The sequence below is a fragment of the Kiritimatiellia bacterium genome, assembly GCA_025054615.1.
GTDB lineage: Bacteria > Verrucomicrobiota > Kiritimatiellia > CAIVKH01 > CAIVKH01 > JANWZO01.
The window spans coordinates 1-57,671 of sequence record JANWZO010000013.1 but is presented as its reverse complement, the minus strand read 5'-3'; the positions used below and the strand labels follow the sequence as shown (position 1 = coordinate 57,671).

At 63.1% G+C, this 57,671-nt stretch carries 46 protein-coding genes and 1 tRNA gene (1 of these 47 running past the window's edge); 28 read left to right on the top strand and 19 right to left on the bottom strand.

The window, feature by feature from the left end; all coding sequences use genetic code 11:
• The 3 genes from hpt to NZ740_07365 all read left to right on the top strand — a co-directional run.
• Window positions 1-336 carry the 3' portion of a hypoxanthine phosphoribosyltransferase gene (gene hpt, locus NZ740_07375; GenBank protein MCS6771834.1) on the top strand. Its footprint begins 219 nt before the window's first position, so the window shows 336 of its 555 coding nt (coding positions 220-555); the start codon falls outside the window, past its left edge; its stop codon occupies window positions 334-336.
• Window positions 337-411: 75 nt separating this feature from the next.
• The gene (locus tag NZ740_07370) at window positions 412-1,209 is read left to right on the top strand and encodes a 3'-5' exonuclease (protein MCS6771833.1); all 798 of its coding nucleotides are present in this window, start codon (window positions 412-414) and stop codon (window positions 1,207-1,209) included.
• Between the two features lie 45 nt (window positions 1,210-1,254).
• Window positions 1,255-2,664 (top strand): undecaprenyl-phosphate glucose phosphotransferase, encoded by a 1,410-nt coding sequence (locus NZ740_07365; GenBank protein MCS6771832.1) that lies wholly within the window; start codon window positions 1,255-1,257, stop codon window positions 2,662-2,664.
• Here the strand turns inward: NZ740_07365 and NZ740_07360 are convergent.
• Window positions 2,658-3,821 (bottom strand): deoxyguanosinetriphosphate triphosphohydrolase, encoded by a 1,164-nt coding sequence (locus NZ740_07360; GenBank protein ID MCS6771831.1) that lies wholly within the window; start codon window positions 3,819-3,821, stop codon window positions 2,658-2,660. The two genes, NZ740_07365 and NZ740_07360, sit on opposite strands and share 7 nt — an antisense overlap.
• Before the next feature lie 47 nt (window positions 3,822-3,868).
• On the opposite strand from NZ740_07360, the gene NZ740_07355 reads away from it, so the two are divergent.
• The 7 genes from NZ740_07355 to cas2 all read left to right on the top strand — a co-directional run bounded on the left by NZ740_07355 (window position 3,869) and on the right by cas2 (window position 12,007).
• Window positions 3,869-4,411 carry an NUDIX hydrolase gene (locus NZ740_07355; protein MCS6771830.1) on the top strand — a complete coding sequence of 181 codons (543 nt, stop codon included), beginning with the start codon at window positions 3,869-3,871 and terminating at the stop codon, window positions 4,409-4,411.
• Window positions 4,408-5,742 carry a YihY family inner membrane protein gene (locus NZ740_07350; GenBank protein ID MCS6771829.1) on the top strand — a complete coding sequence of 445 codons (1,335 nt, stop codon included), beginning with the start codon at window positions 4,408-4,410 and terminating at the stop codon, window positions 5,740-5,742. Before NZ740_07355 ends, NZ740_07350 begins: the two co-directional genes overlap by 4 nt.
• Window positions 5,739-6,161, top strand: a complete 423-nt coding sequence (locus NZ740_07345) for a hypothetical protein (protein ID MCS6771828.1) — start codon at window positions 5,739-5,741, stop codon at window positions 6,159-6,161. The genes NZ740_07350 and NZ740_07345 overlap by 4 nt, the downstream gene beginning before the upstream one ends.
• 1 nt (window position 6,162) lies before the next feature.
• Window positions 6,163-7,239, top strand: a complete 1,077-nt coding sequence (locus NZ740_07340; GenBank protein MCS6771827.1) for a glycosyltransferase — start codon at window positions 6,163-6,165, stop codon at window positions 7,237-7,239.
• A gap of 523 nt (window positions 7,240-7,762) precedes the next feature.
• Window positions 7,763-10,765, top strand: coding sequence for a type II CRISPR RNA-guided endonuclease Cas9 (gene cas9 / locus NZ740_07335; GenBank protein MCS6771826.1), 3,003 nt, complete (start codon window positions 7,763-7,765; stop codon window positions 10,763-10,765).
• Complete coding sequence (gene cas1, locus NZ740_07330; protein MCS6771825.1) at window positions 10,758-11,663, top strand: type II CRISPR-associated endonuclease Cas1; 906 nt, start codon at window positions 10,758-10,760, stop codon at window positions 11,661-11,663. Before cas9 ends, cas1 begins: the two co-directional genes overlap by 8 nt.
• 53 nt (window positions 11,664-11,716) lie before the next feature.
• On the top strand, window positions 11,717-12,007 hold the full coding sequence (cas2, locus tag NZ740_07325) for a CRISPR-associated endonuclease Cas2 (GenBank protein MCS6771824.1): 291 nt from the start codon (window positions 11,717-11,719) through the stop codon (window positions 12,005-12,007).
• A 278-nt stretch (window positions 12,008-12,285) separates the two neighbouring features.
• Here the strand turns inward: cas2 and pabB are convergent, their stop codons facing one another.
• Complete coding sequence (gene pabB, locus NZ740_07320; protein ID MCS6771823.1) at window positions 12,286-13,965, bottom strand: aminodeoxychorismate synthase component I; 1,680 nt, start codon at window positions 13,963-13,965, stop codon at window positions 12,286-12,288.
• Between the two features lie 106 nt (window positions 13,966-14,071).
• Here pabB and NZ740_07315 point away from each other — a divergent pair, with 106 nt between their 5' ends.
• Genes NZ740_07315 through NZ740_07305 form a run of 3 tightly spaced genes read left to right on the top strand, consistent with a single transcriptional unit; the run spans window position 14,072 to window position 16,441 of the window.
• The gene (locus NZ740_07315) at window positions 14,072-14,773 is read left to right on the top strand and encodes a YggS family pyridoxal phosphate-dependent enzyme (GenBank protein ID MCS6771822.1); all 702 of its coding nucleotides are present in this window, start codon (window positions 14,072-14,074) and stop codon (window positions 14,771-14,773) included.
• Complete coding sequence (gene proC, locus NZ740_07310) at window positions 14,766-15,581, top strand: pyrroline-5-carboxylate reductase (GenBank protein MCS6771821.1); 816 nt, start codon at window positions 14,766-14,768, stop codon at window positions 15,579-15,581. The genes NZ740_07315 and proC overlap by 8 nt, the downstream gene beginning before the upstream one ends.
• Before the next feature lie 2 nt (window positions 15,582-15,583).
• Window positions 15,584-16,441 (top strand): hypothetical protein, encoded by an 858-nt coding sequence (locus tag NZ740_07305; protein MCS6771820.1) that lies wholly within the window; start codon window positions 15,584-15,586, stop codon window positions 16,439-16,441.
• A 46-nt stretch (window positions 16,442-16,487) separates the two neighbouring features.
• Here NZ740_07305 and NZ740_07300 read toward each other — a convergent pair whose 3' ends face one another.
• The 5 genes from NZ740_07300 to thrS all read right to left on the bottom strand — a co-directional run bounded on the left by NZ740_07300 (window position 16,488) and on the right by thrS (window position 22,875).
• Window positions 16,488-18,827, bottom strand: a complete 2,340-nt coding sequence (locus tag NZ740_07300; GenBank protein ID MCS6771819.1) for an MYG1 family protein — start codon at window positions 18,825-18,827, stop codon at window positions 16,488-16,490.
• Between the two features lie 96 nt (window positions 18,828-18,923).
• Window positions 18,924-19,454 carry a YfcE family phosphodiesterase gene (locus NZ740_07295; GenBank protein MCS6771818.1) on the bottom strand — a complete coding sequence of 177 codons (531 nt, stop codon included), beginning with the start codon at window positions 19,452-19,454 and terminating at the stop codon, window positions 18,924-18,926.
• 27 nt (window positions 19,455-19,481) lie between these two features.
• Complete coding sequence (locus tag NZ740_07290) at window positions 19,482-20,351, bottom strand: MBL fold metallo-hydrolase (protein ID MCS6771817.1); 870 nt, start codon at window positions 20,349-20,351, stop codon at window positions 19,482-19,484.
• Between the two features lie 9 nt (window positions 20,352-20,360).
• Window positions 20,361-21,185 carry a translation initiation factor IF-3 gene (gene infC / locus NZ740_07285; protein ID MCS6771816.1) on the bottom strand — a complete coding sequence of 275 codons (825 nt, stop codon included), beginning with the start codon at window positions 21,183-21,185 and terminating at the stop codon, window positions 20,361-20,363.
• Window positions 21,106-22,875, bottom strand: a complete 1,770-nt coding sequence (gene thrS, locus NZ740_07280) for a threonine--tRNA ligase (protein ID MCS6771815.1) — start codon at window positions 22,873-22,875, stop codon at window positions 21,106-21,108. Before thrS ends, infC begins: the two co-directional genes overlap by 80 nt.
• A 253-nt stretch (window positions 22,876-23,128) precedes the next feature.
• Here thrS and NZ740_07275 point away from each other — a divergent pair, with 253 nt between their 5' ends.
• Together NZ740_07275 and NZ740_07270 are read left to right on the top strand one after the other, a co-directional pair.
• Window positions 23,129-25,297 carry a GreA/GreB family elongation factor gene (locus NZ740_07275; GenBank protein ID MCS6771814.1) on the top strand — a complete coding sequence of 723 codons (2,169 nt, stop codon included), beginning with the start codon at window positions 23,129-23,131 and terminating at the stop codon, window positions 25,295-25,297.
• Window positions 25,298-25,305: 8 nt separating this feature from the next.
• Window positions 25,306-25,800, top strand: a complete 495-nt coding sequence (locus NZ740_07270) for a GtrA family protein (GenBank protein ID MCS6771813.1) — start codon at window positions 25,306-25,308, stop codon at window positions 25,798-25,800.
• 22 nt (window positions 25,801-25,822) lie between these two features.
• Here the strand turns inward: NZ740_07270 and feoB are convergent, their stop codons facing one another.
• A complete protein-coding gene (feoB, locus tag NZ740_07265) occupies window positions 25,823-27,856 on the bottom strand; it encodes a ferrous iron transport protein B (GenBank protein ID MCS6771812.1) in 2,034 nt (677 codons plus the stop codon).
• Window positions 27,857-27,858: 2 nt separating this feature from the next.
• On the opposite strand from feoB, the gene NZ740_07260 reads away from it, so the two are divergent.
• Entirely contained in the window at window positions 27,859-28,131 is a 273-nt protein-coding gene (locus NZ740_07260) for a hypothetical protein (protein ID MCS6771811.1), read from the top strand.
• A 147-nt stretch (window positions 28,132-28,278) separates the two neighbouring features.
• Entirely contained in the window at window positions 28,279-28,917 is a 639-nt protein-coding gene (gene pdxH, locus NZ740_07255) for a pyridoxamine 5'-phosphate oxidase (GenBank protein ID MCS6771810.1), read from the top strand.
• Window positions 28,918-29,009: 92 nt separating this feature from the next.
• Here the strand turns inward: pdxH and NZ740_07250 are convergent, their stop codons facing one another.
• Window positions 29,010-32,303 carry a DUF2723 domain-containing protein gene (locus tag NZ740_07250; protein MCS6771809.1) on the bottom strand — a complete coding sequence of 1,098 codons (3,294 nt, stop codon included), beginning with the start codon at window positions 32,301-32,303 and terminating at the stop codon, window positions 29,010-29,012.
• 173 nt (window positions 32,304-32,476) lie between these two features.
• On the opposite strand from NZ740_07250, the gene NZ740_07245 reads away from it, so the two are divergent.
• On the top strand, window positions 32,477-32,809 hold the full coding sequence (locus NZ740_07245) for a nucleoside triphosphate pyrophosphohydrolase family protein (protein ID MCS6771808.1): 333 nt from the start codon (window positions 32,477-32,479) through the stop codon (window positions 32,807-32,809).
• A 71-nt stretch (window positions 32,810-32,880) separates the two neighbouring features.
• Here the strand turns inward: NZ740_07245 and NZ740_07240 are convergent, their stop codons facing one another.
• The 5 genes from NZ740_07240 to NZ740_07220 all read right to left on the bottom strand — a co-directional run bounded on the left by NZ740_07240 (window position 32,881) and on the right by NZ740_07220 (window position 39,082).
• Entirely contained in the window at window positions 32,881-34,182 is a 1,302-nt protein-coding gene (locus NZ740_07240; protein MCS6771807.1) for a phosphatase PAP2 family protein, read from the bottom strand.
• The gene (locus NZ740_07235) at window positions 34,179-35,657 is read right to left on the bottom strand and encodes a glycosyltransferase family 39 protein (GenBank protein MCS6771806.1); all 1,479 of its coding nucleotides are present in this window, start codon (window positions 35,655-35,657) and stop codon (window positions 34,179-34,181) included. Before NZ740_07235 ends, NZ740_07240 begins: the two co-directional genes overlap by 4 nt.
• On the bottom strand, window positions 35,654-36,331 hold the full coding sequence (locus tag NZ740_07230; GenBank protein ID MCS6771805.1) for a phosphatase PAP2 family protein: 678 nt from the start codon (window positions 36,329-36,331) through the stop codon (window positions 35,654-35,656). The genes NZ740_07235 and NZ740_07230 overlap by 4 nt, the downstream gene beginning before the upstream one ends.
• Window positions 36,321-37,994, bottom strand: coding sequence for a glycosyltransferase family 39 protein (locus NZ740_07225; GenBank protein MCS6771804.1), 1,674 nt, complete (start codon window positions 37,992-37,994; stop codon window positions 36,321-36,323). Before NZ740_07225 ends, NZ740_07230 begins: the two co-directional genes overlap by 11 nt.
• An 80-nt stretch (window positions 37,995-38,074) precedes the next feature.
• Complete coding sequence (locus NZ740_07220; protein MCS6771803.1) at window positions 38,075-39,082, bottom strand: malate dehydrogenase; 1,008 nt, start codon at window positions 39,080-39,082, stop codon at window positions 38,075-38,077.
• A 185-nt stretch (window positions 39,083-39,267) separates the two neighbouring features.
• Here NZ740_07220 and ychF point away from each other — a divergent pair, with 185 nt between their 5' ends.
• Window positions 39,268-40,356 carry a redox-regulated ATPase YchF gene (gene ychF, locus NZ740_07215; GenBank protein ID MCS6771802.1) on the top strand — a complete coding sequence of 363 codons (1,089 nt, stop codon included), beginning with the start codon at window positions 39,268-39,270 and terminating at the stop codon, window positions 40,354-40,356.
• Here ychF and rlmN read toward each other — a convergent pair.
• The 3 genes from rlmN to NZ740_07200 are packed head-to-tail and all read right to left on the bottom strand — an operon-like array spanning window position 40,346 to window position 44,120.
• Window positions 40,346-41,449: a 23S rRNA (adenine(2503)-C(2))-methyltransferase RlmN gene (gene rlmN, locus NZ740_07210; protein MCS6771801.1), complete on the bottom strand. Its 1,104-nt coding sequence runs from the start codon at window positions 41,447-41,449 to the stop codon at window positions 40,346-40,348. The genes ychF and rlmN overlap by 11 nt on opposite strands.
• Entirely contained in the window at window positions 41,446-42,630 is a 1,185-nt protein-coding gene (locus NZ740_07205) for a cofactor-independent phosphoglycerate mutase (GenBank protein MCS6771800.1), read from the bottom strand. Before NZ740_07205 ends, rlmN begins: the two co-directional genes overlap by 4 nt.
• Window positions 42,627-44,120, bottom strand: a complete 1,494-nt coding sequence (locus tag NZ740_07200) for an alpha-amylase family glycosyl hydrolase (GenBank protein ID MCS6771799.1) — start codon at window positions 44,118-44,120, stop codon at window positions 42,627-42,629. The genes NZ740_07205 and NZ740_07200 overlap by 4 nt, the downstream gene beginning before the upstream one ends.
• A 133-nt stretch (window positions 44,121-44,253) precedes the next feature.
• Here NZ740_07200 and thiL point away from each other — a divergent pair, with 133 nt between their 5' ends.
• From thiL to NZ740_07165, 7 genes are all read left to right on the top strand, one after another.
• Window positions 44,254-45,267 carry a thiamine-phosphate kinase gene (gene thiL / locus NZ740_07195; protein MCS6771798.1) on the top strand — a complete coding sequence of 338 codons (1,014 nt, stop codon included), beginning with the start codon at window positions 44,254-44,256 and terminating at the stop codon, window positions 45,265-45,267.
• A 20-nt stretch (window positions 45,268-45,287) separates the two neighbouring features.
• Entirely contained in the window at window positions 45,288-46,082 is a 795-nt protein-coding gene (thiD, locus tag NZ740_07190) for a bifunctional hydroxymethylpyrimidine kinase/phosphomethylpyrimidine kinase (protein MCS6771797.1), read from the top strand.
• 165 nt (window positions 46,083-46,247) lie between these two features.
• The gene (gene leuC / locus NZ740_07185) at window positions 46,248-47,669 is read left to right on the top strand and encodes a 3-isopropylmalate dehydratase large subunit (protein MCS6771796.1); all 1,422 of its coding nucleotides are present in this window, start codon (window positions 46,248-46,250) and stop codon (window positions 47,667-47,669) included.
• A gap of 24 nt (window positions 47,670-47,693) precedes the next feature.
• Window positions 47,694-48,332: a 3-isopropylmalate dehydratase small subunit gene (leuD, locus tag NZ740_07180; GenBank protein MCS6771795.1), complete on the top strand. Its 639-nt coding sequence runs from the start codon at window positions 47,694-47,696 to the stop codon at window positions 48,330-48,332.
• 14 nt (window positions 48,333-48,346) lie between these two features.
• The gene (locus NZ740_07175; protein ID MCS6771794.1) at window positions 48,347-49,078 is read left to right on the top strand and encodes a ribonuclease H-like domain-containing protein; all 732 of its coding nucleotides are present in this window, start codon (window positions 48,347-48,349) and stop codon (window positions 49,076-49,078) included.
• Window positions 49,075-50,019, top strand: coding sequence for a D-2-hydroxyacid dehydrogenase (locus NZ740_07170; protein MCS6771793.1), 945 nt, complete (start codon window positions 49,075-49,077; stop codon window positions 50,017-50,019). Before NZ740_07175 ends, NZ740_07170 begins: the two co-directional genes overlap by 4 nt.
• The gene (locus NZ740_07165; protein MCS6771792.1) at window positions 50,016-51,731 is read left to right on the top strand and encodes a hypothetical protein; all 1,716 of its coding nucleotides are present in this window, start codon (window positions 50,016-50,018) and stop codon (window positions 51,729-51,731) included. The genes NZ740_07170 and NZ740_07165 overlap by 4 nt, the downstream gene beginning before the upstream one ends.
• 39 nt (window positions 51,732-51,770) lie before the next feature.
• On the opposite strand, the gene NZ740_07160 is transcribed toward NZ740_07165, so the two are convergent.
• A tRNA-Gly gene (locus tag NZ740_07160) sits at window positions 51,771-51,844 on the bottom strand.
• 125 nt (window positions 51,845-51,969) lie between these two features.
• Window positions 51,970-53,088 carry a LamG domain-containing protein gene (locus NZ740_07155; protein MCS6771791.1) on the bottom strand — a complete coding sequence of 373 codons (1,119 nt, stop codon included), beginning with the start codon at window positions 53,086-53,088 and terminating at the stop codon, window positions 51,970-51,972.
• A gap of 95 nt (window positions 53,089-53,183) precedes the next feature.
• Here NZ740_07155 and leuS point away from each other — a divergent pair, with 95 nt between their 5' ends.
• Window positions 53,184-55,610 carry a leucine--tRNA ligase gene (leuS, locus tag NZ740_07150; protein ID MCS6771790.1) on the top strand — a complete coding sequence of 809 codons (2,427 nt, stop codon included), beginning with the start codon at window positions 53,184-53,186 and terminating at the stop codon, window positions 55,608-55,610.
• Window positions 55,611-56,430: 820 nt separating this feature from the next.
• The coding region (locus NZ740_07145) for a hypothetical protein (protein MCS6771789.1) at window positions 56,431-57,671 on the top strand (1,241 nt) is incomplete at its 3' end.

The window sequence follows — 57,671 nt, the reverse complement described above, 5'->3', positions numbered from 1 at the left end:
GGCAGCGGGACGGAATCGTCCGGCGTCGTGCGCGTGGTCAAGGATGTGCGGATGGATGTGTCCGGCGCGGATGTCATGCTGGTAGACGACATTCTGGACACAGGTCGGACACTGGCTTTTGCGTCGCGGCATTTGCTCGATCGAGGGGCCCGTTCGGTCAAGACGGTCGCGCTGCTGGACAAGCCATCCCGCCGCGTGATTCCGTTTGAGGCGGACTTCGTGGGCTTCCGGGTGCCGGACGAGTTCGTCGTGGGATACGGTCTGGATTACGACAGCTACTACCGCGAGCTGCCGTACATCACCAAGGTCACGTTCATCGACGGCGGGCCTTCCTGAGCCAGCGCCCTGCCGCGCTCTTACGCGGGAACCGGCGGCTTGCGGGGTCAGGCACGATTCGGCTAGGGTGGGATCATGTTGCCGATCCAGACCGACCGCCCCCTTGCCGTCTTCGACATTGAATCCACCGGCACCAACGTACGTACAGACCGCATCATCGACCTGGCCATCGTGAAACTCCTGCCGAATGGCGCGCGCGAATCGCATGCATTCCGCGTCAATCCTGGGATCCCCATTCCGCCCGAGTCGTCTCGCGTTCACGGCATTCGCGATGAGGACGTAAAGGATTGCCCGCCCTTCAAGGCGATCGCGAAACAAGTGGCCGCCATCCTCGAGAATTGCGATCTGTGCGGCTACAACGTGCTTCGATTCGACATCCCCCTGCTCTGCGAGGAATTTTCGCGGGCCGAGGTCCCGTTCAGCCTCGAGGGCCGGCGCATCGTCGACCCTCAACGCATCTTCCACAAACGCGAGCCAAGGGATCTGTCCGCGGCCCTCATGTTTTACACCGGCAAACGTCACGATGGCGCGCACGGCGCCATGGATGACGTGCTCGCGACCATCGCCGTGCTGGAGGGCCAGTTCGCGCGCTATGCTGATCTACCGCGGTCCATCGAGGAACTGAGCGAGTATTGCAACCCGAAACGTCCGGAGTGGGTCGATTCGACGGGAAAACTCAAGTGGGTTGACGGCGAGGTAGTGATCAATTTTGGGGCCAAACAAGGCATGAAGTTGAGGGACCTGGTCAAAGTCGACCCGGGGTTCCTCCGTTGGATGATGGAGCGAAATTTCCCGCGCGATACCACCGAGATCGTCGCCAACGCGCTCGGAGGCAAGTTTCCGGAGCCGCCCGGCGGGGACTCGGGCGGGTGAGACGGGGACGCAGCGCCGCGGAGTGCGTCGCTCAACGAAAAGCACATGCGGAGCCGGGACAGTTTCGACGCGAAATGCAGCCTGCTGGCGGTCGTAGCGGATGCTGCGGCCATCTTCGGTGGGTTCCTGCTCGCCGTGTGGATCCGATTCGATTCCGGCTGGCTCGAGGTGCCGCGCGGGCACCCGCCGCGCGGGATGTACGTCTATGCCGCGCTGGTGGTGACCATCCTGATGTTGTTGATCTTCCGTGCGCTGAACCTCTACCAACGGCCACAATACGGGCACTTCGTTGACAAAATTCCTCGGATCGTTCGCGCCACGGGACTTGGGATGCTGCTCGCGATGGCGCTTGCGTTTGTGATCCAGATCGATCCGCCCTTTTCCCGACTCGCCACCGCGATCGGCTTCGTGACGGTCACTTTGCTGGTGGTTTTGGAGCGCAACATTCTGTTCGCCAGCGAGCGCCACTGGGCGAAGTACCAGGCTGCCAAACGCCGCGTCATCCTGCTCGGCGCCGGTCCGACAGCGGCCAAGCTCCGTTCGAAGCTCGAAGGGGAGCCGCGCCGCCGTTGCCGGGTCGTGGCCTGCATCCCCGTGGCTGGCGAGGAGCCCGACCCCGCCCTCCCGCGCGACCTGGTCCGCGCCGGACTTGCGGACCTCCCGCGGCTCATGGAGGCGGGCGACATCGATGCCGTGGTCGTTACGCAGCCCAATGCGATTCCACATGAGCAGCTTGTGGAGATCATTCTGCAGTGCGAGCGCAGCCTCGCGGATTTTCTGATGGTGCCGGACCTATTCCGGATGCTGACGACGCGAGTGGATGTCCAGAACGTGGACGACATTCCGCTGATCGGCGTGGGCAAATGGCCGCTCGATTACTTTCTCAACCGCGTCATCAAGCGGGCGGAGGACATCGTCGGCGCGATCGTCGGCCTCATCGTGTCAGCGCCGATCCTTGCGGTGGCCGCCATCGCGATCAAACGCGAATCGCCGGGCCCTGTCTTCTACAAGCAGGAGCGCTGCGGCGAAAAAGGGCGCGTCTTTACGCTCTACAAACTCCGCACGATGCGGGTGGACGCCGAAGCGCAAACCGGGCCGGTATGGGCGTCCCCGGACGACCCTCGCCGGACGCGGGTGGGCGCCTTTCTCCGGAAATACAACCTCGACGAGCTGCCCCAGTTCTGGAACGTCCTGAAGGGCGATATGAGCCTTGTCGGGCCGCGCCCGGAACGGCCGTTTTTCGTCGAGCAGTTCAAGGACGACATCAGCCGATACATGTGGCGCCACGTCCACAAGCCGGGCATGACCGGCTGGGCGCAGGTGAACGGCTACCGCGGGCAGAGCGATCTGCGCAAGCGCATCGAGCTGGACCTGTGGTACCTTGAAAACTGGTCGCTCGCGCTCGACTTCAAGATTCTCGTTCGGACCTTTTTCTCGCGCGAAAACGCCTACTGAGCCGCCGGCGCCTCCCGGTCGAGCCCGAATTTCAGGTATTCGGCCAGCGCGTACCGGTCGGTCATCCCGGACAAATAGTCGCAGGCCGCGCGCCAAATCCCGTCCTTCGGGATCCGCGCCTGCGCCTTCCGGCCCATCGTCTCGGGATGCGCAACATAGTGGAGAAAGAGTCGCCGCATCATCGCCGTGGCCTCGCGGTTTGCGGTCTCCACCATTGGCGACCAATACATGTTCTCGAACAAAAACTTTCGGAAATCGCGCATGATTTCCCGCATCTCAAAGCTGTAGCCGCAGATCCGTTCAGGGCAGTTCATTACCGCGGCCGGAGAATCGGGCTTGAACCGGTCGAGCTGAGCCTCCGTATGCCGCAGCACATCCTCGACCTGCATGTCTAGCAGCGCGCGCACGCCGGCGGCCAACCGCTTCGGCTCCGGCAGGTCGCCGTACTGACGGCGGACGCGTTCCGCCGCGCGGCGCCACGCCTCTGTCCGGAGCAGCAAGTCCTCTGTCAGCAGACCCGCCTCCAGCCCGTCATCCACATCGTGCGCGCAATACGTCATGTCGTCGGCGACATCCGCCATCTGCGCCTCAATCATTTGATGGGGCCCGATGGGATGGCCGTCCACGCAAAAACCAGGAATTGCCGCTTGGTGCTTAAAGAGCCCCGCCCGAACTTCCCAGGTCAGGTTCAGCCCGGGAAACCCCGGATAACTGGATTCCAGCTCCTCGACCCACCGCACGCTCTGCACGTTATGGTCGAAGCCACCGTGGTCCGCCATCAACTCGTTCAAGGTCTCCTCTCCAGCGTGTCCAAACGGGCTGTGCCCGATGTCGTGCGCGAGGGCAATCGCCTCGGTCAAATCGGCATTCGCGCCCAGCGCGCGCGCGAGTGTCCGCCCCACGGCCGCCATCTCCAGCGTATGCGTCAGCCGGGTTCGGTAGTGATCCGCAGTGCCATTGATGAACACCTGCGTTTTGTACTCGAGCCGCCGAAAGCAGCGGCTGTGCAGGATGCGGTCGCGATCGCGCTGGAATTCCGTGCGATGTTCGTGCGGAGGTTCCGGATAGCGCCGACCCCGGCTGCAGGCGCTCCGCGCCGCATAGGGCGCCAGCGTCTGATCCTCGAGAGCCTCCGTTTCTTTTCTCGAACGCAGCACGGTCGGTATCATAAGATCCACATCGGGCCTTTCAACGGACATCGACCATGCACGAGAAAACTCTGTCGCGAAATACGGCGTTCGCGGGCCGCCTCGTCCGCGTCGAAACCCTGGATGTGGAATTGGAGGACGGCCGTCGCGCCTACCGAGAACTCGTCCGCCACCCGGGCGCGATCTGCGTCTGGCTCCGGGCCCCCGACGGCCGATGGGCCTTTGTCCGGCAATTCAGATGCGGCGCGCAAAAGGAAATGCTCGAGGTCGTCGCCGGGATCCTGGATCCCAACGAGCCGCCGGAGGACGCCGCCCGCCGCGAAGTTCGGGAGGAAACCGGCTTTTCCCTCAAACGCCTTGTTCGGCTCGGCGTGCTCTACCCGACGCCCGGTTACGTCGAAGAACGGATCGTCTGCTTCTACGGCGAGGCAGATGCGGCAGGGCCGCGCGACCTCGACCACGACGAGCGCCTCGTGCTTGAGTTGCTCACGGACGAAGAATTTCGCGCCCGCGTTCGCAACGGGCAGATCGAGGACGCCAAAACCCTCGCCGCGTGGGCGCTGTATCGGGAATGCATCGCGGACCCGCGCGCTCCATGATCGCTGGCCGATCCAACCTGCGCGCCCGGCTTCGGAGCATTTTCGACCTCGACGCGTGGCCAGCGGAAATTTCGACGTTGAAGGGGCTCAAAGGATTAGCCATCCGGCTTATCCGGATCGGCCAGCTCGTCGTACGCGGCTTCCGGGAGGACGACCTCGCCATCCATGCCGCCGCCCTCACGTTCTCCACGCTGCTTGCGCTGGTGCCCCTGCTGACCCTCGCCTTTGCCATTCTCAAGGGATTTGGCGGCGCTGAAGAAGCGATGGACCGCATAGCGGATGCCGTCGCCTCCATGCCTGCGCAATTTCGCGAATTCGTCCTGATAACGACCGACCTGGTCCTGCGCGCCAACCTCCGCACGCTCGGGTGGATCGGCGTAGCGGTGTTGTTCGTAACCGCGGTGCAGACCCTGGGCAGTATTGAGGCTTCGTTCAACCGCATTTGGGGCGTGTCGGAGTCTCGCTCGCTCTGGCGGAAATTTACCAACTACACTTCGGTTGTCGTGGCGGTGCCGGTCCTGATTATGGCGGGGTTTGCCGTCAGCGCCTCTCTCAAAACCCAGTTTTTGTCGAGCGCCCTCGCCGTCGAAGGTCGGCATCTTCTCGCTGTGCTCATGCCGGCTGCCCCCCTTGCCACCGCGTGGTTCGCGTTTTTTCTGCTGTTCATCTTCATGCCGAATACGCATGTCCGCCGCCGCGCCGCTGCCGCAGGGGCGCTTGTGACCGCCCTGCTCTGGCTCGGCTGGCAACGCCTCTACATTTCCATGCAGGTCTCCCTGTCGCGCTACGACGCGGTCTATGGCGCGTTCGCGTCCATCCCGATTTTTCTCATCTGGCTCTATGTGGGGTGGATGATCATCCTGCTCGGCGCGGAAATCGCCTTCGCGTTCCAGCACCACGCCACATACCCCCTCGAGCGCATCGCTGCCCGCGCGAGCGTCCAGGCCCGCCTCGCGCTGGCCATCTCGCTGTTGGTTGAAGCCGCCCGTGCGCTTCGCGGCGAGCGAGAGACCGTGGACCTGGCCGCCTACGCCGCTGACCGGCAGGTCCCCATCCGCCTCGTGAACGAGGTGGCCGCGCAGCTCGCGCGCGTCGGCCTGCTCGCCGAACGCGCCGACGCCCCTGGCAGCGTCGTCCTGTTGCGCGATCCCGATCGGTTGACGGTAGGGTCCGTCGTGGAGCGGCTCCTCGAGGACGGGGCCGCGCCGGAAAGCCTGCGGCCCGAACGGCTGGACTCTGCGACCAGCGCCGCGCTGGCCGACTTGCGCCGGCGCTTGGTATCGGCGATGGACGACCAAACCCTCAGCGTGCTCGTTGAGCGTGCGATATGAGGATTCTCCTCGCAAACCGCGACCGCGCCCCCGAGTGGGCGCCCGAAATCCGTCAGACTGTCCGGCGCATGGAGGCCCAGCGCCGCGCGATTTTTCTGCCGCCGGAGATTGCCGCGCTTCGGCTGCGTGAAGCCCGTTCGGAGCGGGAATACCTGGAAATCCTCACCGACCTCGTGCGCCGTCGCCAACACATCGACACGCTCGGCTATGAAATTCCTCGGCGGAAAGGAATACTCGGCCTCGCAACGTGGGCGGTTCGCTCGCTGCTGTGGGTACTTCTCCGGTATCAACACGAGCGGCTAGCCTTTCGGCAAAATCGGGTCAATTCGAACTTGGTCGCGCTTCTCGAAGCACAGGGCGCAGAGATCGCCGCCCTGCGGCGGGAACTGGAACGCCTGCGGGAACGACCGCCCGCCTGATATGTCCGTCCCCGCCATCCATCAAATCCTTAACGGATTCGCCGACGGCGACGCCATCTCGAATTGCGCGCGCGTCCTCCGCGATCTCGCGCGCCGGCGCGGGGCGGCCTCGGAAATCTTCGCCCCCGCCGCGCACGTCGCGCCCGCCGTTCGCGGCGAGTGCCGCCCGCTGGAGGAATATCAGGGCCGCGCGGGCGATCTCGTGCTGCACCATTACTCGATCGCCTCGCCGGCAGTCGAACGATTCCTCGAGTCCCCCGCGTCCCGGGTTCTTGTCTACCACAACATTACCCCCGCCGAATTTTTCCGCGGATTCGACGACGCGGTTGCCGCCCAGCTCGCCCGCGCGCGCGAGCGGCTGCCGGATGTCGTCCGGCGCGCCGATGCCTGCTGGGCCGTCTCTGAATTCAACGCGGCGGAACTGCGCGCCTCAGGCGCACGCGATCCTGCCGTGTTCCCCCTAGTGTTCGATCCCACCCCGCTCGATGTGCCGGACGACCCCGACGTCCGCATCCGATTCCGGCGCAGGCTCACCACCTTTCTCACCGTCGGCCGCATCGCCCCTAACAAGCGGCTCGAAGTGCTGATCGAGGCGTTCAACTGGTATCACAAAACCCTCGATCCTTTTAGTCGGCTCGTGATCGTCGGCTCCGACCGCAGTTGCCCTCGGTATTTTGCGATGCTCCGGATGCTCGCGGGCGACTTCGATCTACCGAACGTCTGCTTCGAAGGGTTCGCATCGCCCCGCGGCCTGCCGACCTATTACCGCTGCGCGGACGTTTACGTGTCTACGAGCGATCATGAAGGCTACTGCCTGCCGCTGCTCGAGGCGATGTACTGCGGCGTACCCGTGGTCGCCCATGCCATCGGCGGCATGCCCGAGGCGATGGGCGGCGCGGGCGTCTTGTATGAAGGGCTCACGACGGCAGAACTGGCGGTACTCTTGCACAAGATCGCGAATGATCGCGCCGTTCGCCGCGAAGTCTTAGCCTCTCAGCAACGTCGAATCGATCAGGTCCGCGCGCGAAATCTGGAGGCCGAATTCGACGCGCTGCTCGCGCGCGTGCCGCGCCGCTAAGGTCAATCGTTGCGCCAGCGCGTTGCCCGAGCCCCCCGAGAGCTTCGCGACCTGCAACGCAAATTACAACCGGCGGCTCAGCCGCGCCCTGACGGGGTCGCATCACGTTCCCCGATTCGCCGCTGTTCCTCGCTCCGATCAGTCGATTTCGTGCGCCCCGACCGGCCAGCGTCGCGCCGAAATTTCCATACTCTGGAATTTCCATGCCATGGAAGCTGTCGCGCCCCCTTTTTCCATGCCATGGAAAATAAACCGTTGGCCGAGCGGGTTCGCTAGTCGAGCCAGCCCCGCGCGCCGGCGCTGCACGACCTTCCGCCAGCGCCGGCCAGGCAAACCGCTCCCTCCATCGAAATAAAAACGCCCCCGGCCGACGAGGTCGTGCGCGAGGGCGATTTGCATTCCCGCAGGAATGCACTCTGCGAACTCAAGTTCTTGCTGTGAAAAGCAGAAACAAGAGCCGCTCGGATACACTTGTCTCTACTATGACAATTTCACGATAATCGTCAAGAGTTGGAGGTCGGTCATGAACAAACCGCTCGAACATCGAATCTTGGGTCTGGATATCGGGGCGCGCTCGGTGGGCTGGGCGATCATCGATCAGACGGCAGACGGGGACCAGCTCGTCGCCGCAGGCGCACGAGTGTTCCCGCTGGGAGTGGATGAAAACGATCAATATCGTTCACGAAACGTCAAGCGGCGAGAAGCGCGCTTGCGGCGGCGACTTCTGGCCCGCCGCCGGATGCGGCTGCACGCTGTCCGAACCCTGCTGCAACGAAATGGATTTCTGCCGGAAAACCCGCCGGATCCCAGCGACGCTTCCTGGCAGGCCGTCCTGGGGTTGAATCCGTACGACTGCCGGGCCAAGGCGCTACGCAGCCGGCTTGACCCGTATGAATTCGGGCGGGCCATCTTTCACATCGCGCACCGCCGCGGCTTCAAATCCAATCGGCGGGAGAGTTCCGAAGACGAAGAACGCGGCGTCGTAAAGGCCGAAATCCGCAGGCTGGATGAGGATATGCGGCGGGCGGGCGCGGAAACCCTCGGAGAATACCTGGCCAGCCTGAATCCGCACGAGCAGCGGCTGCGCGGCCGCTACACCTCTCGGGATTGGTATCGGCATGAATTCGACCTTATCATCGAGCGGCAGCAGAACTTGGGGCTGCATTTGCCAGAGACCTTCGTCCACGCGCTGCGGCGCGCAATCTTCTTCCAGCGAAAAGTCTGGTGGGACCCTGCCTCCATCGGCCGCTGTCCGTTTGAGCCGCGGCGCTTGCGGATCCGCGCCTCTCACCCGCTATATCAGCGGTTCCGACTTCTGCAGGCGGCCAATCACCTGGCGGTCCGTTCCTTTGGCGGCGTCTCCCAGAAACTGACGGAAGAGCAGCGCAAAACAGTCATCGAGCTGCTCGAACGCAACGAAAAGGTGTCGTTCGCCGAATTGCGGAAGGCGCTGAGCTTGAAACGGGGATTCACCTTCAATCTGGAAGAGGGCGGGGAAAAGGAGATCAAAGGGAATGTGACCGCCTGCCGGATCCGTTCCGCCATCGGCGCCAAGTGGGACGAGGCGCCGGAACCCATCAGGGCCGCCATCTACGAGGCGGTCGCCAGCATTGAAGACGAGGACCTGCTCAAAGATCTGGCGCTAAAAAAGCCGTGGGGCCTCACGCCGGACGAAGCGGAGAAATTGAGCGAAATCACGCTCGAGGACGATCACGGCGCCCTCTCCAGCAAGGCCATCCGCCGGCTCTTGCCCCACCTGGAGCATGGCCTCTCCTATGCCGAGGCGGTCCAGCGGGTCTATCCGAACCAAGGGACGGAACCCCAGGTGGACCGGCTGCCGCCCGTCGAGGACCTGCGCAATCCCACCGCGCAGCGGGCCATGACCGAAATGCGCCGCGTCGTCAACGCGATCCTCCAAAAATACGGCCTGCCCGGAAAGATCCGGCTCGAACTGGCCCGAGACCTCAAAAAGCCGAAAGCGGCCCGCGTGGAAATGTGGGAGGCCATGCGCAAGCGCGCCGCCGAGCGGGAAAAAGCGCGGGAACAAATTATCAACAAGGCCGGCATCTCGAACCCGTCGCCCGCCGATATTGAAAAGGCCCTGTTGTTTGAGGAGTGCGGTGGCATCTGCCCATATACGGGAAACGGCATCTCATTCCGCGACCTGTTCGGACCCCACCCCCTCGTCGAGGTCGAGCACATCATCCCGTGGAGCCGGAGTCTCGACAATTCCTTCGCGAATAAAACGCTCTGTCGTCGCGACGCGAACAGGGAGAAGCGCGACAAAACGCCGTTTGAGGCGTTCAGCGGCGACAAAGAACGATATGAGGCGATCCTCTCCCGCGTGAAAAAATTCAAAAGCCCATACGCAATGGAAAAATTGCGCCGGTTCCAATGTGAAAATCCGGAAGGGCCCGAAACCGGACTGCTGGTATGGACAGGCGCCGATCTGCACGCCACGTCGCTGGCGGCTCGCCGGGCCGCGGAATATCTGGGCCGCCTCTACCCGCCCGAGGAGCGCAAATCCCGCATCCAGGTCAGCGCCGGTCGCACCACCGCGCAGCTCCGCAGCGCGTGGAATCTCAACCGAATCCTGGGCATTGCGGATGAAAAAAACCGAGAAGATCACCGGCACCACGCGATCGACGCGATCGTGGTGGCCCTGACAACCCCTGCGCTCACAAGAGAATTGACCCTCGCCGCCTCTCGCGCGCAGCGGCCGGGGACATACACGGGGATGGCTCTACCCCCAGCCCTATACCAGCAGATTGAGCACCATATTCGAACCATGCTGGTCTCCCACCGCGTGGATCGCCGTGTCCAAGGTTCGCTGCACAACGAGTCGCACTACGGCATCATCCGTAAAAACGGCAAGACCCTGGTGGTGATCCGAAAAGCCCTGACCGACCTGTCCGAAGATGACATCGACAAGATCGTGGACGACCGGATTCGCGAGCTCGTGCGCGCGGCCGCGGCGGGCGGCAACCCCAGAAAAGTCTTTGCCGACCCGGCCCGGCGCCCCGTCCTGCCGACCAAATCCGGCAGGGCCATCCCCATCCGCCGGGTTCGGATCGAGTCGGGAAAGATTGCCGCCGACAACCTCATTCGCTTAGAGCCCGCTCGAAATGTCGCCGGCGGCGGAAACCATCACGCCGAGATTTTCGAAACGCGCGACAAACGGGGCCAACCCTCCTGGCGCGTCGTCGTCGTGTCCCGGTTCGAGGCCATGCGGCGCAAGCGCTTCGGCGAACCGATCATTCGTCGCGTCGATGAGTCCGGCAACCCGCTCGTCTGCTCCCTCTGCATCGGCGATACGGTCCTTATGCGGCATGATGGCGCCGAAAAATTCTATGTCGTCCAACGTCTCTCGGAAAGAGACTATAATTTTCGGGAAGTTTCGGATGGGCGGCCGGCTACGAAGATCCATGATCCCATCCGAATCAGATCGGCTGACAAACTGCGGCAATTCGGGCTGACGAAACTTTCCGTGGACCCGTTGGGCGAATATCGCCGGGCGCATGACTAACCGCGTGATTGAAATCTCGGAAGGCCCCGTTCGGCTTCGGATCGAAAACGGCCTGCTGGTGGTTGAAAAAAAGGACAGCGAGCCGCGCTCGATTCCCCTCGACGACCTCGCCGTGCTGATCCTGGCGACGGCCCAGGCGTCGTATACGCACAGCGTTCTCTCGGAAGCGGCGAAGCGCAATGTGGCCGTCGTTCTCTTCGATGAAAAATCCATGCCCTTGGCGCTTCTGGCCCCGCTGGCAGGGCATTCCCTGCATCCTCAGACCCTCCGGCTTCAGATCGCGGCGCTTCAATCACGGCCGCTGGTCAAGCGTCTTTGGAAGGGCATCATCGCGGCGAAGGTCCGCGCGCAAGGCGCCGTGCTGCAGCGGCTGGACGGCTCAGACGGCGGCGTGGCGCTGCTGGCGCGGCGCGTGCGCTCCGGCGACGCCTCCAACGTGGAGGCGCAGGCGGCCCGCGCCTATTGGCCGCGCCTCTTTCGTCTCGAATCGTTCCGAAGGGAACCGGGAGCGCCCATCCCGCCCAACCATCTGCTCGATTACGGGTATGCGGTATTGCGGGGGATCCTGGCGCGGGCCGTGGTTGGCGCGGGCCTCCATCCCGCGCTCGGCATCCATCATCGCCACCGCGAAAACGCGTGCGCGCTGGCGGACGACCTCATGGAGCCGTTTCGGCCGCTTGTGGATGAAACGGTGGCCCGCATGGTCCGGAGCGAGGGTCCCGAGCTGCCGCTGGACCGCGAACGAAAACGCCGGCTCATCGAACCGCTGCTGGGAAGGTACACCTACCGCGAAGAGCAGCGGACACTGTTTGATATTGCCTCGATGATGGCGGCTCAACTGGTGCGGATTTTCGCGGGCGATGAGGCCGATCTGGAGGTCCCGCTAGTTTTTGGATAGGCGGGCGCGTCGAGTTGGTCAATTCGGCATACAAGGCAGTGTGGTTGATAGCGATGTTTGATTTGCCCGTCGAGACGCAGAAACATCGGCGGGCCTACGCGCGATTTCGGCGCGAACTGTTGAAGGACGGATTCATCATGCTTCAGTTGTCCGTCTATGCGCGCTATTGCGCCAGCGAGGAGTCCAGCCAGATTCACCGAAAGCGCGTTCGGGAAGCGCTGCCGGAGGAGGGACATGTGCGGGTCGTTACGCTGACAGACCATCAGTTCGGAAAAATGGAGCTGTATGTGGGAAGAAAATCGAAAAAACCCGAAGATGCGCCCGTCCAACTCGAGTTTTTTTAGGCGGCCTGAACAAGACAAGCCCCGCCATCCCAAAGGGTTGGCGGGGCACAAGTGTATCCGAGCGGCCCGTTCCTGCAAATCACAGCGGTTAGAGTTTCAGGGATTTCAAGCGTGTGGTGCTCCGAATAGGACGTTACGGACGGAACATGCGCAAGATGAATTCGAGGGTCCGTGATTGCGAAATGGGCGTCCGAAGCATGATCGAGAGGTTGCGCCCGCGATGGCGGCAGGGCGAGGAGCTTTCGTCACGGACTCCTCCGGTCCGCTGTGTAGGCGGGTCATGATTCGATCAACTGGCCGCGCCAGCGGCCGCGCACGGCATTCGCCAATTCGATCGTCTCGCCGGCCCGAACGTCCGATTTCAAGATACGGCCTTCGACCCAGTCGCCGCGCGCGAGCAATTCAGCGCGCATCACGCCAGCGAGGAGGCCACAGGCCACCGGTGGTGTCACCCATTGGCCGCTGCGGAAAAAGGCAACATTCGCGATGGCCGTCTCCGTGATTTCGCCGCGCTCGTTCCACAGCAGCACATCGTCCGCGCCGGGATGCATCGCAAGGAAGCGGTCGTAGTGTTCGCGGCGGGAGGTCTTGTGAAAGACGAACGGAGTGTCGACATCGATCGGTTCGCGCGCGAGGGCGATCCGTTGCGGGACCGAGAACGGAAGCGGCGCATGGGTGATGGCGATCTCGCCATCCGCGCTTAACTCAACTCGGACGCGGCGCGGCTCTGCGGGAAAGACGCGGGCAGCCTCCTCAAAGCGCAGCCGCGCTCGCGCGGAATCGAAGGGGCGCCCGAAGTGTTCGGCAGAGCGGCAAAGGCGCTCGAAGTGGCGATCGAGGAGCGCTGCGCCTTCCCGCGGATCCCAGCGAAGCGACGTGAAAAGCCTGAAATCGGGGTCTTCGGAAAGCACGCGCGCCTTGGCGAGACACTCAGCGTATTCGCGCCGCGGGTCCGAGTCCCAGACGATACCGCTGCCGACGTCGTACCGCGCGTAACGGCCGTGGAGCCGAACAAGCGTCCGGATCGCCACATTGAAGCGGGCGTTGCCGCCGGGGCCAACGAATCCGATTGCACCGGTGTACACGCCTCGAGGGCCGGATTCGACATCCCGTATTATACGCATGGTCTGCACCTTGGGCGCTCCGGTGACAGATGCGCACGGAAAGAGGGCGGAAAAGACAGAATCGAGTCCGGCATCGGTCTGCGCAGTGACTGTTGAAGTCATCTGCCACACCGTGGGCAGACGTTCGACGTCGAAGAGGCTTTCGACTCGAACCGAGCCGATTCGGGCGATCCGCCCGAGGTCGTTGCGGACCATGTCGACGATCATTACGTTTTCCGCGCGATCTTTTTCGGAGGTGGCGAGGCGGCTGCGGTGGGATTCGTCTTCCTCCGGCCACCGTCCGCGCCGGGCTGTTCCCTTCATGGGTTTGCATCGAATGGTTGTTCCCTCGCGCGCGAAGAAGAGTTCTGGCGAGGCCGAGCAGAGGCTCCATTCCGGGGTCTCGATGAGCGCGCCGTAGGCGCATTGCTGCGCCCGAATCATGCGCGCGAATCGCGCTTCGGCGGGGGCTTCATCCTCCGCCGTCAGCGGAAACGTGAAATTGACCTGATAGGTTTCTCCGCGGGCGATGGCGTCCTTGATTACGGCGACGCGGCGGGCAAACGAGGCTTCATCCAAGAATGGGACCGGGAGGAGGGGAGGTGCCGGCGCGTTGGGAAGTTCGCCCGCTCGGATGTCCTCGAAAATGGCGAACCATGCGAGGGGCAGGGCGAGCGGTGCGTGGGTCTGCAGCGCGGGATCGAATGCGGGAGCTGCCTCATATGCGACGTAGCCGGCGCACCACCGGCCGCGCTGGGCGGCGCGTTCCACCTCGCGCAGGACCGGGCAAACGTCGGAGAGCCGATCGGCGGCGAGGACGGCGGCCGGGGACTGGAAGAGGCTCCAGGCCGGCATGCCCCATCGGGTTTCTCCCTGGATCAGGATTCGCATCGGCGCCGAGCGGTCAGACCGCGAGGAAAGCGTTTTGCTTGCCGCGAAAAATACGGTACAAGCGCCGGCGATGTCCAACGGGCTTTCGGAGCGTTTGCAACGCCTTGAAGAGCGGATCGCCGCGGCATGCGCGCGCGCGGGCCGTTCGCGGCGCGACATCACGCTAGTTGCGGTTTCGAAGACACATCCGCCCGAGACGATTTCGGAAGCCGCCGCGTTGGGTCTTCGCGTGTTCGGCGAGAACAAGGTGCAGGAAGCCCGCGCCAAGATTCCGGAGTGCCCTAGCCATCTCGAATGGCATTTGATCGGTCACCTCCAGACGAACAAGGCCAAGTGGGCCGTGGAGCTTTTTGAATTGATCCATTCGGTAGATTCAGAGCGGCTGGTGCGCACGCTCGAAGAGGAGGCGGCCAAGCGCGGCCGCACTGTACAAGTGTTGCTGGAGGTGAACGTTTCGGGCGAGGCGTCGAAGTTCGGCCTCGCGCCGGAAGCCGTCCGTTCTGTGCTGGACGTTGCGAATGCGTGTCCGCACGTCGTCGTAAGGGGCCTGATGACGATGGCGCCGTTAGTGGCCGATCCGGAGAAGGCCCGCCCGTATTTTGCAAAACTGCGCGAACTGCGCGACCGGCTCGCGCGCGAGACCGGCTCGCCGCTGGAGCACCTCTCGATGGGGATGAGTGGCGATTTCGAGCCGGCGATTGAGGAGGGTGCGACGTTGATCCGAATCGGCACGCTACTCTTTGGAGAACGGAGGCAGACGGCGAATGACTGACCTGCTTTGCACGCGTGTTGCCTTCATCGGCGCGGGGAACATGGCCGAGGCGATGGTGTCCGGCCTGCGGCGGGCGGGAGTTCCGCCGGAAAATATTCGAGCATCCGACATTCGGCCGGAGCAGCTCGAGCGATTTCGGCGCCTCTTCGGCGTGGCGACCTACGCTGCGAACGCGGATGCCGCTCGCGATGCGGACGTGATTGTCCTCGCTGTGAAACCGCAGCAGATGGCGGCGGTGCTTCCCGAACTCGCCCCCTTCTCGAGAGTTGCTCTTTTCCTCAGTATCGCCGCGGGGATCCCGACGGCGCGGCTTGAGGCGGCGCTGGGGTCCAGCGCCCGCGTGGTTCGCGCGATGCCAAATACTCCGGCGCTGGTGGGCGCGGGGATCGCGGCGCTCTGCCGCGGTGCAAGGGCCACCGAGGGCGATCTGGCGCTTGCCGAGGCGCTGATGCGCGCGGTCGGCAAAACCGTACAGGTCGAAGAGGCGCTAATGGACGCCGTAACCGCGATCAGCGGGAGCGGGCCCGCCTATGTCTTCCGCATCATGGAGAGTCTTGAGCGCGCGGCGATCGCGCAGGGGCTGCCCTCGGAGGTAGCGCGGCAACTTGTTCTTGCGACCATTGCCGGAGCTGGCCAGCTGGCGGAGCGGACGGGCCGGGCGCCCGCCGAGCTGCGCCAGCAGGTCACGTCCAAAGGCGGTACCACCGAGGCAGCGCTGCGCGAGATGGAGGTGAGAGATCTCGACGGTCTGTTCGCAGCGGCCGTTGCCGCGGCGGTCCGGCGCGCACGCGAACTGGCCGCGGGATAGCCATGCCAACGAAGCGCGCGAAGCCCTGGGATGAGTCGAATTATGCCGCGCCCCGTCGCAGCCGAATTCGCACGGCATGGAACGCGGTCAAGACGGTCGGGCTACTCGCCGTGATCGCCTACGTTACGGGCTGGTTCGTCGGCCGGACGGAGGGTTTTCGCTCGATCGTCGAATCGCGCCTGACCCGCGCGCTGGGACTGCCCGTCAAACTGGATCGAGTTTCGGTGGATTGGCGCTACAACCTAACTCTGTACGGGTTGCGTACGGAGGGCGGTCGTCGCCCGGGCTATGCTCCGGTTACCGCACGTCGGGTCGAGATCGAATGGATGTGGTCTGACCTGTTCCGGCGCTTTGCGGTTGGGATCAACCGCATCGAACTGGAGCGCCCGACGATTGCCTTTGAGCGAGATGATAACGGGCGCTGGTCGCCCCATCGCCTGGCGCCCTACGGCAGGGCGCTGGCGCGACAGTTTCAGATCGCATGGGAAGAGGGCGAATCGGCTGAAGCCGGCGCATCAAGCCGCAGCGGGGAGGTGCCTGCGGCGGATAAGGAGGGGGCGGAGGCGCTTGCCGAGGCGGTTAGGTCGGCGGGGCTCGATGCGTCCATTCGCGTGGTGGGCGGCGAGTTGTCGTGGTGGTTGGATACGCAGGCGCCGCGTGCGTCGCTTGAGGGCGTTACGCTGGAGATCACCCCGCTGCGTGCGCCAGGCCGCGCGATGCGGCATGTCTGGGCAAAGGTCAAGCGGGCGTCCTCACTGGACGGACCCGCATTTCGCGACCTGACCCTGGAGTTATTAGATATCGGCGATCAGCAGATTGTGTTGCGATTTACGGCCGATCACCACCCGAATACGCGTTGAATCCATCGGCTGGCGGTGCAGCCGCGCCCGTTCCGCCGGTCGCGTGCTACGAAGGCCGGTGTCTGTCGATGTCCGCCCGGCGGAGCAGTTCGCACAGCAGGTTATCGGGCAACATGGCCCGCGTCGTGGCGAGGAATCCCGACGCGTGCACGAAGACGATGGACGGGTCGCCCTGAAGTCTCCGAAAATCGAGCGACTCGGGTGGACAGGTATCGAGCCGCATGATGGCCCAGCCCTCGCCGCGCGGGTCTTCGGCAACGATTGCGCGCGCGTCGGGGCATCTTTCCCGCACGAGAATACGGGAGACAGCGGAGTAGACGGCGGGCGGGACGTGCCGAGCAGAGGGGATGACGATTGCGCGGGCGCCAGGCGACCACTCGAGGGTGCGAACCAAGGGGGCCAGCCGATCTTCCTCGCGCCGACAGCTTTTTAAGTCGCTAACCAGACGTTTTCCCATGTCGACGAGAGCGCGGAAAAATGGATGGTGCCCTTCGAGGCGATCGATCTGGGAAAAATAGCTGGTAAAGGCCAGTTCGATCGGGTTGGCCAGCAGGTCGTTGAGCCGCTCAGCAGGGAATCCGGCGGTTTGCGCCACGGTTGCGGCGCCGATTGCGTCGATCCGCGCGAAGGTTTCGATCCAAGGCCAGTACCGTTTCGCGTCGTCCAGCAGCTCGAAATGCTCGAGCATGAGCAAAAACGAGCAAGTGGACGGCTCTGCGGGAAACTGGTGGTGGTCGAAATTTTTGAGATTCCGGTCGTGGCGGCGTCCAATGTCGACCACGTAGGTGGTGGGATCCCGGAGCTCATCCTCTGAGACTTCCCGCACGCGGCGGATTTCCATGATCCGGTCGTCTGCGGCGAGGGCGACGAGGATAGCGGCGATCTCATCCGCGTGCGCGTTTCCGGAATGGGTGATGATCCGGCGCGGTCGGGCGTCCGGCGGCCGGATCGGCCCATTTCCTGCGAGCGAAAAATTGCCCTGCATCCTGCGCAACGTGTTCTCCAGCAGGCCGAGATTGTTGGCACGGACCTTGAGAAGCAGCCGGAGGGTCAGCCCCCGACGCGCCAGCGAGAGATCAAGAATTTGGCCGAACTGCCCCCAATAATTTTCCGCCCTCCGGGTTAGGATATGTCGGTCGAGAGCGGATTCGGGCTCGTAGTGGCGAACGTATAGGATGTTCGGGGTAACCCAGACGGCCGTCCATGTTCGTTGATTTCGGGTCAGGGTCTGGTCGGACCATCGGTCGGCATTCAAAATGCCGGGAATTTCTTCCGGCGGCGATTCCTCCGAGGTCGGCCGGGACGGCCGCGAGGGGGGGGCCGGTTGCGTGCGCAGAAACTCGTTCAACCCGCGTAAGGCGTCGGGAACGGGCTTTCTATAGATCCGCGCAAGCTCTTCAACGATGGATGTGAATCGGCTCCGATCGATCACAGCGAGATTGAGCGATGCGGCATAAGAGCGCTGGATGTCGTCGAATGTGCAGTTGGGCCGAATCAATACGCCGCGGGCATTACTGCCTCCGAGCGCGCGCAGAGCGGAGCCGGCATCGCGAATTTGTTGAATCAGCGCGGCCTTGTCCTCCTGGAGGGCAAGTTTGCAATCCAAGTAGACGATGATGCCGGAATCGTGCGTGACAACGTCCAACTCCGTCTCGACCCGCCCTTCGGCGGTGATCGCCTTCGCATTTAGCCAGATGCTTGCAGGCTGGAACGCGGAGGCGAGCGCGGCAATCACCTCCTCAAAGAGCGCGCCTGCGGCGGCGCCCGCGTCGCCGAGACCGCAGGTCTGGAATGCGTCGCGCCAATCCCACTCATTCGAGTAGGCGGCCCGGAAAAGCTGTTCCAGCGGAAGGCAGCGGGGGTCGCGGCCCTCCCAGCGAACATCGTGCTGGGTTGAGAAATGCAGAGAAAGCAGCTCGTCCAGAGGCAGCGAATTGACCCGATCTTCGGGAATGGCGATCGGAAAGCCAGTCAACAGGCCGTTCTCTCGGCGGAATTCGTACCACGCGCCGTCAATTTCGCGATAGATGAACTGAGCCGGGACCTTCCCGACCGCCTGCGAAAGGCCGATTGCGATCAGCTTGTTGCCGCCCGTGAGGTTGACCACCCACCGGGCTTTGGGATCGCCAGCCACGATGGACGCCATTTTTTCGTAGAGTCGGGCCGGCTGCATGTCGATCGGGTGCATGTGGACGACCGTGCCGCTGTGGTTGCGCTCCACCAACCGTTGCAGACGCCGGGCGGGTTGGATCGAGCGATGGGCGTCGGCCGTGTGGAGGATTTCGAGCGAGGCGAGACCCGCCGGTTCGCCAACCAGCCATTCGATGCTGTAGAGGTTGGGCCAGATCTGCTCGCTTGCGACGACTATGAGCCGATGATGGGGCATGGCGCCTCCCCTTGCTCCGCGTTGAATGAGTAGCACATCGGCGGGATTGGCGGGAGTGTTTCTGGAGAGGCCCAGCGGCGGGGCCTATGCGTAGATTCAAGAGTCCAGGGTTATGAAGGCGAGACTGTCCGCGGCGAGGTCCAACACTGCCACGGTAGGGCGCGCGGCCCGGTGGACGGCGCCGGGATTGATGACGCGCGTCCGCCCCACGCGTTCATCGCGGGGCATGTGGGTGTGGCCGGTGAACACGTAGTCGAATTCGCCCGATCCGATCGCGCGGGCCAGTTCAAGCTCCCGATGGCCGTGCAGCACGACGGCCTGTTTGGCGCCGAAGGCGATTCGCAGCAGGAGGGGAATCGACATGTTGCCGCAAAGGCGCCAGGTCCACCCCTCCGGTTCATCAACATTTCCGAGCACCGCATAAAAGGGGATGGAGTGTGCCTCGCATCGTGTGGTCATCTCTAGGAGAGTGTCTTCGCAGCCGATGTCGCCGCAGTGGAGGATCGCGTGGACGCCACGGGTGAGCAGCAGGTCGATCGCATGGCACGTCCTCGGGATGTTGCTGTGCGTGTCGGACAAGATTCCGATCCGCACGCAGGATTCCGGGGCTTGCACGGCGGCATGCATCGCGGCAAATCCTGTTTCAGGTATCGACTAAGACGGCGGAGTTTCGCAGGCCGGAAGCGCCTTTTCGACTACGAACTCCTCGCGCTCATCCTCGCGGATGACGGCTCCGAAGAGATCCGGATCGTGGTCGAACAGCAGGAGGATCCCTTCACGGGCCGCCCGGGGCAGCCATTCGCGTTTCCACGCGCGTGTGTCGAGCGGGAACGTGTCGTAGCTGGTCTGGAACACCATGCGCAGGTTGTGGCGCATGGGGCAGACATCGCCGCAGAAGAGCGCCTGGGTGACGCCGGAGAATTCCGCCGCGGCGTGGTGGTTCAACTCGAGCGCAGGGTGGGCGAGTCGAATTGCGCAGTGGCCACGGGTGTGGCCCGAGGTCCGGTGCATCCAGATGCCTGGCAGCACTTCCGCTTCGTCGGGCTCGACGAGGATTTTCTCACACGATTCCAATGGCGCGATTGTCTCGCGGGGGTAGGACTTGTAGAGAAGCGGGTTGCCCGAAATGGCATCCGCCCACTCGAGGGCGTGTATGTAAAACCTCGCGCGCGGGAATGCGTAGGCTGAGCCGGCATGGTCCCAATGCAAGTGGGTGAGCACGACAAAATGGATGTCGTCCGGCCGTTTCCCCGCCCGGCGAAGAGCGTCGCCCAGGGGCCAGCCCGGCCCCAATCCGTGCAGTCGCTGCTCCTTCTCAGAGAACCGCTCGGCGGCTCCGCACCCCGAGTCCACAAGGCCGCAACGGCCGTCGTCGAGTTCCACCAGCAGGACGTGGGCATGCTGCGGGATGCGGTTCTGCTCGTCTGGCTGAATCCTGCGGGCCCAGATGGCTTTTGGGACGAGGCCAAACATGGTTCCGCCATCGCTGAGGAAGGTGGAGGCGACGAGCGGCGTGAAGCGCATAGCGGGAACTCAGCGGGGTGCAGGCGAGGGCACGCGCGGAGAAGCTGGCGCGGGCGTTGGGGAGGTCGGGCGGGGCGCGGCAGGTCGGGCGGCGGACTGCGTCGACGGGGCCGGCGCCGAAGGTTGCGGAGCGGCGGGCGCGGACGCCGCTTTGGCCTGAGCCGCTTTTTGTTCAGCAGCGCGGCGGGCAGCCGGGCTTGGAGCGAGCATCATCACGATGAAACGGCCGAGGTCCTCGGGCGGTCGCTCGATTTTGGCGATGCCTTCGACGTCCTTCATCAGCCGGTGCATGAGCTGGTGTCCAAATTCCTTGTGGACCTGTTCCCGACCGCGGAACATCAGCGACGCCTTGACGCGATGCCCCTCTTCGAGGAACTCGCGAATATGGCGGAGCTTCGTCTGATAATCGTGGTCCTCGACATTAGGGTGGAATTTCACCTCTTTGACACGTTGGCCGGCCTGGTGGCGGCGCGCCTCCCTTTCCTTCTTGGCCATTTCGAACTTGTACTTGCCGAAATCCATGATTCGGCAAACCGGCGGCTGGGCGGTTGGCGCGATTTCGACCAGGTCGAGGTTGAGCTGGCGCGCTCGCGCGAGGGCTTCTGAGATGGGCACGATGCCGATCTGCTGGCCGTCGGGGTCGAGCAGGCGAACGGTCGGCACACGAATTTGGTTGTTGATGCGGATTAGGTTGCGAATGGCGATACCTCCCTGGTGTTGATGGTGAAGTTGGCGTCCCGAGCTTCCACGAGCTTCAAGCCGGCAGTGCGACGGGCTGGATCGACAGGGCGCGCTCTGCCACCTCCTGTTTGATGCGCGCCCGGAAAACCTCAAGCGACATGGCGCCCAGGTCGCCGTGTCCGCGCGCGCGGACTGCTACTGTTCCGGCGGCGGCTTCGCGCGCGCCGACGATCAGCATGTAGGGGATCTTTTCGAGTTGCGCGTCGCGTATCCGCGCGCCGATTTTCTCCGGTCGTCGGTCGACCGTGACCCGGATATCGTCGATGCGGAGTTGCTCGGCGACGCGCTCGGCGGCTTCGTTTTGCGCATCGGTGATCGGCAGCACGCGCACCTGTTCCGGCGCCAGCCAGACCGGAAACGCGCCGGCATATTGTTCGACGAGGATGCCGAAGAACCGCTCGAGGCTCCCGAAAAGGGCGCGGTGGACCATGTAGGGCCGGTGCGGCTGGTTGTCAGGACCGATGTATTCGAGCTGAAACCGTTCGGGCAGGTTGAAATCGAACTGGATGGTGGTGCACTGCCATTCGCGCCCGATGCAGTCGCGCACCTTCATGTCGATTTTCGGGCCATAAAACGCGCCGCCGCCCTCGTCCACTTCATAGGGAATCGATTCGGTCTTCAGCGCGTGTTCCAGCGATTCGGTGGCGCGCCGCCACTGCGCTTCATCCCCCACGCTTTCGCTCGGACGGGTCGCGAGATAGGCGGTGATGTCCGTGAAGCCGAAGGTCTTCCAGATGAAGTTGGAGAACCGGATGACGCGGACGATTTCCGATTCAATCTGCTCGGGGGTGCAGAAGATGTGGGCGTCGTCCTGGGTGAATCCGCGCACGCGCAGGAGGCCGTGGAGCACACCGGCCTTTTCATAACGGTAGACTGTGCCCAGTTCGGCCCAGCGCAGGGGCAGATCGCGGTACGAGCGCTTTCGGCTTTTGTAAATCTGGATGTGGAACGGGCAGTTCATCGGTTTGATGAAATACTCGTTCTCATCGATCTTCATCGGCGCATACATGCTATTGCGGTAGAAACCGAGATGACCCGAAATTTCCCACAACAGGCTTCGGCCGGTGTGGGGGGTGTAGAGCAGGTCATAGCCGGCCCGGAAATGTTCGCGCCGCCAGAATTCCTCGATGATCGCGCGGACGCGCGCGCCGTTTGGATGCCAATGGATGAGTCCGGGGCCGACCTCCTCCTGGATGCTGAACAGGTCCAGCTCGCGGCCGAGTTTTCGATGGTCCCGCTGTTTGGCCTCCTCGAGACGCTTCAGATGCGCTTCGAGTTCCTCCTGTGTCGGGAAGGCCGTGGCGTAGATTCGCTGCAGCATCGGGTTCGTTTCGCGCCCGCGATAGTAGGACCCGGCCACGGAAAGAAGCTTGAAGGCGCGAATCTCGCCGGTGGACGCCACATGCGGGCCGCGGCAGAGATCGATGAACTCTCCGTTTCGATAAAAAGTGATGACCTCTCCTTCCGGAATGTCCGCGAGGCGTTCCAGCTTGTATCGCTGCTTCATGCCTTCGATGAGCGCCCGCGCCTCGTCCCGGCTGACCTCGATCCGCTCAAAGGGCTGATTTTCCGCGATGATCTTCGCCATTTCCGCTTCAATGGCGGGAAAATCCTCGGGACCGAGCCGGTGGGTCAAATCGAAGTCGTAGTAGAATCCGTCCTCCGTCGGGGGGCCGATGTCGAGCTGAACGTCGGGGCCGAACAACCGGCGGACGGCTGCGGCCATGACATGGGCCGCACTATGACGCATCCGGTAGAGGAAACTGGCCGGATCCATCGTCATGAAAATGGGGGCGAGAAACGCTGCATGAACGGCAGCGGATCAAGACGACGGCCGACGCGAGCCGCGGAGGGCTGATTGGGCAAAGCAAAACATCTCGGTAATATAAACCCCGCTTTATCCGGCCAAGTCAAGCGGGTTTGGCGCGGGTGTACGGCAATCACGCGACCTCTTCTCTGGATGATTCCACTGCATCCAAGCTTGCCACGGCGGACGCGGGGGATATCCTCATACGTTTTTCGGAGGGATTCACGGAATGTCGGGTATTCAGCAAACGACCCTGCCGCCGGTTGAGCAGCAAACGGAAGAATGGTTCATGGCGCAGATCGGGAAGCAGGCTATCGACGTGGCCGCGCTTCTTGAAGCCCTGCGGATGCTGCACGAGGCGGGACAGGTCCGCGAGGCCGAGCAGCGTCTCGAGCTTTTGCAGGATACGCTCGCCGAGCGAAAACGTATTCCGGAAGCGCTCGAGGTTCTCCAGATGCGCGCTCGCTGGGCCAGCCCGGAACTGCGCGAATCCACGAATTGGCCGGAAGAGGCGGCCGACATTCTGGGCGGCGAATGGGAACAGCGCGCACTGATTGATGAAGCGGGCTTTTCCCGGCCCATCCCGCCTACCGAGGCCATCCGACGGCTGCGTCTGCTGGTCAGCCTGAAGGAAGGGGCGCACGTGTACGACCGGACCTGGGGGCTCGGCATAGTCTCTCGCGTCGATGCGTTCAACAAGAAGGTTGAGATCGATTTCGAACGGCGATCGGGACATCAGATGTCACTCGCCTATGCCGCGGAGAGCCTGTCGCTCGTGGGGGACGACCATCTCTTGATGTGGAAGGTTCGCCGGTCGGAGGACTTGCGCCGTTTGGTCCGGGACGATCCCGCGGAGGTTGTGCGCATGGCGCTGCGCAGTTTCGGTCCGGTCACTGCCGCGCAATTGCAGAGCCTGTTGTCGCCGTCGATCGTGACGGAGCCGGACTGGAAGCGTTTCTGGGATGCGGCGCGCAAGAAACTCAAGCAGGATGGCACGGTCCTCCTGCCCGCGTCGCGGACTGAGCCGATGCGCTTGATGGAGGGTGGACGCGCCCAACAGGACCATTGGTTCGACACGTTTGCGCGGGAGCGAAACCTCGCCCGGATCGTTGGAGCGCTGGAGGAATTGGCTGCTCGCGGGCCGGCCCAGGCGCTGACGGAGGCGCAGCGGCGCATTGTGCTCGACCGGGTCGGCTTCGCACTAAAAGGGGCGCCTAGCCAGGATCTTGCAACACCTGCGCGCCTCGCCATTGCGGCCGACGCGCTCGGTCTCGGTGACCAAATCGATCGCGCGCGGCTGCCCGATTTCTTCCAGGGCCGCATTTTCGACGAGGTCGTACGTCAGTTGCCCGCGCGCCCGTTGCGGGCCTTTTTGCGATATCTCGACCGCCAGAACGCGACGACCTTGCGGTCGATGCTGCTCGACCGGATTCCGCGGATGGATCCCGGTCCTCTCAATGAGGCGGTCGCATACCTCGAGGAGGCCGGTGCCTCCGCCGAACTGGCGGCCTGTTTCAAGAGAGTGTTTGATGTGCGTGCGCCGAGCCTCGAAATGCTGGCCTGGTTGAGCCGCAATCTCGAGAAAATTCAAGAGTGGAATCTTTGCGCACCGGTCACCGCCGTGGTGCTGATGGTGGAGGCTCTCGAACAGGAAGCCGCCGGGGAACGGCTGAAGGCGCAAAATCAGATGCGCGAGCGTTTCGCGAAACCGGAATGGCTCAAGGAGATGCTGGGGATGATGGACGCGGCCGACCGCGAGAAAGTGGTCAAACGCATCAAGGAGTCGCCCGGCTGGTCTTCATTGGACCGCGCGTCCGTGCTCGGTCAGATCGTCAAAGTGGATCCCTCGTTGGGCGCGCTGCTGGTGGCCCGGGAAGAAAGGCCCGCAGGACCGCGGGGGCCGGTAACCTCCTTGCGGAGTTTTCGCGAGCGGCAGCGGCAACTGGACCGGATAGTCTCGGTTGAAATCCCCAAGGTGGCTAGGGACATTGCCATCGCGCGCAGCTATGGCGACCTGCGCGAGAATCACGAGTACAAATCCGCCAAGGAAATGCAGGCGCTGCTATTTCGGCGGCGAGATGAGCTCATGCAGGATCTGCGGCGCGTGACGCCGACCGATTTTCGCGACTTCCCGGCTGACAAGGCCGGCGTGGCGACGACTGTGACGCTCGCGTACTCCGATGGCCGCCGCGAAACCTACCATATCCTCGGCGTTTGGGACGGCGAGCCCTCCCTCGGCATCATTTCATCCACATCCCGCATGGCGGAGACCTTGATGGGCCATGTCGCCGGCGACCGGGTTGCCGTGCCGTCTGAACACGGAGAGGTGGAGGCGGTGGTCGAGTCCGTTTCGCCTCTGGATCCGAAGATCCGAGATTGGGCCTCTTACGAGGGATAGGCCCGCGGATGGGGGAAATCCTTCAACAATTCCTGCAGCGCGACGCGTCGCCGCTGGTTCAGTTTATTAAATACGCCATCGGCGGGGGCATCGCGACGGCCGTGGATATGGCCGTTTTCTTTCTGTTGGCCTGGAAGGTATTTCCCGCGCTGCGCGAAAACGATCCGGTGGCCCGGCGGCTGGGACTGCGAGTGCGGCCGGTTGAAGAAGAGCAGCGTTCGCGCCGATTCGTCATTTGCACGGCGCTGGCTTTTGTGTTTTCCAACCTCACGGCGTACCTAATTAACATTTACTGGGTGTTCGAGCCGGGGCGTCATCCGTGGTATGTGGAGGTTGCGCTGTTTTATGCCGTATCCGGCATCAGCATCGTGATCGGGACCGCGATCGGGTGGTCGATGATCCGGTATCTGCACCTGAGCACGAGTTTTTCATACGCGGGCAAATTAATCGCGTCCCTGTTGATCAACTTTGTGTGCCGGAAGTATCTCGTTTTCAAGGGCTGAGGCGGCCCGCAGGCCAGAGGCTTTAAGAAATCCCGAGCGCGCGGAGCGCCTGGTAGGTGGCCCACGCCGCGGTGTACGCCAGGACGCTCATGTAGCCAAGTTGAAGGGCGGCCCATTTCCAACTGCCCGTCTCCTTGCGTGTGACTGCCTGGGTCGGCAAGCATTGTGCGGCGAGGATGTAGAAAACGAGCAGGCTAAAGCAGGTCGCCGTCGTGAAGACCGGCGACCCGTCTGCGCGGCGGGCCTGGCGAAGCGTATCGTAGAGTGACGTCGGTTCCTCCTCTGCGCGATCCGCGCCGACACCGTAAACAACGGCCAGCGTCGAGACGATCACCTCACGTGCGGCGAACGACGAGACAATCCCGATGCCGATCTGCCAGTTGAAGCCCAGCGGCTCGATCAGCGGTTCGATCCAGTGCCCGATCCGGCCGGCCAGCGAGTGGGCGAGCGCATACTGTTCCTCTTGGAAAGTCGCCTCTCGCTCCAGCTCGGCGGCTTTGTCCATTTGCCCAGCGGCGTTTAGCGCCGCGGCCTGCTCGCGGAGCTGGAGCGCCTCCGCCGGCGGGTCCGATTTCGGATACGTGGCCATAGCCCATAGGATCACAGAGATCATCAGGATCAGCGTGCCCGCCTGTTTGACGAACATTCGAGCCTGGTCATAGGTGTGGAGCAGCGCCGTCCGGAGTGAGGGCATACGGTAATTCGGCAGCTCGATCACCAGCGGACGGGTTTCACCCGGCAGAATAGTCCGCTTGAGCAAAAATGCCGAAAGAATTCCGGCGATGATGCCTACCCCGTATGCCCCGAGAAAAGTAGCGGCGGCCAGCCCGGGCTTATCCGGGAACAACAGCGCGATCACCATAGTGTAGACGGGGATTCGCGCCGAGCAGGTCATGAGCGGCGCAACCAGAATGGTCACCAGGCGGTCGCGCCGGTCCTCGATCACCCGCGTCGCCATTATTGCCGGAATTGCACACGCATGCGCGGAAAGCAGCGGGACGAAGGCCTTCCCGGGCAGGCCGATGCGACGCATCAACCGGTCCATCACGAAGGCCGCGCGCGCGAGATATCCGGTGTCTTCCAGAAGCGCGAGGAAGAAGAAGAGGATGCAGATTTGGGGAAGGAAAACGAGGATGCCGCCGACCCCGCCGATCACGCCGTTAACCAGCAGGCTCTGAAGATCGCCGGGCGGAACGACCCTCGCTACGAGATTTCCAATCGTCGCAAACAGGTGGTCGATCATGTCCATCGGCACGGAGGCCAGATGGAAAATCAGGTAAAACATGACCGCCATAACCCCGAAGAACGCGATCAGCCCCCCCACTGGATGGGTCAGGACCCGGTCGATTTGTTCCGTCCGCCCACTGCGGGCCGTTCGCGGTGCACGGACGAACCGGCCCGCGACCGATTCGGTCCACGTGTAGCGGTTTTGGAAGGGGCAGGTCGAGCAGGCAGAGCACGCGATAGCCTGCTGAATGATCGGAATCCTCGTTTCGGTTCGTCCCAGTTCCTTCGCCAGCGCGGCGACAAGATCATCGAGCCCGCGACCCGTCTTCGCGCTAACGGCGACCACGGGGCAGCCCAGTTCCCGCGACAAACCCGCCACGTCGATGCGCATGCCCTCCGCGTCCGCAAGATCGATCATGTTCAGCGCAACCACGACCGGCACGTCGTGCTCCAGCACTTGGCTGACGAGGAATAGATTTCGCTCGAGATTGGTTGCGTCCGCGACGACGATGGCCGCCTCCGGACGATGGCTATGGGGCGACCCACCCAGAAAGGCCTCCGCGGCGATTCGTTCTTCCAAGGTGGTGGGGTTCAGGCTATAGAGGCCGGGCAGGTCAACTAGGGAGGCCCGAAATCCATTGCGTTCCATGGCGCCGACGCGGTGCGACACAGTGGTGCCCGGGAAATTAGCTGTTTTGGCCCGATGCCCTGTCAGGGCGTTGAAGAGCGTCGTTTTGCCGGCGTTCGGATTGCCCAATAGGACAACCCGGGGCGTCCGGCGGTGCCGTTCCGCGGTGGTCGGTTCGAGGGTGAGGAGGGGCCCACTCATGCTTGTTTCAAGCAGGAGATGTGGTCGCAGAGTTGGACCCAGACTCGCTGTGCGAGGCGGCGGGAAACTCCCAATCGGGAATTGAACACGCGCAAAATCATCGGGTCGCCTCGCTGGATGAGTTCCAGCCGGCGCCCGGCGCAGATGCCCATCGCCATGAGCCGGCGCATGTCGTCGCTGTCGGCCTCAACGTGGTGTACGACCGCGCAGGACTTTGCGGGAAGTTGATCAAGGGGGATGGGCCGCGGCGACGCGTCGGGGACACTCGTGTTTGAGAGAGGTTGCACGGTTTCTCCACCGAATGTTTGATATATCGACCAAACCCGTGTGTCAAGCGGCGCCCAGCCGATATTGGTCTCAAGCTAGCGCTTGCATCCGCGCCCGCCGTTGACGCCGGTTTGCGGACGGGCAAATTATGGGCCATGAACGTTTACGCCTGGCTGTGGGGCGTTTGGGGGGTCCTGCGCGGATTCCGCGAGACGGACGCGGCGGCCGACCCGATTGAGCAGTTTCAGCGGTGGTTTTCGTTCGCGAAGCGGGCGAGGATCCATCAGCCGAATGCATTTTCGCTGGCGACCTGCGATGACGGCCGACCATCGTCGCGAATGTTGCTACTGAAGGGCGTGGATGCCCGGGGCTTTGTGTTCTTTACGAACTATGAGAGCCGCAAAGGCCGGGAGATCGAGAAGAATCCGCGCGCGGCTATGCTCTTCTTCTGGTCCGAACTGCATCGACAGGTCAGAATTGAGGGCGCGCTTGAAAAGATTTCGCGGGAAGAGTCAGAAGCCTATTTTCATACCCGGCCGCGCGGCAGCCAACTTGGCGCCTGGGCTTCGATGCAGAGCCGGCCGCTCGACTCGCGGGATACGCTAATCCGGCGCGAAAAAGAGTATGAACGTAAATTCGCCGGCCAGCCGGTTCCCCTACCTCCTTATTGGGGCGGCTTCCGACTGACTCCCGAACGGATGGAATTCTGGCAGGGGCGGCGCTACCGATTACATGACCGGCTGGTTTACGTTCGAGAGGGCGGGCGCTGGTCGATTCAGCGGCTATATCCCTAGGGCGTCGAGACGAGTCGGGCGATCGTTCCGGCCCCGGCCCGCTCCCCTGTGGTGGGAGATCTGCCCCCTCTTCGGCGGGCGAGTGGTAGGTATCAGAATCCCGGTAGGTTCAGATTCATCGGCAGCTCAATTCGCTGCTGGGGCGGAACAATCGCGCGAAATTGCGGAGTGTCGCGGATTGAGGCAAATCGCGGATCCTTGCGGGCCATGTCGCGCATTGGTTCACCGCCGAGCTCGATGGCGCGGCGGAGAGAGCGCACAGCGTCGGTTGACCGCATGAGCTGCGCCTGCGCGGCAGCGAGGTCGAACCAGACGCGGGCGTTAGAGGGTTCCTTTGACACATAGCGTTCGAGAGCAGCCGTGAGCAGGTCGGGTCGATTCGCCTGAGCGAACAGTTCGGACACCTGCAGAATGACCTGGGGCGGCAGGTGTTCCTGATGGATGATGCTCATGGTGAGATTTTCAAATAGCGGTGTAAGGTTCATCAACCGATAGATGTTTGCCAATTCGAGCGCAGATCCGATGTCCGCGCCTTGCGCCATGCGCGGCTCGAGTTCGCGGCGCCGGTTATCGAGCGCCTCCAGATTGCGAATTTGTTGCAGAAACTCGGCGATCCGGTCGTTGCCAGGGTCCTCTCGCAGAAAATTCTCGATCACTTCGCGTGCCTTGGCGAACCGGAACTGCTGCATCTCCACGTCGGCGAGCCGGAAATTCGCCTCCGGGCTGAGCGGATAGAGCCGGATCGCCTGCTGGAAGGCGTACTCTGCCTCCTCAAACATCCGGCGGTAGGCATAAAGCCCTGCAATCGCACTGCGCAGCTTGGAAAAGGTTTTGCGCGCCACCACGTCGCGGAGGAATTTTGGATTCGACATCAGCCGCTCGACGTACCAATCCCAGAAGGCGCGGTCCTTGCGGACCAGCTCGGGGTCCAACGAGGGGACCTCATCCCGGTTGATCTTCATGATCAGCCCGTGGGGCGTTAGATAGGGGTACATCCAGGGAATGACGTAGCTCTCTTCGACGTAGAAGTCGTGTCGGGCCTTGTTCGCGTCGAAGATCATCCGGGCCAAGATGCCGTTGATCGTCATTACGCCCTGCACACCCTGAACACTGACGCGGCCGCCCTCAAACGAGACGTCCGCGCCCGCGGGGATGCGACCGGCTCGGACGTCCTCGACATACTTTTGGAACGCGAAATTGCTGTCCTGCTGGGACGGGATCCAGATCAGGTCGCCGTAGAGGTCCCGCATCACGTTCATGTACGTGTTGTCGGCCAACGCGTTCTGCGTGATGAGGTAAATGTCGGACCGGTAATGGGCGGAATAAATCATATAGGTGGGCACGAAACGGCCCGGGTCGGTGCCGCCGAAGAAGATCGCGTTGGTGGTCATCGGCGGCGGGTAATCGGGGGTCGGATACGTTGCGCGCTCGTGCTCGGGCAGCTCGGAGAGGATGGCCCGCACGCCTTCCAACTGCCAGGCGCCGAACTGCCAGCCGAAGTCGTGCCCGTTCTGCTCGGCGCCGCCGACGAGTTTGATGAACTCCTCGTCGTAGGCGTTTTTCAGCAGCGGCACGCTGGTCAGCGCGAGAGCGCCCGCACAAGCGGCGTAGAGAACGACGCGATTGCCTCCGAGCCACGTGGCCAGGAGCGCGATGGCGAACAGAAGCCCGTACGAGATCCAAATCGCCCAGATCGCGTGGGATTGTATGTATTGGACGCGACCGATGAACAGCGTCTGCACGTCGAGATTCGGCCACTGGTAGATCAGAAAGATAACAGTTAGCGAATGGAACGCGACGAAGGTGGTGATCATCCACCGAACACCGCTGCCGAGCTTGTCCTCGGCGAACCACTTATAAAGGCGGATGAGCAGGATGCCGAGGGGGATGCCGCAAAGGACGACGATGAACGGAGCCGGAATCGGGAACACGAGGGTGAACAGGGCGACGACCAGCAGCGGGACCAGCATCAGCGCCAGCAGCGCACCCGTCCAGATCATGGCCGTCCGCGCGGCGGCCTGCCCCGAGTCCGGACGCGTACGTTTGACGCGGTGATATATCAGCACCGACGGGATGGCGATCAGGCAAAAGAGCGCGAAGAGAGAGATTCCCCACGTGAATTGCGCGACAACCGAGACGTATCCTTTCGGGTCGACAATCACGTCCTCGAGCATTTTTGCGAAATAGCCAGGCCGTTCGACCGCCTTGCGGAAGTTCACAGCGGGGTCGATTTTCTCGTACTGGCCGCGTGAGACGGCGTGGATGAACCCCTCCGGCGTGCGCGGGTAGCCCCAGTTCATCGGCGGGTTTTGCTCGGACGCGAATGGCAGATAGGCATAGAAGGACAGGCCAAGCGCCGCCGACAGGACAAGAATCAAGACCCGCTTCCACTCGGTCAGCAACTCGCGTTCAAGCAAGAACAGCGCAGCCGGCGCAACGAGGAACACCAGTCCGATCGCGATCATCATCTGTTTCTTTTGAAGAGACTCTGGCGAGACAGGCGTCCCCATTCGATACGCCAGCGCGAGCATAGCCAGCGCGAACAGCCAGCAGGCGCCGGCCAGCGTGTCCCGGAAAAGTTTGGTGTCCCGCATCGCGATCGCGACCAGCAGGGCCGGCGAGAGGAACAGCAGTGCCTGATGGTTGGTAAGGCCGAGCCCGAATGCAAAGGACGCGATGTATAACGTCTTGTCCTCCTTCGGTCGGCACATCCAGCGGTACACCAACGCCGTCACCAGGGCCATGAAGAAGGCATTGAGTCCGTAAACCTCCACGATCGTCGCCTGCGACCACACAACGGGGCTGAATGCAAACAGGAGCCCCCCGGTGATGCCGGCCACGGCGCTGATGAAGCTCTCATGCCGAAGGCCGAGGACGCGCGTGGCGGTAACCACGCCGCGGAGGATGTCGCCGCCCGATCGCGAAATCAGTTGCGCGAGAATGGCCGCCGCTAGCGCACTGAAGAAGCCGGATGAAAGCCCCACGGACCACGCGGGATTCGGGTGCCCCTGAAAGCCGCCGCCGTCGAAAACGTCCTTCAGGGATTTGAGGACCAAGGTCAGGTTGCCATCCGGTTGCCCATAATACCGGACCCAGTGGAAGATCCACTGGAAAAACCAAGTTACGAGCGTCCAGATTGGATAGCCGGGCGGATGCGGAACGCCGAGATAATCCGACGCCACGGCGAGCTCCCCGGAATCCTCCAGGGTGACCGTCGGCGCGTTGGTGTAAAAATAGACGCCGAACGCGATCAGGAAAGTGATCCAAAAGGCCAGCCAGTCGGATCGGCGAAAAAATTTACCCTCGGTGAGGTCGAAAAAGTCAGTTGAATTCCGGTACGAATCCGTTTCGACGCGGTCGGCTGAATTCCCGGCGGATGGCGTCATAATAATATCCGAATTGATGGTCGTGAGAAACCTTAGACCCTAAATAGAGCGGGTCCGCGGCGTCAAGACAGACACGCGGCGGGGCATCGGCGTTCGAACGCAGGATCGGTGAAATCCGATGTGGGGACCCCGGCGTGTGTGTTCCGCAAGGCGGACCCTAGTCAGGAGGCTAGATGACGTTCGACGAATATCAGGAAGCCGCTGCCCGCACGGCCGTGTATCCCGGGCGCGGGCAGGGCAATTGGGTGTATCCCGCGCTGGGTCTGGCGGGGGAAGCCGGAGAAGTTTGCGAAAAAGTCAAGAAATGCCTGCGAGATGACGAGGGGCGGATGTCCCCAGCGCTACGCGACGCCCTTTCAAAGGAGCTGGGCGATGTCCTTTGGTATATTTCCGCCATGTGCTCCGAGCTGGGGCTGCGCCTCGAGGATGTGGCGCGGGAAAATGCTGCCAAACTGGCGTCTCGCCGGGATCGGGGTGCCCTCCACGGTTCCGGCGACCACCGCTGAGGCCTCGCAACGCCGCGAGGTCGGGCGCACTCTGAACTTTGCCCCGCTCGATGTCCGCTGGCCACAAGTCCTTAGGGATCCGCGGGGGTCGAGAGAATCGAGTTGGTGAGCGTTACCTGTTCGAACAACGACTCCCATAATGGGTCAAGCTTCAATTCGCCGCGGCTCACCACCAGGCGCGTCGGATAGGCTGCGGACGGCGGTCCGGCCACGGTCAGCCGGGCCTCATCGCATACCACGTCCAGCCGGGAAATCCCTTCCACGGGGACGTGCGCGGTAACCGCCGTTCGGAATTCCGAGAAGATCCCCCGTTTCCACAGCCGATACGTCAATTGGGTGGCCTGCTGACGATCCGGCGACCAGATGAGAATGTCTTTCATCGAACCGCCAAGACCGCGGAACCCCTCCGTGGAGCCGCGCACCGCCAAGTCGCGATACGGCCCGTATTGCAGCGTGATATCGGCGTGCTCGATTTCGAGTCGAAGCGCCAGATTCGTGGACTTGGCGGCCGTCAATCGCCCGTCATACCAGATGGTGCGGTGGCTCGGCGTCGCGACCGCTCCGCCAACAGCAATCAGTGCGACGAGTCCGCCGCATGCCCCGAGGGCCGGCCAGCCCGGCGCGAGCGCGCGTTCCTCGCCTGCATCCTCGCGGGCCGGTATGTTGAGCACCGCGTAATACAACCAGCCGGCGACCACAAAAACGATCACCCCCGCCATGATGGCGTCGGAGGCAAAATGCGCCCCCGACATAACCCGCGCAGCGCTCATGCCGCCGCCAAGGGCGAGCGCGGAACCCAGCCCCATGGCGGCAAGCCGCCTATTGTGCCGGCGACCGATGAAGTAAAGCGCCACAAGCGCAAAACCTGCCGAGCAGTGCCCGCAAGGGAAAGATTTACCGCGGCCCGGCTTGTCAGGCGCCAGGATGGAGCGATAGGGAAGCCAGCCGCCGAATTCCTTGACCTGGCGTGGGCGGGGGCGACCCCACAATTCTTTCACGGTCGCGTTGACGACGATTCCGGGCCCGAGGGCGATCACCAGAAGTACATAAACCAAGTGGATGCGGCGTCGGCGCAACCGGCCCGTTGCAAAGCTGATTCCGAGCAAGGCCAGCGCGGCCACGGCCATCCCCGCTGCGCCGATCCCGGCATAACGATTCAACCATTTCCATGGCGGCTGCTGTGAGAGCGGCCAGTGGTGTTCGGCCGCCGGCATGTAAAACGTCCGCGCGATGGCTCGATCCCCAGAGGGGGATTCCGCGAGCCATAGGGCGGCAGCCGCCAGCACTAAGGCGGCGGCGAGCTCCGGCAACCAATAGCGACGGTACGCCCAAGCCCCGCCCCACTGCCACCAACGCGGCCAGGCGCGGCTCACGGCACTGGCTCCGGTCGTAGGCCTTCGCAGAGGTAGACCCAGTAGGTCCGCTCAGGCCTGCCTCGGAAGAGGCCGCGGAACGGGCCAATCTCCTCTACGGATTGAAAATCGAGCCGCAGGGCCGCCGGAACGTTCCGTCCGCGCGCGACGTACAGCGCCCGGGATCCGGGTGGATGGCGATCGCGGTAGGAGGGCCAGAGGTCAAACTGGTTGCGGGGCGGCTTCTGCGGAACGGTGTAGGCGATCTCGCGAGACGGCGAATACCACGTGAGCAGCGATGCGGTTTGATAGTGGCTGCCGATCAGAAATGCTGCGCCGCGCTCCTTCTTCAGGGAGTCGAGCTGGAGCGCCAGGTCCCGATGTCCGCGCACACGCTCGAATGGGTCGCGGTTGCCCTCAGCGGGCACGTGGAGGACGAGTAGGGCGGCGTGTATGCCGATCGCGGCGATCACGAGCAGGGCGAACGAGGTTCGGACCGCCGAAAGCGCGCGGGGATGCCGATCGAGCAACGGCACCCATGCGGCCGCCGTGTGGAGAATCGCGCCGATCCAGGACGGCGACGGCCAATTCGGCTGACCGGGGTCGTTGAGGGCAAGGACCGCGTAAAAAGCAAACAGCGGCGCCCACAGCGCCGTGAAAAAACGAGCCGCGTCAGGCGGCACGGGGGTGCGCAGTCGGCGCCACAAGATCGCTGCGAGAAATGCGCCAAACAGCCAGGGACCCGCGACACCTGCCTGCCCGCCGAGAAAGGAGAGCCATGATTCGAGGGATGGCGCCCATGCCCGATCCAGTGCGCCACGCTCCCTCAAGTGGGCAAAGGTGACCCAATCGTTGGTCGCGTTCCACCACAGGGGCGGCGCAAGTCCCGCCAATGCGATGGCCACGGCAGTCCAGAAACCCGCGCTGCGGAGCCAGCGGCGTTTCTCCGAATTCCATAGCAGCCACAGGGCGATGACGACAAAAAAGGCGAGCAGCGTCGGCTTTGCGAGCAGTCCGAGCCCGATGGCGAGCCCGAGTCCGATCCAGCGCGCCCATGTCTCGCGGCGGTTAAGATCCCATAGCGCGTTGGCCGCCCAGACCCAGGCGCATACGGATAGCGAGTCGATAGTCATCAGGAGACTTCCTGCCCAGAAAAGCGGTGTCACCAGCGCGATGGCGACCGCCGCAAGCCCGATTCGGGGCGAGCAGACCTCGCGGCCAAGGCGATAAATTCCCCAGGCCGTCAACGCGGAACAGAGGATGGCTGGCAGCCGAACGCCGCGCTCCGTTTCGCCGAGGACCGCTGTCCCGAGCAGAATGGCCCAAGCCACGCCCGGCGGCTTGCTGTAATAACCCGCTGCCGGATGTTTCGACCACAGCCAATAGTACGCCTCGTCGCCGATCAGCTCGAACACGCCGCTCATCCAAAACCGCGCCGCCGTCACAAGAAGAATGACGGTTAGCGCGAGCCGGTCCGCTCGGGGGGCCGATATCATGCGGCGTCACCCGGCGGCTGAAGCTCGCGGACCCGCCGGCGCGCGGCGGCTGCACAAGCGACCCCGCTCAGGCATCCGATCACCGCCGCGCCTGCGATGTCAGACGGATAGTGTTTGTGCGCGGCAATAGAGGCCCACCCGACCGCAACCGATCCAGCGAAGGCGGGCACGCCCAAAATTGGAAAGAGCTGAATCAGCGTCGTGGACATGCCGAGCGAGGTACCCGTGTGGCCGGAGGGAAAACTCTGCATTCGATATTGGAACAGGGTGGGGCCGATCCATTCGGTCAAGCCCGTGTGGGGACGCGGTCGGCCGGTGGAGATGCGAATTACATTGACGGTCAAGCCGGCGAGAATCGCGCCGAGCAGAGTCGCCACCGCAAAGACGCGCCACTCGCGTCGTTTGCGCCATGCCCCGAGCGCATACAGGGCCGTCACATAGAAGACTGCGTCGCGGGAATCGCCTAGCCTTCGGATCGCGATGGCGACCCGCCGTTCCTCCGTCTTCTGAAATGGAACGTAGTATTCGCGAACCGGCTGGTCCCATCTCGAAACGCCCCATGTCAGCAGGCCGCCGCCCACCAGATAGGCCACGATCCACCATCGGTAGTCGCGCAGGAATGCCGCGACGTGCTTCAGCAGCGCGACCGTATCGCTCTTCACTTCATTCCACACGGCGTTCCCCCTCTCCCCGTCGGACGGCAACGCCAAGGATTACGCGGCTGGATCGCGCCGCGTTCCATCCGTCCGTCCGTGAAATTTCATAGCCGAGATTCGTGAGCGATAGAAACCAGGCTTCCCGCTCCGGGTCTGGAGGCCTTGAGCCGCTGGGTTTCAGCCGCTGCTCATGCAGGCGCACAAGAAGCGCGCGGGGGCCGGGCCCCTCCGCGAAGCGGCGCAGCTCCTCTCCCTCGTCGACCGTCTGCCACCTCCGGTTTGTATAGAAAACCACGCTCGGTTCGCGGAAGCTGCTGAACGCGCAGCGCGTGTCGGGCGGCAGGGACGCTAGAGCGGGCATCGCCCGCAGGGTCGGATTAATCCCCCGCAACCCGCGCGCCAGCGCTTCCGTGCCCGCGCAGGTCAGCATGGCGGCAAGCGCAACCGAGCCCCAGCCGGGCCGAAAAACTGCCCGCGGAATCAGGGCGAGCCCCACGAACAGCAATGAGGCTCCCAAAAGCGCCATACCGCCAGCCGGCCACGGACCCGCTTTCCAAGCGGCCGCAGCGGCGATTGCGAGGACGACGGCGGCGATGCCAACGATCGTGAACAGGACTGCCGACCAGACCTTGGCTGAACGACCTGGATCCACCCCGAGATCGATCGCCCGCGCAGCCAGGAGAAAGAACGCCGGATAGCAGGGCATGACGTAGTGCGGCAGTTTCGTCGCGTACAGACTGAAGAGGACAAATGTAACGACAATCCACGCCGCGAGGAAGCGGACCGTAGGGTCCCGTTGGCGAATGGCGAGTACGATGGCCGACGGGATAAAGAGCGACCACGGAAAGAGGCTGACCGGCGACGAGAGCAGGTAAAAGAAAAATGGAGCGCCGTGGCCCTCGAAGGCTTCCATACCCCGTTCAAGCACATGCTTTCCCAATCCGATTCGCGCGAATTCCCCATCTGTTTCCATGAGCGCCGGAATGCCCCACGCCCCGATGAGGGCGAGTGCGAGGCAGGCGCCGAGGAAAGGCCGCAGGCGCATGAGCGCGAGACGCGGCCGGCCAGCGAACAACCAGTATACGGGCACGGTGAGCAAGGGGATCAGGAACGCGACGGGTCCCTTCGCAAGAAACCCGATCCCGATCGCGAAGTACAGCACCCAGAACCAGCCACGGAACGCCGGACGATCCGGCCGCTCCGCGAGTTTTTCGAACAATGCGATCTGAGCGGCGAGGACGCTGAGAATCATGGGCATGTCGGCGACCGCGCCTCGGCCGTGTTGCGCCATTTGGAAATGGGTGAGCGCCATGACGGCGGCGAGCAGGCCCGTTGGATGCCCAAACCAGCGGGCGCCTGCCGTCCAGATCAGCCACGCGAGGAGGAAGGCGCAGACGATGGATGGCGCACGGGCCGTCCACTCGTTCACGCCGCCCGCGGCGTAGAACGCCATCATCATCCAATAAATGAGCGGAGGCTTATCGAACCGGTAATCGCCGTTGAACGTCGGCACAATCCAGTCGCGGCGCTCCATCATTTCGCGCGCCGCCTGCGCGAACCGCGGCTCATCCCGATCCTGAAGCGGCAAGGTCCCGGTGCCGGGCCCCAGCATGGCCAGCGCGAGCAGGGCAAGGAACACGGGCACGCGGCGCCCGCGAATGTGGCTCGTCCACGTCGTCATGCCGGCGCACGGCATCGCCGGAGGGGGGTCAGTTCAAGCCCAGCGCGGGCGCCTAAGATGGAGGCAAACGACACGGCCGTTCAGGCCAGGTGGGGATTGACCTTGGGCCATTCGGCAATCGGCGGTAGCAGCCCCATCGCGATGACCTCGTCGCGAAGCTTGACCAGATGTCCGTAGGAGGCGCGCAATTCCGCCATTTCCGCCTCGGTACCGGCCGGAACGCGGTACGAGATGCCGTCCCGCGAGAGCGTGGTCTCGACGGCCATCATGATGTGTTCGAACCCATGCGCCGGCTCGTGCACGTAGCAGCCGACCGGCCAATCATAGCCCTTGCCGTCCATCACGGCCTTAACTGCCAACAGCGTGTGGTGGGATGGGCTTTGGAACGAGCTGCGGCCGCGGAGCTCGATGATCCGCTTGCCTCCTTGTCGGACGTGTTGCTGGATGGCCTTCCACTGGTCTGCTGTCAGCGCCGGCGTTCCGATGAGATCCGCCAACGGCTTTCCATCTACTTTCGCAGTGCTGGCGAAAGGCGCCATCATCTCGCCGTGTCCGCCGTAGGTTCGGCAGCCGGTGATCCTGTCTTGGGGCACTTTGAAGTGCTGGGCGAGCGCGGTTTGGAGACGCGTGCTGTCCAGCGCGGCGAGGGTCATCAGGCGCGCAGGGTGCAGTCCGCTATGGACAAGCACGGTCAGTCCCGTGATGTCGGCAGGGTTGAAAATGATCGCGGCGAATTTGAGGTCGGGACAGTGCGCGCGGATGTCTCGGCCGAGTTGCCGCGCGATTTCGCAGTTACCGCGGAGCAAATCTTCGCGGGTCATGCCCTCTTTGCGCGGGGCGCCGCCGGAGGAGATGAGGTACGAGGCGCCGCGGAGCGCTTCCGCGATATCTGTCGTCCATGTGATGTTCGCGCCGGGAAACGCACAATGGTACATCTCCTCCGCCGCGCCCTGCAGGCCCTTTTCGAACGGGTCGTACATGCAGACATTCGGCGTCAGCCGCATAGTCAGCGCAGTTTGGACGAGGTTGGAACCGATTGCCCCGGCGGCGCCGAGGATCACGAGTTTGTCGCGAGTGATGTAGTCCATGTTCATCCTTTCCGCGGGCGAAGGGCCGGCATTGGTGTCCGATTGATGTGATTCCCATTTCCTACCGCGTCAGGGCGTACCCGGCAAGCCCAACTGTCGGCAGGGCGCGAGGGGGGGCTGCGATTTCCATCTTGCGCCGGCGGACCGCCGGTCGGATCATCGATTGTTTTCAAAGGTTTTGAAACATGGAAGCCGGGATTGTCGGACTGCCCAATGTCGGGAAGAGCACGCTGTTCAACGCGTTGACCGCTGCCGGTGCCGAGGCGGCGAACTATCCTTTTTGCACCATCGAGCCGAACGTCGGCGTGGTGCCAGTACCGGATCCGCGTCTGGCCATTATCAACCGCTACATCCCGACCCGGGCTGTAATTCCCTCGGCGCTCAAGGTGGTAGACATTGCGGGGCTGGTGCGCGGCGCCAGTGAGGGGCAGGGGCTCGGCAACAAGTTTCTTTCGCACATCCGAACCGTGGACGCCATTTTGCATGTGGTGCGCTGCTTCGAAAATGAGGATGTCACCCACGTGGACGGTTCGGTCGACCCGCTCCGCGATATCGCGACGATAGAGACCGAACTGCTTCTAGCGGATTTGCAGCAGGTCGAGGAAAGCCTGCATCGGAGCCAGAAGGCAGCCCGGGGCGGCGACAAGGAAGCGATGGCCCGCGTGAACGCGCTCGAGCAATGCCGCGCCGCGCTTTCGGCCGGCCGACCCGTCCGGTCGCTCGCGCTCGACGCGGAGGCCAGCGCCGCGCTGAAGTCATTCGGGCTACTGACTGCCAAGCGAGTGCTCTACGTCGCGAATGTGGACGAGGCCAATTTAGAGGGCCGCGGCCCGCTCGTGGAGGCGGTTCGCCGCCACGCGGCCGAGCAGGGCGGGGAGGTTGTCGCCGTCTGCGCCAAGATCGAGGCGGAACTCGCGGAACTGGACGAGACCGACCGCTCGGAGATGCTGCAGTCGCTGGGGATGCCCGAACCCGCGCTGGCCACTGTCGCCCGCGCCGCCTACCGGTTGCTCGGCCTCCAAAGCTTTTTTACGGCCGGCGAAAAGGAGATTCGCGCGTGGCCGATCCCTGTCGGCGCGACAGCCCCGCAGGCCGCGGGCGTGATCCACAGCGATTTTGAGCGCGGCTTCATTCGTGCGGAGGTCTACAGCGTGGATGACCTGGTTCAGTACGGGTCAGAGGCGGCGATTCGCGCGGCGGGCAAGCTGCGACTCGAGGGCAAATCCTACGTCGTCCGCGACGGCGACATCTGCCACTTTTTGTTCAACGTCTAGCCGCGGCTTGAGCAGGCATGATGGGCGGCGCCTCGCCTGCAAGCTGACCGCAGGCTGCGCCAATCTCCACCCCCCGCTCGACGCGGACTGTGCACGGAATTGCGAGCGATTGCAGCGCAGCCTGGAAGGCGCGCACGCGGTTCCGGTGGGACCGACTCAATGGCGTGCCCGGGACCGGATTCCACGGGATCAGGTTCACATGCATCAATTCGGGCCGGATTCCGCTGGCGCGTAGGAGGCGGCCCAGGTCCTTGGCCTGCTCCGTCGAATCGTTCTTCTCCTGCAGCAACACGTATTCGAAGGAAACGCGGCGACCGGTCTTTTCGGTGTATTCGCGCACCGCCTCCAGAAGGTCTGCGATTGGGAAGCTTTTGTTGACCGGCATCATTTCGGTTCGCAGCTCGTCGTTCGGCGCGTGCAGCGAGATGGCCAGGTTGATCGGCAACGGATCGTCCGCCAGCCTCCGTATGCCAGGGATTAATCCCACCGTGGATACCGTGAAGCTGCGGGCCCCCATATTGAAGCCCTCGGGATCGTGCAGCAGCTCCACCGCGGCCCGCCAGTTCGCGTAGTTGTTGAATGGTTCGCCCATGCCCATGAACACCACGTTTGTCAGGCGTCGGACAGGGAACGGCTCGTGTTGGACCAGCCGCGCAGCCCAATAAACCTGCTCAACAATCTGGCCCGGCGTCAGGTCGTGCAGGAATCCGAGTTTGCCGGTTGCGCAAAAGACGCATGCCATGGGACAGCCCGACTGGCTGGATACGCAAACCGTCGCGCGGTCCGGGTACACCATCAGCACGCTCTCGACGGGTGAGCCGTCCGGCAGCTGGAACAGGGCCTTGCGCGTGAGCCCGCCGTCTGCAGCGCGGACCGCCGCGCAGGCGAGCGTGCCAATGCGCGTTTCGGCATGGAGCCGCTCCCTCAGGGCCCGGGGCAGGTCGGTCATCTGCTCAAAGGACGCGGCGAGATGGACGTGCAAGTGGCGATAAAGCTGTTTTGCCCGAAAGGCCGGTTCGCCCCACCGGCTCAACAGCGCGGCCAGCTCTTCGCGCCGGAAGCCCAGCAGATCGGGTCGCGGGTCCGTAGTCATACGCGCAGTCGACGGGCGATCCACTCATGGGCGATGTGGACGGGAAATCGCTCCGCGGAGATTTCGTCGAATGCGGCCTCCTTGTCGACCGGACCGACGGGTCCGTCGACGGCGAGGATCGGCACTGGCTCGCGCGTGTGGCCGCGCCGGGAGACCGGTGTACGGTGATCCATCGCGACGATCAGGCGATATGGCTCGCCGCGCGCTTCCAGTGCGCGCCAGATGGGACCCACGATGCGCGCGTCGAACATTTCCACCGCCTGTTTTTTGAGATCTGCTCGTCCGAGGTGTCCGCATTCGTCCGGCGCCTCGAGGTGAACATAAGCGAAATTTCCCGTTTCGAGCGCGCGAAGCGCCGCGGCGACCTTGTTTTCGCAGTTAGTGTCCAGAAAACCCGTTGCCCCGGGGATCACAGGCGCGTCCAGCCCGGCAAGGCGGCCCAAGCCGCGGACGAGATCGACGGCGGATACCACGATGCCCTGGCGGCCAAACCGTTCGGCATACGATTCCAGCCTCACCGCGCGGCCCTGGCCCCATAACCAGATCTGCGTGGCCGGCCGCTTGCCGGCCGCGACGCGCGCGCGATTGACGGGGTGGTCCCGCAGAATGGGGCGCGAGGCCTCCATGAGGCGGCGCACTTCCTCTGCCCGATCGCCACGGGGGAGGTGAACGTCGACCGGCTGGTCGGCGATTTCGTGTGGCGGCTGCGTTTGCAGGTCGATCGGACCATTCCGCCAGACCAACAGGTGACGGTAACTCACACCGGCGTGGAACGACAGGCCCGGTCCGCCGAGCGCCGTTTGCACCGCCGCGATCAACTCGCGCGCCTCCTCCGTCGGGATGTGTCCGGCGGAGTAGTCCTTCATTTTCCCGTCCTCGACAGTAACCAAATTGCAGCGAAACGCGACATCCTCTGGCGCGAGGTCGATGCCGGCTCCGGCCGCCTCGATTGGCGCTCGCCCGCTGTAGTGGGCGGCGGGGTCATAGCCCAACAGGCTCAAATTCGCAACGTCGCTGCCCGGGGGCAGATTGGGCGGGACGGTCTGGATGCGTACGATCTCGCCGACCGCGGCGAGGCGGCGGATATGGGGAATCGAAGCCGCCTCCAGAATCGTTCGGTTCCCGAGCTCCGGCACGGGATAGTCGCCCATGCCGTCTCCAACCAGGATGGCTACCTTCATGCGGTGGCCACCTCGACGCAAATGCCCGAAAATCGAGGCAGCGTGTCGCCCTCGAGCCCGCCGAATAGCACATGGCCAGCGAACGCGGAGGCCGCCCGAAGCCGACGGGGGTGTGGACCCAGGTTGACGGCGCACCGCAGAACCCGGCGGCCATATCGCCGGTCAAACGCGAGTACCGAACGCTGGCTCGGCTGGCAGTCTTCGCCCGCGTCGAACAATGTGAAGGATCCGCGGACCAGTTCGGGACGGGATCGGCGCAGGCGTATCAAGTCCTGGAAAAACTGGTAGATCGCCGCGCGCTCCGACGGGTCTCGAGCGAAGCAGTTGCCCTCGAATTCGACGGACTCCTGCTCGCGCACATGGTCGGCAAGCTGGATGCGCCGGCGTTTGCCGATGGGGACCAGCCGGTCGTGGATCGGCGGGCGGTTCAGCGCGCCGAATTCCTCTCCGGTTAAGAGGAAGGGTAGCGTGCGCGGCGCCATGAAAATCAGCATGTTAATGGCTTTGGCCGCCTCAGGCCCGAACAGATAAAAGCCCCGCCCCTCGTCGTGGTTGTCCGTATAGCGTGCGACGAACGGTGGGCGGTGTTTGCCATATCGCTCCTCGTAATTCAGGATCGCGCGGGCGAATGCGCCCGCGATGCCGCCATGCAGAAACGCCTCGTATCGGTCCTTGAAGTCCTGGTTCCCCGCGAGGCCGGCCGCGGGCACGATCGCTGAGCGTCCGTCCTCCGAAATTCCGTACAGATTCGCGCAGACTTTGTAGAAATCGTCATCGTAGGCGGCATTAATGCCCCGGTCAAACAGGTCGGCGTTGTTCGCAAAGCCGTAGCATTCGGCGAGGAACAGCAGCTCGCGATCCGGGTGGCGGCGTCGCAACTCGGGAATCGCCTCGTTCCAGAAGGACCTGTCGTTGATGAAGTGCGCCATGTCGAGCCGGAAGCCGTCGACCCCGTCACCGCCGCCGAGCAGGTTGAGCCAGAAATCGTAGATCTCGATCATCTCGCGGCGCAGCGCCGGCTGCCGGTAGTCCAGTTTGGCCGTGTCGGACCAATCGCAGTCGTAGAAAATCTCCCCGTCCTCACGCCGGACGTAAAACTCGGGGTGCGTCTCGACCCACACGTGATCGCGGCTGGTGTGGTTGGGGGTGATGTCGAGGATGACCCTGAACCCCAGGCGGTGCGCTCGCGCCACCAGCATCTTCATATCATCCAGCGTTCCGTATTCGGGATCGATCGCGCGGAAGTCGCGGATCGAATAGGGCGAGCCGATACCCTTGCGGAAGGCCCGGCCGATCGGATAGGGCGGCATGAAATACAGGACATTCGCCCCGAGTTTCCTGATCGTCGGCAAGTTCCGCGCGACATACGCCAGCGGCGATTCGGCCGGCGGCTTTTCGCGCGCCGCCTCAATCGCGTTCCGGGGCTCGCGCACCGCCAGTCCGCGCAGATTGATCTGATAGATGACGGATGACGCAATCCAGCTCTTCATGCGGTCGCACCCTATCATTGGCGGGCAAAGCGCGGCAAGCCCGCCGGCAGCAGCACGCTCCGAGCCCAACCCGCTTGACTCCCCGGCGCCGCGCCGGTTTGATCCGTGCGTGGATGCCGCACCGCCTGAACGAATGAAACTTCACGAACTGGGCGAATTTGGGCTGATCCGCCGTATCATCGCGCCGCGATTTACCGCGCTTCAGGACCGCGCCCTGGGTATCGGCGACGACTGCGCGATCCTGCCCGGCGACGGAGCCGAGGACTGGCTGGTCACCACGGATCTGCTCGTGGAAGATGTGCACTTTCTGCGGGCGCGGATCCCGCCCCGCCAGCTCGGGCGCAAGTCGCTCGCCGTCAATCTGAGCGACATCGCCGCAATGGGCGGCACCCCCGCCGCCTGCTTCCTCTCAATCAGTCTGCCGGGCGACCTCGATGTGGAATGGCTGGACGCGTTCTTCGAGGGGATCCGCGAGATGGCGGACATGAGCCGCTGCCCGCTCATGGGCGGCGACACCACCGGCTCGCTGCGTTCGATTGTCATCAATTTCGCCGTCGTTGGCAGAGTCGCTCGCGGTCGCGCCAAACTCCGGTCCGGCGCGCGCGCCGGAGATGTGCTGGCGGTCACCGGCTGGCTGGGCGACTCCGGCGCGGGCCTGCAGCTTCTCCTCGAGGGCAAACCGATCGATTGCGAGGATGCCGAGCGCCTCGTAACTGCCCATCACGATCCGCGGCCGCACCTGGAGGAGGGCCGCTGGTTGGGCGCGCGGCCCGAAGTGACGGCGATGATGGACATTTCCGACGGCGTTGATTCCGATGTGCGGCGAATTCTCGAACAAAGCGGTCTCGGCGGGGCGGTGATCGACCTCGATGCGCTGCCGAAATCTGAATTCATGCGTAGGATTTGCGCGCGTTACGGCTGGGACAGCGCGGAGCTCGCCGCCTCGGCGGGCGAGGATTACTGCCTTTTGGTAGCGGTCGATCCCTCCGGATATGAAGGGCTGTCGCGCGACTTCCTCGCGCGGTTCGGCCGGCCGCTGGCGCAGATCGGCGTACTGTCCGCCTCGGGTGGCGTACTCTATCGGAAGGGCGGCGCCCCAGCCGCGCTGCGCCGCAGCGGTTTCGACCACTTCAGGAGCCCGCCGTGACGCCGCCGCGCCTCCTCACCATGGCCGGGTCCGACAGCGGCGGCGGCGCCGGTATCCAGGCGGACCTCAAGACCTTTTCCGCGCTCGGCTGCTACGGAATGGCTGCCGTCACCGCGCTGACGGCGCAGAACACGCTCGGCGTTCGCTCGATCCATGTCCCCCCCGCCGACTTCGTTGCAGAGGAAATCGACGCCGTGCTCGAGGATATCGGCGCGGATGCCGTCAAGATCGGCATGCTTGCCACGGCTGAGATCATCAGGGCCGTAGCGGCCGGCCTGGAGAAACATCGCGTCCGGCGCATCGTACTCGACCCCGTGATGGTGGCGACCAGCGGCGACCGGCTGCTCAGGGAGGATGCGCTTGATGCGTTGAAGATCCGGCTCATCCCGATCGCAGGCCTTGTCACGCCTAACTTGAGCGAAGCCTCCGCCCTCCTCGGCCGCGCGGTGCGGGCAGACCCAGCATCCATGGAATCGGCCGCGCGCGATCTGCTGGACCTTGGGTGCCGTGCGGCGCTGGTCAAAGGCGGACATGGGACCGGGCCGGAAGCGGTGGATGTACTGGCAGAGCGCGTCGAAAACGGAATCGACATTCACGCCTTTCGCGCGCCGCGGATCGCGACGGTGAATCTCCACGGCACCGGCTGCACCTTGTCCTCGGCGATTGCGGCGTTCTGGGCGCGGGGCGCGTCGCTGCCGGAGGCCGTCCGCGCCGCCAAGCAATACCTGCACGGTGCAATTGCCGCGGCCGCCGAATGGAAGCTCGGCGGGGGGCACGGGCCGGTTCACCACTTTCACGCGTGGTGGGACGCATGACAACTGACCCCGCAGCGCGACGCGCCCCGTCAATTTTTCCATCGCATGGAAAAATGATCCGGAACAGTTTCCATCGCATGGAAATTCCAGACCATGGAAAATCGCTCCGATGCCGCGGATGGTGTGCTTGAAATCCCGGGGAAGGACGAATAGTCTGATGCACTTATGGCCCGAACGTTGTTTCAGAAGATCTGGGATGCTCATGTCGTCAAAACGTTGCCCGACGGCACTGTGTTGCTTTACATCGACCGCCATCTGGTCCACGAGGTGACCAGCCCGCAGGCGTTCGAGGGTCTTCGGCTCTCGAAGCGCCGCGTGAGGCGGCCGGACCTGACTTTTTCCACGCTTGATCACAATGTGCCGACGGATGACCCGTTCAACATCCGGGACCCAATTTCGAGGGCGCAGGTGGAGGCGTTGATGGCCAACTGCCGGGATTTCGGGATCAAGCTGTTTGACTATTCGACCGGCCACCAGGGGATCGTGCACGCCATCGGCCCGGAACTGGGCTTGACACTGCCGGGCCTGACCATCGTCTGCGGCGATTCCCACACCTCGACGCACGGCGCGTTTGGCGCGCTCGGTTTCGGAATTGGCACGTCGGAGGTGGAGCACGTGCTGGCGACGCAGACGCTCCGACAGAGCCGGCCGAAGACCTTCAAAGTGGAATTTACCGGCCGGCTCCAACCGGGTTGCGCCTCGAAGGACATGATCCTCAAGTTGATCGGCCTGATCGGCACGGCAGGCGGGACGGGCTATGTGCTCGAGTATTGCGGCGAGGCCATTCGTGCGCTGTCGATGGAGGCGCGCATGACGATCTGCAACATGAGCATCGAGGCCGGCGCCCGGGCGGGCCTGATCGCGCCGGACGAGACGACCTTCGAATATGTCGCCTCGGGCGACAGGCCTTACGCGCCGCGAGGCGAGGCGCTCGAAAAGGCCATTGCCTACTGGAGAACGCTGCCGACCGACGAAGGAGCCGTCTTCGACCGGACGATCACGATCGATGCCTCTCAAATTGCGCCGCAGGTGACTTGGGGCACAAGCCCGGGGATGGTTACCGATGTGACGGGCGTTGTGCCGGAGCCGGACCAGGTGCCCGGCTATAGCCGCAAGGACGTTGAACAAGCGCTTGAGTACATGGGTCTCCGGCCGGGAATGAAGATCACGGATATCCGTCCGGACACCATTTTCATCGGAAGCTGCACGAATGCGCGAATTGAGGACCTGCGCAAGGTCGCCAAATTAATCAAGGGCCGGCGCAAAGCGTCGAACGTCCGTGTAATGGTCGTGCCCGGCTCGCAGCAGGTGCGCCGGCAGGCCGAAGCGGAGGGGCTCGACCGGATCTTCAAAGAGTTCGGCGCGGAGTGGCGTCACGCGGGGTGCAGCATGTGCCTGGGCATGAATCCGGACCAGCTCAAGCCCGGCGAACGAAGCGCGTCGACGTCGAACCGAAATTTCGAAGGCCGGCAGGGCAAGGGCGGGCGCACACACCTGGTCAGCCCCGAAATGGCGGCGGCCGCCGCGGTGGAAGGGCATTTCGTCGACATTCGAACATGGGATGGGCTGAAGGCCCTGTATTCCTGAAAACTCCAGGGAGGACGGCTTCGCATGGAACCTTTCTCAACGCACCGTGGATTGGTGGCGATTTTGGACCGCGCAAATGTGGATACGGACGCCATCATTCCCAAGCAGTTCCTGAAATCGATCAAGCGCACCGGCTTCGGCGAGAGCCTGTTTTTCGACTGGCGGTACCTGCCCAACGGGGAGCCGGATCCAAATTTTGTGCTCAACCAGCCCCGATACAAGGGGGCATCCATTCTCGTGGTCCGAAACAACTTCGGTTGCGGTTCGAGTCGTGAACATGCGGTGTGGGCGGTCATGCAATACGGATTTCGCGCCGTGATCGCGCCGAGGCAGGAGATTGGCGGCGCGATGGTGCCGGGCTTTGCGGACATCTTCCGCAACAATGCCGTCAAGAACGGTCTTCTGACGGTTGAACTGTCCGCCGCGGAGGTGGACACCATCTTCGATATGGTCGAGCGCAACAAAGGGCTGGAGGCGACGATCGATTTGGACGAGCAGCGCGTCGTGCTCCACCTGCCGGAGGAGATCGCGTTCCATTTCGACATCGACCCGGTCGTCAAGACGCACCTCCGTCACGGTCTGGATGAAATTGCGTTGACACTCGAGCACGAGGCGGACATCGCCGCGTTTGAGGCGCGGCACAACGTGCAAATGCCGGCCTGACCGGCGGGGCGCCGATGCTGCGCCGCACGTTTGTCCACCTCCCGGGCGTCGGCGAGCGGACCGAGCGTCGTTGGTGGGCGAGGGGCCTCTCGGATTGGGCGAAGGCCCTAGAATCCGATTGCAGTGCCGACCAGCGGGACGTGCTCGAGCAATCAATTAGGGCCTACGAGGCGGGCAACTGGGCGTGGTTCGAGCGGGCGATTCCGGCGGCGTACAAGTGGCGCGTGTGGGGCGAGCTGGCGGACCGCGCGCTCTTTGTGGACCTCGAGACCGATGGCGGAATGGGTCCCGAATCGATCACGGTGATCGGCGCCTATGACGGGCGGCGCTACCGCGCGTTTGTCGCCGGCGAGAATCTGCAAGAGGCGGCGGATTACCTCGAATCGTTCCCTCTGCTGGTGACGTTCAATGGGTCATTGTTTGACCTGCCACTTCTCCGCGCGCGGTTCACACACCGGCTCCGCAATCATCTTCATTTGGATTTGCGATATCCGCTTCAGCGGCTGGGGCTTCGGGGCGGGTTGAAGCGGGTGGAGAAGGCGCTCGGCCTGGCCCGCAGTCCGGAAACGGACGGTCTGGACGGCTGGGACGCCGTCCGGCTATGGCGCGAATGGGTTCTAGAGGGATCGCACGCATCGCTCGCGCGGCTTCTGGCGTATAATGAGGAGGATGTGCGAAACCTCCGGGTCCTCGCGGACTGGATGTTTGCGCGACATCAAGAACGATTGGCCCTCGACCCGCCATGAACATTGTCGTCCTGGACGGTTACGCGCTGAATCCGGGAGACCTGTCCTGGGCGCCCTTTGAGTCCATGGGCAGTCTGACTGTCTACGACCGGACGTCGCCGGAACAGGTGGAGGCGCGAGCGAGATTGGCGGATGCGGTGCTCACCGTTCGTACGCCGCTGAATCGGGAGATCATCCGGCACCTGGGCCAATTGCGTTTCATCGGTGTGCTCGGCTCCGACCCGTCGCACGTGAACGTTGAAATTGCGCGGAAACGGGGGATTGAAGTGGCGGATGCCGCCGGCGCGGACGTCGAGTCGACGGCTCAGTTGGCGATGGCCCTATTGCTTGAGCTGACTCACGGCGTCGGCCACCACGCACACCTCGTCCGGGGCGGTCGCTGGTGCCGCGGGCCCGATTTCACCTTTCGCCTGCATGCGCTGACCGAGCTACAGGGCCGGACGATCGGCCTGGTGGGCCTGGGGCGAATCGGTACCGCTGTGGCGCGTATGGCAGCCGCCTTTGGGATGGAGGTTTTGGCGCATGATCCTTTCATTCGAGAGGCGCCGCCGCATGTGCAGCTTGTGCCGCTCGAGGAGCTGGCCTCGCGGAGCGATGTCGTCAGCCTCCATGCCATTCGGACGCCGGCGACGGAACACCTGGTGAACGAGGCTTTCCTTCACCGCATGAAAAAGAGCGCGTTTTTGATCAACACCGCACATGGTGCGCTGATCGACGAAACCGCGCTGGCTGCTGCGTTGCGGGCCGGGCGAATCGCTGGTGCGGCCGTCGATGTGTTGAGCGAAGAGCCGCCCTCGCCGAAGAATCCCCTGCTGCGCGCGCCGCGGTGCCTCATCACGCCGCATCTCGGCTGGGGGACAGTTGCAGCCCGTGAAAGGATTGTCCGCACAGTGGCGGACAAGTTGCGGCAATTTGTCGAAAAACGAGCGGCCGCGCTGTGAATCTCTTCTTGATCGACGGGATCGGCCCCTTTTTTCGCGCTCATCCCAAAATCCGCGCGAATTGGTCCAAGATCCCGTTCGTCCATCTCGAAAAGGACGGCGCGCTGCCCCGATCCATCTGGGACCGTATCCACGAAGATTTCGACCGGTTTTGTGCGCGCGTGGCCGCGGTCGGCTACAACGCGATTACGCTCGACGATGCGGCCCATCTCTATGACCACCCGTCGTATCCGACGCCCCTTCGGGAAAAGCTGGCGGCCTATCGGCAGGAATATCGCCGTCTCTTCAACACGGCGCGCGAGCGCGGCTTGCGGGTATTCATCACGTCCGATGTGATGTTTTACAACGAAGTCCTCGAGCGCGAAGTGGGCGACTCGCCCCGCCGGGTTTCCGCGTTCTTCGCTGACGTCATGGAGGCACTGTTTTCGGAATTCCCCGAGATTGCGGGTTTGATCGTCCGCATCGGGGAATCCGACGGGCGAGACGTCCGCGGGGACTTCCGGAGCCGCCTGGTGATTCGACACCCACGCCATGCGCGCGCCTTCTTGCGGGCGGCGCTGCCGGTGGCGGAACGGCACCGTCGGCTTCTCCTCTTCCGAACGTGGTCGGTCGGAGCTTATCGGATTGGCGACCTGATGTGGAATCGCGACACGTTCACGGAGACGTTCGGCGGTGTGGACAGCCCCGCGCTGGTGCTGTCGATGAAATATGGAGAGTCGGACTTTTTCCGGTACCTGCCGCTGAATCAGCATTTTTTCAGAAGCGCCCATCAGAAGGTGGTGGAGCTACAGGCTCGCCGCGAATACGAGGGTTGCGGCGAGTTTCCGTCGTTTATCGGCGGCGATTACGCGGCCTATCGCGACGCGCTCAAATCCGCCTCGAACATGCTGGGCATCATGGTGTGGTGCCAGACCGGCGGTTGGACGCCATTTCGTCGGTTGAGTTACCTCGAGCCGGAGGGGCTCTGGAACGAGATTAATACAGAGGTCGCCTTATATTTGTTTCGGGACGGCCTATCCGTCGAGGGGGCGCTCCGCCGTGTTTTCTCCGAGCGGTTCGGAACCGGCCGATGGGATTTGTTTGTGGAGTTTTTCGAAACGTCGGAACGCGTCATCAAGCTGGGGCTTTACGTTCGGGAATTTGCCCAGCGGAAGCTGTTCTTCCGCCGATTGCGCGTGCCGCCGCTGCTGACCGTCCATTGGGACCAGATCCTGATCACGTCCTATATTCGAAAGCTCCTACGCGCCTTTGTTGTTGATCCCGCGCGAGCGATCGCCGAGGCGGACCGCGCGCTGACGGATCTGGCGAGGATGGAACACCTGGCCCAGGAACTGGGCCTCCCTTCGGAGGATATCCAATTTCAGCGCGAGACCTTTTCCGTGCTGCGTGCGGCCCGGCAGTATTTCTTTGGCGAATTCGACGAGGACACGCGCGCCATGCTGCTCGACGCCGTGGCTGCCTACCGACAGCGGAGCGGCCGGTCCTTCACCGTGAATCTTGACCTCGGGCCGCTCCGCCTCTCGCGGCGCCGCATGCGGAGGGTAGCCGCAATTCTAATCCGGGACCAGCGGGGCTACCGCCGCCTCCTGGATCACATCGTGACGATCCGCCTGCTGTCCTGGTTCCGGCCGATTTTGCGGCTGTCCCGGCTTCGCGCCCTGCCGGACTTCGCGCACGAACGCGCGATGGGAATCGATACCGTATTGCGTTGAAGCGGACGGGGCCGGCTTCCGTGTGAGGCGGGAAAAGAGTGGAGCGGGTGGCGGGAATCGAACCCGCGTGACCAGCTTGGAAGGCTGGGACTTTACCACTAAGCTACACCCGCAGATAACCTCACATGTTGCAATGGCGTGCGATTTCCGTCAAGAACCGCCCCCTCGGCTTCGATGGCGGCATCCCATTGTCGGCGGCGCCGCGCCGATCGGGGAGCAGGGAGCAGAACGATAATTTCTACTCTTCAGCGTTCCAACGGATTTCGGTGACCGTCGGCGGCTGGCCGCCCTCGTCTGGCGGGAACGTGACGAGAATGAACCGCGCTGTCGGAGGGTCGAATTTTGCGTCGACCGGATCGAATTCGGGCCATTCATCGGCCGTTTCACTGATAAAGATCCTGGTGTTTGTGGCGATCCCGTCCGGGGTTTCCACAACGAGATTCTTCAGGGCGAGAGACGGATGAAATTCGGCCGCGATCCACCATGCGGGCTCACCGGCGGCGCCCGACCAGAGGGAATCGGGATCGCGATCCACAACATGCCAAACATTGGTGTGCGGTTCGGCTCCGCTGCTGGCCGCGACGAAGATCGGGCGCGGGTCATCGGCGGAGGACTCCATCCCCTCTGAAGCTACGGAGCGAGCGGCGAGGGCCGCCAGCACGCGCCGGCGCAGTTCGGCGGCTGCCCGGATGTCGGCGGCGACCCGAGGTCCCTCGGCATACAGAGCGCGGACTTCGTCGGCCTGAAGGGTGCGAGCGTAAATCAGCACGTCATCGATGGCGCCGTGGAAGAAACGCGGATCTTCGCTGTCGAGGTGACGTCCGAGCTGGAAATTTCCGGCGATATAGGAGTCATCCTCTGAATAATCCCGCTCACCGGCCAGCTCCCCGTTCACGAACACTTGGAGCTTTGGACCGTAAGACACGACCACGTGCGCCCACTCTCCGGAACGGAAACGGGCCGGCACGGCAAGATTCGCGTTGAAGGTCCGTGCGTTGTTGCCAATGACAAAACTGTGGCCGAAGGCGTTGCCGATCCCGCTGTCGACGACCGAGAAGGCCCGTTCACCGCGGCGAGCGTCCAGGCGGAGCCAGAACGAGAAGGCGATTGGGAATCGCTTCCCGGAGACGGGCGTTGCCGCATAGGCGCCCTGTCCATCCAGCCACAGGGCTCCGTTCGGATTTCCGTGCCGATCGACGGTGAACGTTGCGCCGATGAGCTGCGCGTCGTGGCCGCGGCCGGAGGCGTCTTCGGCGTTGCCGTCGAAGAAGTACGCCGCCAGCAGTCCGTCGGTCAAATCAGCACGGGCCGTCGCGGCGCACGCGAGAAAGGAGAGAAACACGGATGCAAGTTTCATAGCGGATAAAAGCGTACCCCGCCCGAAGCCGGTCGGCAAGGGAGGCGGTTTGCCATTGACCCAACATTACCGACAACTCACCATTCGCCGGTTCTATGGCGTATCCCTTTCAGAAAATCGAACCCAAATGGCAGCGTTACTGGCTTGAGAACAAGACGTTCCGAACGCCGGATGAGCCGGACCCCTCCCGTCCAAAATTTTATGCGCTGGACATGTTCCCGTATCCGAGCGGCGCCGGCTTGCATGTCGGGCATCCGGAGGGCTACACGGCCACGGATATTGTCTGCCGCTACAAGCGGATGAGGGGATTCAACGTGCTGCACCCGATGGGGTGGGACGCGTTCGGCCTGCCGGCTGAACAGTACGCACTAGAAACCGGGACGCACCCGCGCGAGACAACCTACCGAAATATCGCCCGCTTCCGGGCGCAGTTGCAGGCAATCGGGTTCTCCTACGACTGGGATCGCGAATTCGCGACCACTGACGAAGATTACTACAAGTGGACGCAATGGATTTTCCTCAAGCTGTATGAAAGGGGCCTGGCGTATCAGGCGGAAGTGCCAGTGAACTGGTGTCCCGCCCTCGGCACGGTGCTTGCGAACGAGGAGGTCGTGGACGGCAAATCGGAACGCGGCGGCCATCCGGTAATCCGCAAACCGATGCGCCAGTGGATGCTCAAAATTACTGCGTACGCCGACCGTCTCCTCAAAGACCTCGATCTAGTGGACTGGCCCGAGAGCATCAAGGAAATGCAGCGGAACTGGATCGGGCGTTCCGAGGGGGCGGAAGTCCGGTTCAAGGTCGCGGGCCGCGATGACGAAATCGTCGTGTTCACCACGCGGCCAGACACGCTGTTCGGCGCCACCTACATGGTGCTCGCGCCCGAACACCCTCTCGTGGAGGCCATCACCACTCCCGAGCGCCGCGACGAGGTCCGGGCCTATCAGGAGGCCGCCGCGCGGAAGAGCGACCTCGAACGAACCGACCTGCAGAAAACGAAGACCGGCGTCTTTACAGGGGGCTACGCGATCAACCCCGTGAACGGAGAATCAATTCCCGTCTGGATCGCCGACTACGTGCTGGCCGGCTACGGCACCGGCGCGATCATGGCTGTGCCCGCGCACGACACGCGGGACCTCGAATTTGCCCGCGCGCATCAATTGCCGATCCGCGTCGTGGTGCAGCCCATTGACGGATCCGATCCAGTCGGCTTCACCGGGGACGGGATCGCGGTCAATTCTCCGCTCATCGACGGGCTTCCCACGCCGGAGGCGAAAAAGCGGATTGTGAAATGGCTGGAAGAACGCGGACTGGGCAGTTTCAAGGTCAACTACAAGCTGCGCGACTGGTTGTTCAGCCGCCAACGCTATTGGGGCGAGCCCTTTCCCATCATTTTCGTCGATGGCCAGCCGAAGCCAGTGCCGTATGACCACCTGCCGATTCGTTTGCCTGATGTTCCGTCCTACAAGCCCAGCGGCACTGGCGAAAGTCCGTTGGCGGCGATTCCGGAATGGGTCAACACCACCGATCCCGAAACCGGAAAGCCCGCGCGGCGCGAGACCAACACGATGCCGCAATGGGCCGGCTCATGCTGGTACTACTTGCGGTTCATTGATCCGAAGAATCCGCATGCGCTGGTGGACCCCGCGAAGGAACGCTACTGGATGCCCGTTGATCTCTACGTCGGCGGCGCCGAGCACGCCGTACTGCATCTGCTCTACGCGCGGTTCTGGCACAAGGTGTTGTACGACTGCGGCCTGGTGTCGACGCCGGAGCCCTTCCAGAAGCTGGTCAACCAGGGGATGATCCTCGGCGAAGACGGCCAGAAGATGAGCAAGTCGCGGGGCAACGTCATCAATCCGGACGACATCATCCGCGAATATGGCGCCGATTCGTTGCGGCTTTATGAGATGTTCATGGGGCCCCTTGAGGCCGTGAAACCGTGGAGCATGCGCGGCGTCGAGGGCGTTTTCCGGTTCCTCAACCGCGTGTACCGACTGGTCTGCGACGAGGACACCGGCGCGGTCCTCGATGCGGTCGCCGACGTTCCGCCGACGCGCGAGCAACAGCGCGCCCTACATGCCACCATCAAAAAAGTGACTGAGGACATTGAGGGCATGCGCTTCAACACGGCGATCGCCGCGATGATGGAATTTGTGAATGAGGCGCAGAAATGGGAACGCCGCCCCCGCGCCATCCTCGAGCCGTTCGTGCTGATTTTGAGCCCCTTCGCGCCCCATCTCTGCGAAGAGCTCTGGGAAAAGCTCGGGCACTCGTCGACCCTTGCCTACGAGCCGTGGCCCAACTACGACCCGGCCCTGCTAGTGGAGGAGACAGTCGAAATCCCCGTGCAGGTCAACGGCAAGCTCCGCGGAAAAATCACGGTCCCCAAAGGATCGGAGCCATCGGTAGTCGAGGCGGCCGCGCGCGAAGCGCCCGGCGTCCGCGCGCACCTGGAAGGGCGAACGCTGCGAAAGACCGTGTACGTGCCGGAGCGACTGATCAATTTCGTGGTGTCCTGACGGGCCGAAGTTTCTGGAGCCGCGCGGCGACTGACTGCGGGTTCCTGCGCCCTGATCCGCTGAGATTGCCGACGAATCCCCACCCCGCAGGATCCCGCCAATTTTGGTCTGCCAAAAATTTTTTAGAAATGTCCAATGTATTGACTCGTTAGAAATATCCTCTTTCCAAACGGACGGGCGGTCTTAGGCGATGTCAATGCCGGAGCTGCTTGCCGACCATTTGTCATAAAACATTTGGAGCGGCGAATTCCGTCCTTCCCTATTCCGCACCTGTAAGAGCGGTTTCCTTGCTGACCGTATCCGGCTCAGGGTGGAACCGGGCACTCCCTTCCTCACGGAGGGACGCCTTCCACGGTGTCCGCAAATCGAATCTGGGACGGTGCCGTCGAAGATCGGCGCGGGAGAAACCGCGCCCTCCAATATGCCCAATCTGGATTGGCGGTTCCCAACCTGACCGCCCAAAATTCACACTTGAGAATCGATCACGTAAGCGTGTGCCCCTTCAGAAGATCTGGATCGCGGAAACAGTGGGCGTGTGAATGTGGGGTATATATGAGCATCGGAGTCGGTGAGTCGGGCATGGGGTGGTGTCGAGAAATAACCGCAGAAGGTTGGGTACACAGGGCTGGCGGGGTCTTGTCTGCCGCCGTCGAGGCGCTCGAGAAACACAGTGAGCGAATGGAAGAAAGTAATCTTAAATTTCGGGACTCTTCCAGGCATTGAGCCGGGAACTGGAGGCGCCGAGGTGAGCGATTTCACAGTCATGGACAAGGAGAAAACGCGTATGAAATCTACGAACATAAAGTGGAGGAAATCGGCGATGAAACGAGGATGGTTGTTCGCGATGCTTTTGATCGGGGCCGTAGCCGACTTGGCGCGGGCGGATGCGCCGGGGATGATTCACTATCAGGGACGGCTGGCGTTGGGGACGAATCTTTACAGCGGGCCGGTCAGCTTGGTCTTTCGAATGTACGATGCCTCGACGGGGGGCGTACTCTTGCACACTAGCACGAATGCCGCGACAGCGGTGGACGGGCTGTATGCGACGGTGATCGGTCAACATGGCGTGATCGGCAATCTCGACGCTGCGCTGACGAACGCGCAAGTGTGGCTAGAGGTTCAAGTCAACGGTTCGACCCTCAGCCCGCGGGAGCGGCTGTTCGCGGTGCCGTATGCGCGGGCGGTGCACGGGCTGCGCGTACTCCATACCAATAACATCGTCCTCAATTCGGACCTGGGATCGAATATGATCGGCGATGAATCCCTGCACTCGGCGATTGGCGGCGGGGCGGAAAATCGAATCGAAACGAATGTATGGTATGCCACAATCAGCGGAGGAGAACAAAACCATATCCAAACATATTCCGACTATTCGAGTATTGGCGGCGGAAGGCAGAATTGGATCGAAGCGAATACCTACTACGCAACGATAGGGGGCGGGAATAACAATCTAATTCAAACAGGCGCGTATTTCGCGGTGATTGGTGGTGGATCAGAAAATGTCATTCATTCGTTCGCTTATTATGCCGCTATCGGAGGCGGATCGCAAAACCGAATCCATACGTATGCGGACGGTTCGACGATTGCTGGCGGTTGGCAAAATGCGATCCAATTTAGCGCATCGAATGCGACCATCAGCGGAGGATCGCTTAATCGAATTCAGCTCTTGGCAAAGTATGCAACCATTGGCGGCGGGGTCGAAAACGAAATTCAAGCAGGCGCGGAGCACGCGACAATTGGCGGAGGGTCTGGGAATCGAATTCGAACAAACTCATTTTATTCAACGATTGGCGGAGGCGTTCAAAATAGCATTCGCCCGTTTGTTGAAAGATCGACCATCGGCGGCGGCGGTCAGAACGAAATTCAGCAGTATGCGAGCCAAGCCACCATTTCCGGAGGTCAATTCAACCAAATCTATACCTATGCGTCCTATTCTTCGATAGGCGGCGGATATCTCAACCAGATTTTGCCGTATTCTTTCTATTCATCGATAGCAGGCGGTTGTGTAAATCTAATCGAATCGAATGCGTCCTATTCGACGATTGCCGGGGGCTGGCAAAA

Excerpts from the sequence above, each read along its gene's own strand:
- NZ740_07295 (MCS6771818.1), bottom strand. The coding sequence starts at position 19,454 with ATGCATGCCGCCGTGCAAGCCCCGGAATCCTGCGTGCGGATCGGAATC.
- proC (MCS6771821.1), top strand. The coding sequence starts at position 14,766 with ATGACTGACCTGCTTTGCACGCGTGTTGCCTTCATCGGCGCGGGGAAC.
- NZ740_07175 (MCS6771794.1), top strand. The coding sequence starts at position 48,347 with ATGCTGCGCCGCACGTTTGTCCACCTCCCGGGCGTCGGCGAGCGGACC.
- NZ740_07350 (MCS6771829.1), top strand. The coding sequence starts at position 4,408 with ATGATCGCTGGCCGATCCAACCTGCGCGCCCGGCTTCGGAGCATTTTC.
- NZ740_07235 (MCS6771806.1), bottom strand. The coding sequence starts at position 35,657 with ATGATATCGGCCCCCCGAGCGGACCGGCTCGCGCTAACCGTCATTCTT.
- pabB (MCS6771823.1), bottom strand. The coding sequence starts at position 13,965 with ATGCCGGCCTGGAGCCTCTTCCAGTCCCCGGCCGCCGTCCTCGCCGCC.
- NZ740_07340 (MCS6771827.1), top strand. The coding sequence starts at position 6,163 with ATGTCCGTCCCCGCCATCCATCAAATCCTTAACGGATTCGCCGACGGC.
- rlmN (MCS6771801.1), bottom strand. The coding sequence starts at position 41,449 with ATGACTACGGACCCGCGACCCGATCTGCTGGGCTTCCGGCGCGAAGAG.
- NZ740_07315 (MCS6771822.1), top strand. The coding sequence starts at position 14,072 with ATGTCCAACGGGCTTTCGGAGCGTTTGCAACGCCTTGAAGAGCGGATC.
- NZ740_07365 (MCS6771832.1), top strand. The coding sequence starts at position 1,255 with ATGCGGAGCCGGGACAGTTTCGACGCGAAATGCAGCCTGCTGGCGGTC.
- NZ740_07155 (MCS6771791.1), bottom strand. The coding sequence starts at position 53,088 with ATGAAACTTGCATCCGTGTTTCTCTCCTTTCTCGCGTGCGCCGCGACG.
- NZ740_07220 (MCS6771803.1), bottom strand. The coding sequence starts at position 39,082 with ATGGACTACATCACTCGCGACAAACTCGTGATCCTCGGCGCCGCCGGG.
- thiL (MCS6771798.1), top strand. The coding sequence starts at position 44,254 with ATGAAACTTCACGAACTGGGCGAATTTGGGCTGATCCGCCGTATCATC.
- NZ740_07245 (MCS6771808.1), top strand. The coding sequence starts at position 32,477 with ATGACGTTCGACGAATATCAGGAAGCCGCTGCCCGCACGGCCGTGTAT.
- cas1 (MCS6771825.1), top strand. The coding sequence starts at position 10,758 with ATGACTAACCGCGTGATTGAAATCTCGGAAGGCCCCGTTCGGCTTCGG.
- cas9 (MCS6771826.1), top strand. The coding sequence starts at position 7,763 with ATGAACAAACCGCTCGAACATCGAATCTTGGGTCTGGATATCGGGGCG.
- NZ740_07200 (MCS6771799.1), bottom strand. The coding sequence starts at position 44,120 with ATGAAGAGCTGGATTGCGTCATCCGTCATCTATCAGATCAATCTGCGC.
- NZ740_07345 (MCS6771828.1), top strand. The coding sequence starts at position 5,739 with ATGAGGATTCTCCTCGCAAACCGCGACCGCGCCCCCGAGTGGGCGCCC.
- NZ740_07170 (MCS6771793.1), top strand. The coding sequence starts at position 49,075 with ATGAACATTGTCGTCCTGGACGGTTACGCGCTGAATCCGGGAGACCTG.
- NZ740_07270 (MCS6771813.1), top strand. The coding sequence starts at position 25,306 with ATGGGGGAAATCCTTCAACAATTCCTGCAGCGCGACGCGTCGCCGCTG.
- thrS (MCS6771815.1), bottom strand. The coding sequence starts at position 22,875 with ATGACGATGGATCCGGCCAGTTTCCTCTACCGGATGCGTCATAGTGCG.
- NZ740_07355 (MCS6771830.1), top strand. The coding sequence starts at position 3,869 with ATGCACGAGAAAACTCTGTCGCGAAATACGGCGTTCGCGGGCCGCCTC.
- NZ740_07370 (MCS6771833.1), top strand. The coding sequence starts at position 412 with ATGTTGCCGATCCAGACCGACCGCCCCCTTGCCGTCTTCGACATTGAA.
- NZ740_07225 (MCS6771804.1), bottom strand. The coding sequence starts at position 37,994 with ATGACGACGTGGACGAGCCACATTCGCGGGCGCCGCGTGCCCGTGTTC.
- cas2 (MCS6771824.1), top strand. The coding sequence starts at position 11,717 with ATGTTTGATTTGCCCGTCGAGACGCAGAAACATCGGCGGGCCTACGCG.
- pdxH (MCS6771810.1), top strand. The coding sequence starts at position 28,279 with ATGAACGTTTACGCCTGGCTGTGGGGCGTTTGGGGGGTCCTGCGCGGA.
- feoB (MCS6771812.1), bottom strand. The coding sequence starts at position 27,856 with ATGAGTGGGCCCCTCCTCACCCTCGAACCGACCACCGCGGAACGGCAC.
- leuS (MCS6771790.1), top strand. The coding sequence starts at position 53,184 with ATGGCGTATCCCTTTCAGAAAATCGAACCCAAATGGCAGCGTTACTGG.
- thiD (MCS6771797.1), top strand. The coding sequence starts at position 45,288 with ATGGCCGGGTCCGACAGCGGCGGCGGCGCCGGTATCCAGGCGGACCTC.
- leuC (MCS6771796.1), top strand. The coding sequence starts at position 46,248 with ATGGCCCGAACGTTGTTTCAGAAGATCTGGGATGCTCATGTCGTCAAA.
- NZ740_07300 (MCS6771819.1), bottom strand. The coding sequence starts at position 18,827 with ATGCCCCATCATCGGCTCATAGTCGTCGCAAGCGAGCAGATCTGGCCC.
- NZ740_07275 (MCS6771814.1), top strand. The coding sequence starts at position 23,129 with ATGTCGGGTATTCAGCAAACGACCCTGCCGCCGGTTGAGCAGCAAACG.
- ychF (MCS6771802.1), top strand. The coding sequence starts at position 39,268 with ATGGAAGCCGGGATTGTCGGACTGCCCAATGTCGGGAAGAGCACGCTG.
- NZ740_07205 (MCS6771800.1), bottom strand. The coding sequence starts at position 42,630 with ATGAAGGTAGCCATCCTGGTTGGAGACGGCATGGGCGACTATCCCGTG.
- NZ740_07250 (MCS6771809.1), bottom strand. The coding sequence starts at position 32,303 with ATGACGCCATCCGCCGGGAATTCAGCCGACCGCGTCGAAACGGATTCG.
- NZ740_07290 (MCS6771817.1), bottom strand. The coding sequence starts at position 20,351 with ATGCGCTTCACGCCGCTCGTCGCCTCCACCTTCCTCAGCGATGGCGGA.
- NZ740_07305 (MCS6771820.1), top strand. The coding sequence starts at position 15,584 with ATGCCAACGAAGCGCGCGAAGCCCTGGGATGAGTCGAATTATGCCGCG.
- leuD (MCS6771795.1), top strand. The coding sequence starts at position 47,694 with ATGGAACCTTTCTCAACGCACCGTGGATTGGTGGCGATTTTGGACCGC.